Origin of the sequence: Shewanella marisflavi (assembly GCF_002215585.1) — a bacterium.
In the GTDB taxonomy this organism is placed as follows: domain Bacteria; phylum Pseudomonadota; class Gammaproteobacteria; order Enterobacterales; family Shewanellaceae; genus Shewanella; species Shewanella marisflavi.
Window position 1 is genome coordinate 1,152,258 of the sequence record NZ_CP022272.1, and the last position, 57,671, is coordinate 1,209,928.

General features: G+C 50.4%; 48 protein-coding genes and 2 tRNA genes (2 of these 50 cut by a window edge). 39 read left to right on the forward strand and 11 right to left on the reverse strand.

What is annotated here, in order from left to right:
- From CFF01_RS05180 to greA, 6 genes are all read left to right on the forward strand, one after another.
- On the forward strand, positions 1-573 hold the 3' portion of the coding sequence (locus CFF01_RS05180; RefSeq protein ID WP_088904094.1) for a M48 family metallopeptidase. It extends 216 nt beyond the left edge of the window; 573 of the gene's 789 nt are visible here — the last part of the coding sequence; its start codon lies beyond the left edge, outside the window; it ends in the stop codon at positions 571-573.
- 79 nt (positions 574-652) lie between these two features.
- Positions 653-1,270 carry an FKBP-type peptidyl-prolyl cis-trans isomerase gene (locus tag CFF01_RS05185; RefSeq protein ID WP_033537391.1) on the forward strand — a complete coding sequence of 206 codons (618 nt, stop codon included), beginning with the start codon at positions 653-655 and terminating at the stop codon, positions 1,268-1,270.
- Between the two features lie 94 nt (positions 1,271-1,364).
- Entirely contained in the window at positions 1,365-2,180 is an 816-nt protein-coding gene (dapB, locus tag CFF01_RS05190) for a 4-hydroxy-tetrahydrodipicolinate reductase (RefSeq protein WP_033537392.1), read from the forward strand.
- A 159-nt stretch (positions 2,181-2,339) separates the two neighbouring features.
- A complete protein-coding gene (gene carA / locus CFF01_RS05195; protein WP_088904095.1) occupies positions 2,340-3,512 on the forward strand; it encodes a glutamine-hydrolyzing carbamoyl-phosphate synthase small subunit in 1,173 nt (390 codons plus the stop codon).
- A 20-nt stretch (positions 3,513-3,532) separates the two neighbouring features.
- Entirely contained in the window at positions 3,533-6,754 is a 3,222-nt protein-coding gene (carB, locus tag CFF01_RS05200) for a carbamoyl-phosphate synthase large subunit (RefSeq protein ID WP_033537394.1), read from the forward strand.
- A 301-nt stretch (positions 6,755-7,055) separates the two neighbouring features.
- Positions 7,056-7,532, forward strand: a complete 477-nt coding sequence (gene greA, locus CFF01_RS05205) for a transcription elongation factor GreA (RefSeq protein WP_088904096.1) — start codon at positions 7,056-7,058, stop codon at positions 7,530-7,532.
- Between the two features lie 62 nt (positions 7,533-7,594).
- Here the strand turns inward: greA and yhbY are convergent, their stop codons facing one another.
- The gene (gene yhbY / locus CFF01_RS05210; protein WP_033537396.1) at positions 7,595-7,894 is read right to left on the reverse strand and encodes a ribosome assembly RNA-binding protein YhbY; all 300 of its coding nucleotides are present in this window, start codon (positions 7,892-7,894) and stop codon (positions 7,595-7,597) included.
- A 91-nt stretch (positions 7,895-7,985) separates the two neighbouring features.
- Here yhbY and rlmE point away from each other — a divergent pair, with 91 nt between their 5' ends.
- The 14 genes from rlmE (at position 7,986) to rpsO (ending at position 21,331) form a co-directional block, all read left to right on the forward strand.
- Complete coding sequence (rlmE, locus tag CFF01_RS05215; protein ID WP_033537397.1) at positions 7,986-8,615, forward strand: 23S rRNA (uridine(2552)-2'-O)-methyltransferase RlmE; 630 nt, start codon at positions 7,986-7,988, stop codon at positions 8,613-8,615.
- A 45-nt stretch (positions 8,616-8,660) separates the two neighbouring features.
- A complete protein-coding gene (gene ftsH, locus CFF01_RS05220) occupies positions 8,661-10,631 on the forward strand; it encodes an ATP-dependent zinc metalloprotease FtsH (RefSeq protein ID WP_088904097.1) in 1,971 nt (656 codons plus the stop codon).
- Between the two features lie 156 nt (positions 10,632-10,787).
- Positions 10,788-11,573, forward strand: coding sequence for a dihydropteroate synthase (gene folP, locus CFF01_RS05225; protein WP_088905882.1), 786 nt, complete (start codon positions 10,788-10,790; stop codon positions 11,571-11,573).
- A gap of 79 nt (positions 11,574-11,652) precedes the next feature.
- On the forward strand, positions 11,653-12,984 hold the full coding sequence (gene glmM / locus CFF01_RS05230; protein ID WP_088904098.1) for a phosphoglucosamine mutase: 1,332 nt from the start codon (positions 11,653-11,655) through the stop codon (positions 12,982-12,984).
- A gap of 167 nt (positions 12,985-13,151) precedes the next feature.
- On the forward strand, positions 13,152-13,934 hold the full coding sequence (tpiA, locus tag CFF01_RS05235; protein WP_033537401.1) for a triose-phosphate isomerase: 783 nt from the start codon (positions 13,152-13,154) through the stop codon (positions 13,932-13,934).
- A 1-nt stretch (position 13,935) separates the two neighbouring features.
- Positions 13,936-14,280: a preprotein translocase subunit SecG gene (gene secG, locus CFF01_RS05240; protein WP_033537402.1), complete on the forward strand. Its 345-nt coding sequence runs from the start codon at positions 13,936-13,938 to the stop codon at positions 14,278-14,280.
- A gap of 101 nt (positions 14,281-14,381) precedes the next feature.
- A tRNA-Leu gene (locus CFF01_RS05245) sits at positions 14,382-14,467 on the forward strand.
- A gap of 103 nt (positions 14,468-14,570) precedes the next feature.
- Positions 14,571-14,647 (forward strand) — tRNA-Met (locus tag CFF01_RS05250).
- A 159-nt stretch (positions 14,648-14,806) separates the two neighbouring features.
- The gene (rimP, locus tag CFF01_RS05255; protein ID WP_033537750.1) at positions 14,807-15,262 is read left to right on the forward strand and encodes a ribosome maturation factor RimP; all 456 of its coding nucleotides are present in this window, start codon (positions 14,807-14,809) and stop codon (positions 15,260-15,262) included.
- Positions 15,263-15,289: 27 nt separating this feature from the next.
- Complete coding sequence (gene nusA, locus CFF01_RS05260) at positions 15,290-16,789, forward strand: transcription termination factor NusA (protein ID WP_033537403.1); 1,500 nt, start codon at positions 15,290-15,292, stop codon at positions 16,787-16,789.
- A gap of 26 nt (positions 16,790-16,815) precedes the next feature.
- Positions 16,816-19,473 carry a translation initiation factor IF-2 gene (infB, locus tag CFF01_RS05265; protein ID WP_088904099.1) on the forward strand — a complete coding sequence of 886 codons (2,658 nt, stop codon included), beginning with the start codon at positions 16,816-16,818 and terminating at the stop codon, positions 19,471-19,473.
- A 123-nt stretch (positions 19,474-19,596) separates the two neighbouring features.
- Positions 19,597-20,019: a 30S ribosome-binding factor RbfA gene (rbfA, locus tag CFF01_RS05270; RefSeq protein WP_033537405.1), complete on the forward strand. Its 423-nt coding sequence runs from the start codon at positions 19,597-19,599 to the stop codon at positions 20,017-20,019.
- On the forward strand, positions 20,019-20,966 hold the full coding sequence (gene truB, locus CFF01_RS05275; protein ID WP_088904100.1) for a tRNA pseudouridine(55) synthase TruB: 948 nt from the start codon (positions 20,019-20,021) through the stop codon (positions 20,964-20,966). Before rbfA ends, truB begins: the two co-directional genes overlap by 1 nt.
- A 95-nt stretch (positions 20,967-21,061) precedes the next feature.
- Positions 21,062-21,331, forward strand: a complete 270-nt coding sequence (gene rpsO / locus CFF01_RS05280) for a 30S ribosomal protein S15 (RefSeq protein ID WP_033537407.1) — start codon at positions 21,062-21,064, stop codon at positions 21,329-21,331.
- An 86-nt stretch (positions 21,332-21,417) separates the two neighbouring features.
- Here rpsO and CFF01_RS05285 read toward each other — a convergent pair whose 3' ends face one another.
- Positions 21,418-23,451, reverse strand: a complete 2,034-nt coding sequence (locus CFF01_RS05285) for a putative bifunctional diguanylate cyclase/phosphodiesterase (RefSeq protein ID WP_088904101.1) — start codon at positions 23,449-23,451, stop codon at positions 21,418-21,420.
- 198 nt (positions 23,452-23,649) lie between these two features.
- Between CFF01_RS05285 and pnp the strand changes: the two genes are divergently transcribed.
- From pnp to deoD, 11 genes are all read left to right on the forward strand, one after another.
- Positions 23,650-25,752 carry a polyribonucleotide nucleotidyltransferase gene (gene pnp / locus CFF01_RS05290; protein ID WP_088904102.1) on the forward strand — a complete coding sequence of 701 codons (2,103 nt, stop codon included), beginning with the start codon at positions 23,650-23,652 and terminating at the stop codon, positions 25,750-25,752.
- A gap of 137 nt (positions 25,753-25,889) precedes the next feature.
- A complete protein-coding gene (gene nlpI, locus CFF01_RS05295) occupies positions 25,890-26,780 on the forward strand; it encodes a lipoprotein NlpI (RefSeq protein WP_033537410.1) in 891 nt (296 codons plus the stop codon).
- A 192-nt stretch (positions 26,781-26,972) separates the two neighbouring features.
- On the forward strand, positions 26,973-28,553 hold the full coding sequence (gene prfC / locus CFF01_RS05300; RefSeq protein ID WP_033537411.1) for a peptide chain release factor 3: 1,581 nt from the start codon (positions 26,973-26,975) through the stop codon (positions 28,551-28,553).
- Between the two features lie 95 nt (positions 28,554-28,648).
- Positions 28,649-28,834, forward strand: a complete 186-nt coding sequence (locus CFF01_RS05305; protein WP_088904103.1) for a hypothetical protein — start codon at positions 28,649-28,651, stop codon at positions 28,832-28,834.
- Positions 28,818-29,654 (forward strand): TatD family hydrolase, encoded by an 837-nt coding sequence (locus CFF01_RS05310; protein ID WP_332459638.1) that lies wholly within the window; start codon positions 28,818-28,820, stop codon positions 29,652-29,654. Before CFF01_RS05305 ends, CFF01_RS05310 begins: the two co-directional genes overlap by 17 nt.
- A 177-nt stretch (positions 29,655-29,831) precedes the next feature.
- Positions 29,832-31,091, forward strand: coding sequence for a NupC/NupG family nucleoside CNT transporter (locus tag CFF01_RS05315; protein ID WP_088904104.1), 1,260 nt, complete (start codon positions 29,832-29,834; stop codon positions 31,089-31,091).
- A gap of 342 nt (positions 31,092-31,433) precedes the next feature.
- Positions 31,434-32,270: a nucleoside-specific channel-forming Tsx family protein gene (locus CFF01_RS05320; protein ID WP_088905884.1), complete on the forward strand. Its 837-nt coding sequence runs from the start codon at positions 31,434-31,436 to the stop codon at positions 32,268-32,270.
- Between the two features lie 453 nt (positions 32,271-32,723).
- The gene (deoC, locus tag CFF01_RS05325) at positions 32,724-33,497 is read left to right on the forward strand and encodes a deoxyribose-phosphate aldolase (protein WP_088904105.1); all 774 of its coding nucleotides are present in this window, start codon (positions 32,724-32,726) and stop codon (positions 33,495-33,497) included.
- A gap of 157 nt (positions 33,498-33,654) precedes the next feature.
- Positions 33,655-34,986 (forward strand): thymidine phosphorylase, encoded by a 1,332-nt coding sequence (deoA, locus tag CFF01_RS05330; protein ID WP_033537415.1) that lies wholly within the window; start codon positions 33,655-33,657, stop codon positions 34,984-34,986.
- An 11-nt stretch (positions 34,987-34,997) separates the two neighbouring features.
- Positions 34,998-36,215, forward strand: coding sequence for a phosphopentomutase (locus CFF01_RS05335; protein ID WP_033537416.1), 1,218 nt, complete (start codon positions 34,998-35,000; stop codon positions 36,213-36,215).
- Between the two features lie 108 nt (positions 36,216-36,323).
- Positions 36,324-37,034: a purine-nucleoside phosphorylase gene (gene deoD / locus CFF01_RS05340; RefSeq protein WP_033537417.1), complete on the forward strand. Its 711-nt coding sequence runs from the start codon at positions 36,324-36,326 to the stop codon at positions 37,032-37,034.
- A 74-nt stretch (positions 37,035-37,108) separates the two neighbouring features.
- On the opposite strand, the gene CFF01_RS05345 is transcribed toward deoD, so the two are convergent.
- Positions 37,109-37,903, reverse strand: coding sequence for a YtjB family periplasmic protein (locus CFF01_RS05345; protein WP_232479511.1), 795 nt, complete (start codon positions 37,901-37,903; stop codon positions 37,109-37,111).
- 42 nt (positions 37,904-37,945) lie between these two features.
- On the opposite strand from CFF01_RS05345, the gene serB reads away from it, so the two are divergent.
- Positions 37,946-38,929 carry a phosphoserine phosphatase SerB gene (gene serB, locus CFF01_RS05350; protein WP_088904106.1) on the forward strand — a complete coding sequence of 328 codons (984 nt, stop codon included), beginning with the start codon at positions 37,946-37,948 and terminating at the stop codon, positions 38,927-38,929.
- Between the two features lie 253 nt (positions 38,930-39,182).
- Positions 39,183-40,097: an alpha/beta fold hydrolase gene (locus CFF01_RS05355; protein WP_088904107.1), complete on the forward strand. Its 915-nt coding sequence runs from the start codon at positions 39,183-39,185 to the stop codon at positions 40,095-40,097.
- Here the strand turns inward: CFF01_RS05355 and CFF01_RS05360 are convergent.
- The gene (locus CFF01_RS05360; RefSeq protein ID WP_088904108.1) at positions 40,094-42,484 is read right to left on the reverse strand and encodes a PilZ domain-containing protein; all 2,391 of its coding nucleotides are present in this window, start codon (positions 42,482-42,484) and stop codon (positions 40,094-40,096) included. The two genes, CFF01_RS05355 and CFF01_RS05360, sit on opposite strands and share 4 nt — an antisense overlap.
- 365 nt (positions 42,485-42,849) lie before the next feature.
- Between CFF01_RS05360 and radA the strand changes: the two genes are divergently transcribed.
- Together radA and CFF01_RS05370 are read left to right on the forward strand one after the other, a co-directional pair.
- Entirely contained in the window at positions 42,850-44,223 is a 1,374-nt protein-coding gene (gene radA, locus CFF01_RS05365) for a DNA repair protein RadA (RefSeq protein WP_033537421.1), read from the forward strand.
- Between the two features lie 22 nt (positions 44,224-44,245).
- On the forward strand, positions 44,246-44,755 hold the full coding sequence (locus CFF01_RS05370) for a GNAT family N-acetyltransferase (RefSeq protein ID WP_088904109.1): 510 nt from the start codon (positions 44,246-44,248) through the stop codon (positions 44,753-44,755).
- 173 nt (positions 44,756-44,928) lie between these two features.
- Here CFF01_RS05370 and CFF01_RS05375 read toward each other — a convergent pair whose 3' ends face one another.
- Positions 44,929-45,297: a PilZ domain-containing protein gene (locus CFF01_RS05375; RefSeq protein WP_033537423.1), complete on the reverse strand. Its 369-nt coding sequence runs from the start codon at positions 45,295-45,297 to the stop codon at positions 44,929-44,931.
- 313 nt (positions 45,298-45,610) lie between these two features.
- Between CFF01_RS05375 and torR the strand changes: the two genes are divergently transcribed.
- Positions 45,611-46,336 (forward strand): two-component system response regulator TorR, encoded by a 726-nt coding sequence (gene torR, locus CFF01_RS05380; RefSeq protein ID WP_088904110.1) that lies wholly within the window; start codon positions 45,611-45,613, stop codon positions 46,334-46,336.
- On the opposite strand, the gene torT is transcribed toward torR, so the two are convergent.
- Positions 46,320-47,405, reverse strand: coding sequence for a TMAO reductase system periplasmic protein TorT (gene torT, locus CFF01_RS05385; RefSeq protein WP_088904111.1), 1,086 nt, complete (start codon positions 47,403-47,405; stop codon positions 46,320-46,322). The genes torR and torT overlap by 17 nt on opposite strands.
- Positions 47,406-47,472: 67 nt before the next feature.
- Here torT and torS point away from each other — a divergent pair, with 67 nt between their 5' ends.
- Positions 47,473-50,463: a TMAO reductase system sensor histidine kinase/response regulator TorS gene (torS, locus tag CFF01_RS05390; protein WP_088904112.1), complete on the forward strand. Its 2,991-nt coding sequence runs from the start codon at positions 47,473-47,475 to the stop codon at positions 50,461-50,463.
- A gap of 91 nt (positions 50,464-50,554) precedes the next feature.
- Positions 50,555-51,772: a DEAD/DEAH box helicase gene (locus CFF01_RS05395; protein ID WP_088904113.1), complete on the forward strand. Its 1,218-nt coding sequence runs from the start codon at positions 50,555-50,557 to the stop codon at positions 51,770-51,772.
- On the opposite strand, the gene CFF01_RS05400 is transcribed toward CFF01_RS05395, so the two are convergent.
- The 5 genes from CFF01_RS05400 to torE all read right to left on the reverse strand — a co-directional run bounded on the left by CFF01_RS05400 (position 51,769) and on the right by torE (position 57,159).
- Positions 51,769-52,422: a class I SAM-dependent methyltransferase gene (locus CFF01_RS05400; protein ID WP_033537428.1), complete on the reverse strand. Its 654-nt coding sequence runs from the start codon at positions 52,420-52,422 to the stop codon at positions 51,769-51,771. The genes CFF01_RS05395 and CFF01_RS05400 overlap by 4 nt on opposite strands.
- A gap of 176 nt (positions 52,423-52,598) precedes the next feature.
- Positions 52,599-53,249 (reverse strand): molecular chaperone TorD, encoded by a 651-nt coding sequence (torD, locus tag CFF01_RS05405; protein ID WP_088904114.1) that lies wholly within the window; start codon positions 53,247-53,249, stop codon positions 52,599-52,601.
- A gap of 31 nt (positions 53,250-53,280) precedes the next feature.
- Complete coding sequence (gene torA / locus CFF01_RS05410; RefSeq protein WP_088904115.1) at positions 53,281-55,767, reverse strand: trimethylamine-N-oxide reductase TorA; 2,487 nt, start codon at positions 55,765-55,767, stop codon at positions 53,281-53,283.
- A 12-nt stretch (positions 55,768-55,779) separates the two neighbouring features.
- On the reverse strand, positions 55,780-56,958 hold the full coding sequence (torC, locus tag CFF01_RS05415) for a pentaheme c-type cytochrome TorC (protein ID WP_088904116.1): 1,179 nt from the start codon (positions 56,956-56,958) through the stop codon (positions 55,780-55,782).
- 30 nt (positions 56,959-56,988) lie between these two features.
- Positions 56,989-57,159 carry a trimethylamine N-oxide reductase system protein TorE gene (gene torE / locus CFF01_RS05420; RefSeq protein ID WP_088904117.1) on the reverse strand — a complete coding sequence of 57 codons (171 nt, stop codon included), beginning with the start codon at positions 57,157-57,159 and terminating at the stop codon, positions 56,989-56,991.
- Between the two features lie 508 nt (positions 57,160-57,667).
- On the opposite strand from torE, the gene CFF01_RS05425 reads away from it, so the two are divergent.
- On the forward strand, positions 57,668-57,671 hold the 5' portion of the coding sequence (locus CFF01_RS05425) for an NCS2 family permease (RefSeq protein WP_088904118.1). 1,355 nt of this gene lie beyond the right edge of the window; 4 of the gene's 1,359 nt are visible here — the first part of the coding sequence; its start codon is at positions 57,668-57,670; the stop codon falls past the right edge of the window.

Consider the following 57,671-nt stretch of genomic DNA (forward strand, 5'->3'; position numbering starts at 1 on the left):
GTTTTACCAGGCCGTCAGCCAAATTGGGAGGTAGTGGTGTTTGAGTCCGATCAGGTTAACGCGTTTGCCTTGCCTGGTGGTCATATCGGTGTCTATACCGGGCTGCTCAAGGTGGCGAAGAACCAAGACCAGTTGGCAACTGTGATAGGTCATGAGGTGGCCCATGTGCTAGCGAACCATAGCAACGAGCAGGTATCAAGAGCCCAGTTAACGGGTGTGGGTATGCAGATCGCCGACGCTGCCATCGATGTTAGCGGCTTAAGTAATAAGGATCTCTATATGTCTGCTCTAGGACTGGGTGCCCAGTATGGTTTTATCCTCCCTTATGGCCGGGCACAAGAGAGTGAAGCCGATGTCATGGGGGTTGAGTTAATGGCACGAGCCGGTTTCGATCCTAGCCAGAGTATCAATCTGTGGCAAAACATGGCGAAGGCGGGGGGGAGTCAAGGCCCTGAGCTGTTATCAACTCACCCTTCTCATGGACATCGCATTGCCGACCTGCAACAGATGTTGCCCCAAGTAACGCCTCTGTATCGCACCGCGAGTGCCAGTGTAAAAAATCGCTGTGACTAGGGGCAATTTATGGGTTTTTTATCGCCGACTGTGATAAAATCCGCGCGAAATTAATTGAATAAATGAGAGTACAATCATTATGTCTGATAAGTTCACCACTATTGAACAGCACGCCAGCTACGGTGTTGGTCGCCAGTTAGGCGAGCAACTTGCAGCTAACTCATTCGAAGGTATCGATATTTCAGCTGTTCAAGTTGGTCTGGCAGATGCGTTTGAAGGCAAAGAGAGTGCTGTGTCTATGCAAGATCTTCAAACTGCATTCACAGAGATTAGTCAGCGTATTCAAAAGGTTCAGGAAGCTGCTGCTGCGGCGGCCTCGGCAGAAGGTGATGCCTTCCTTGCTGAAAACCAAAAGCGTGATGGCGTTGTGACCTTAGAGTCTGGTCTACAGTATGAGATCATCACCGAAGGTACTGGTGACAAGCCTGGTTATGATTCTACCGTTCGTACTCACTACCATGGTACTTTCATCAGCGGTGACGTATTCGACAGCTCAGTGCTGCGCGACCAACCTGCTGAGTTCCCTGTATCTGGTGTGATTGCTGGTTGGACCGAAGCCTTACAGCTAATGCCTGTAGGTTCTAAGTGGAAGCTATATGTTCCTCATCACCTGGCCTATGGCGAGCGTGGTGCTGGTGCCTCTATTCCTCCATATTCGGCGCTAGTGTTCGAAGTAGAATTACTCGACATTATCTAATAGAAAAGCCTAAGCGTTCGCTTAGGCTTTTTTTTGAATTGATTTGGCGTTAGCCTTAAGCCCAGTGGAAACCTTGAGTGTTTAGGAGAATTAGATGACAGAGCAAGTAAGAGTGGCAATAACCGGTGGCAGTGGTCGCATGGGCCGAACTCTTATTGAATCAGCAAAACTCAGCAGCAATATCTATTTAGGTGCAGCGGTTGAGCGTGCAGGTTCTACATTAATCGGTGTCGATGCAGGTGAACTTGCCGGTGTAGGTGCCATGAATGTTGCCATCACTGATTCGTTAGACAATGCCGTAGATGACTTTGACATCCTGATCGACTTTACCTCTCCCGAGGCTAGCGTGGTACATACCGATTGGTGTGCACGTAACGGCAAGGCGATTGTTATCGGTACTACTGGCTTTAATCATGCCCAGAAAGAGCAGATTGCTGCCTATGCCGAAACCACGCCTATCGTGATGGCGCCCAATATGTCTGTTGGGGTGAACCTGATGTGGCGTCTGCTTGAGCTAGCTGCTGAGGTGATGGGTGATTACACGGATATCGAGATCATTGAAGGCCATCATAGGCACAAGAAGGATGCACCTTCTGGTACCGCGCTTAAGATGGGTGAAGTGATCGCCGAGGTGCTGGGTCGTGACCTGGAAAAATGCGCTATCTATGGCCGTGAAGGGATCACCGAAGAACGCTCGCGTGAAACGATAGGTTTCTCGACCATTCGTGCCGGTGACTTGGTGGGTGAGCATACGGCAATGTTTGCCGATATTGGCGAGCGATTAGAGATCACCCATAAGGCGTCTAGCCGTATGACCTTTGCCAATGGTGCCATGCGTGCCGCGTTCTGGTTGGGCGATCAAGGTCCCGGATTATACGACATGCAGCAGGTCTTAGGCCTGAAGGATTAGTATTTAAAAAAACGCCAATTTGGCGTTTTTTTTTGAAAGAAAGTACCGCTTATCTGTAGACGATTTACTTAATTACCTATAGAATTGACGGAATTTGTCAAAATTTCGTATTTAAGCGGAAATTGGTATTTTAAATATAAAATAAAACCCTATTATTCAATGGTTTGGCTCTTTTCGGAGGTCGCGTTGACAAAGTCTGCCTTACTCGTACTCGAAGATGGAACCGTATTCTCTGGCACAGCAATTGGTGCCGATGGACTCGCAGTTGGTGAAGTGGTGTTTAACACTTCAATGACGGGTTACCAAGAGATCCTTACGGATCCTTCCTATTCTCGTCAAATTGTTACTTTAACCTACCCACACATTGGTAACACAGGTACCAATAGTGAAGATGTCGAATCTGAAGCCGTACATGCTTGTGGTCTGATCATTCGTGATCTGCCATTGCTGGCCAGCAACTTCAGAAATCAGCAATCTCTCAGCGATTACCTCAAAAGCAACAATGTGGTCGGCATTGCCGATATCGATACGCGTAAATTAACACGTATCCTAAGGGAAAAAGGGGCACAGGCGGGTGCTATCCTTGTTGGGGATATGGATGAAGCTAAGGCGCTAGCAGCGGCCAAGGCATTCCCTGGTTTGAAAGGCATGGATTTAGCCAAAGAGGTAACCACGGCGACGCAATACCAATGGCGCAGCGGTAGCTGGCGTTTAGTGGGCGGTCTGCCAAGTGACACACCTGAGTCTGAACTGAAATACAAAGTCGTGGCCTATGACTACGGCGTTAAGCGTAATATCCTACGTATGCTGGTCGACCGCGGTTGTGATGTAACTGTCGTGCCTGCACAAACTCCAGCGTCAGAAGTTTTGGCGATGAATCCTGATGGTATCTTCCTGTCAAACGGTCCTGGTGACCCAGAGCCATGTGATTACGCCATCGAAGCGATTCAAAGCATACTCAAGACTGACATTCCCGTATTTGGTATCTGCCTGGGCCACCAGTTGCTGGCACTGGCATCGGGTGCAAAAACCTTGAAGATGAAGTTTGGCCACCATGGTGCTAACCATCCGGTGAGCAACCTGGAGAAGGGCAATGTGATGATCACCAGCCAGAACCACGGTTTCGCTGCCGATGAAGCCAGCTTGCCAGCCAATGTGAAGGTGACCCATAAGTCACTGTTCGACGGTTCGTTGCAGGGGATTCATTTGACCGATAAGCCCGCATTTAGCTTCCAGGGTCACCCTGAGGCTAGCCCGGGTCCCCATGATGCCGCGCCATTGTTTGATCACTTTATCGACTTGATCGAAACATATCGTCACAACGCTAAGTAGTCCGGGAGAAAGATTCAGCAATGCCAAAACGTACAGATATAAAAAGTATTCTAATCCTGGGTGCCGGCCCGATCGTTATTGGTCAGGCGTGTGAGTTTGACTACTCTGGCGCTCAGGCCTGTAAGGCGCTTCGCGAAGAGGGTTACCGGGTTATTCTGGTGAACTCAAACCCTGCAACCATCATGACTGACCCAGAGATGGCCGATGCGACCTATATCGAGCCTATTCACTGGGAAGTCGTACGTAACATCATCGCCAAAGAGCGTCCCGATGCCATTCTGCCTACCATGGGCGGACAGACTGCACTGAACTGTGCGCTGCGCCTCGAGGCAGAAGGGGTTCTGGCCGAGTTCAACGTTGATATGATTGGCGCCACCGCCGATGCCATCGACAAGGCCGAAGACCGTAGTCGTTTCGACGCGGCGATGAAAAAGATTGGTCTTGAGTGTCCTCGTGCCGGTATCGCCCGCAGCATGGAAGATGCCTATCAGGTACTTGAGCAGGTTGGTTTCCCTTGTATTATCCGTCCATCATTTACCATGGGTGGTTCGGGTGGTGGTATCGCCTACAACAAGGAGGAGTTTGAGGAGATCTGTTCTCAGGGTCTTGAGCTTTCTCCAACTAACGAACTGCTGATCGATGAATCGCTTATCGGTTGGAAAGAGTATGAGATGGAAGTGGTTCGTGACCGCAACGATAACAGCATTATCGTCTGCTCTATCGAAAACTTCGATCCTATGGGTGTGCATACCGGTGACTCTATTACCGTTGCGCCAGCACAGACCCTGACAGACAAAGAATATCAGTTAATGCGTAACGCATCTTTGGCGGTACTGCGTGAGATTGGTGTTGAAACCGGTGGTTCAAACGTACAGTTTGGTATTAACCCGAAAGATGGCCGCATGGTGATCATTGAGATGAACCCGCGTGTATCGCGTTCATCGGCGTTGGCATCTAAAGCGACTGGCTTCCCTATCGCTAAGATCGCGGCCAAGCTTGCGGTTGGCTTTACCCTTGATGAGCTGAGCAACGATATTACTGGCGGTGCGACACCAGCTTCGTTCGAGCCTGCCATCGACTATGTGGTCACCAAGGTGCCACGCTTCAACTTTGAAAAGTTTGCCGGTGCAAATGACCGCCTGACCACTCAGATGAAGTCAGTGGGTGAGGTGATGGCAATTGGTCGTACTTTCCAGGAGTCACTGCAAAAAGCATTGCGTGGTCTGGAAGTCGGCGTAAATGGTCTCGACTCTATCGTCGATGTGGAAGATAACGATGCCTTGTCACGTATCCGCCACGAACTGAAAGAGCCTGGCGCCGAGCGTATTTGGTATATCGCCGATGCCTTCCGCGCTGGATTGAGCCTTGAGGCTATCTTCAAGCTGACCAATATTGACCCTTGGTTCCTGGTTCAGATCGAAGAGTTGCTGACCCTTGAGAGTCAGGTAAAAGAAGCCGGTATGTCCAACATGGACAAAGACTTCCTTTACAAGCTTAAGCGCAAAGGCTTCTCTGATGCGCGTCTTGCTGAGTTGCTGGGTGTGAGCGAATCAGAGATGCGCAAGCTGCGTTATCGCTACGAAGTGTACCCTGTGTACAAGCGTGTCGATACCTGTGCTGCCGAGTTCTCAACCGATACCGCCTACATGTACTCGACCTATGAGGAAGAGTGTGAGGCCAATCCTTCTAACCGTGACAAGATCATGGTGCTAGGTGGTGGTCCTAACCGTATCGGCCAAGGTATTGAGTTCGACTACTGCTGTGTTCACGCTGCGCTGGCGCTACGTGAAGATGGTTATGAAACTATCATGGTTAACTGTAACCCTGAAACGGTTTCAACCGACTATGACACCTCTGACAGACTCTATTTCGAATCTGTGACCCTGGAAGATGTGCTGGAGATCGTGCGTATCGAGCAGCCAAAAGGGGTTATCGTTCAGTATGGTGGCCAGACACCGCTTAAGTTGGCTCGTGACCTAGAGGCTGCTGGAGTACCAATTATCGGTACAAGCCCAGATGCCATCGACCGCGCCGAAGACCGTGAGCGTTTCCAGCAGGCGATTCAACGCCTGGAGATGAAGCAACCTGAAAACGATACCGTGACTACGGTTGAAGGGGCTGTCCTCTCTGCCGAGCGCATCGGTTATCCACTTGTGGTACGTCCATCTTATGTTCTGGGTGGCCGCGCAATGGAGATCGTTTACGACGAGCAGGATCTGCGTCGTTACTTTAACGAAGCGGTGAGTGTCTCTAACGCCTCTCCAGTATTGTTGGACCACTTCCTCGATAACGCTACCGAAGTGGATATCGATGCGATTTGTGACGGCAAAACGGTAGTGGTTGGCGCCATCATGGAACATATCGAGCAGGCGGGTGTTCACTCGGGTGACTCGGGTTGTTCTCTGCCACCTTACACCTTAAGCCAAGAGATCCAGGATCAGATGCGCGAGCAGGTGCGTAAGCTGGCGATGGAACTCGGCGTTGTGGGTTTGATGAATGTGCAGTTCGCGGTACAAGACAACACCATCTACATGATTGAGGTTAACCCTCGTGCGGCGCGTACCGTCCCATTTGTCTCTAAGGCAACGGGTGTACCTCTGGCTAAGATTGCCGCGCGCGTCATGGCCGGTCAAACACTGGAAGAGCTGGGCTTTACTGAAGAAGTGATCCCACCTTTCTACTCAGTCAAAGAAGTGGTGTTACCGTTCAACAAGTTCCCAGGTGTTGACCCACTACTTGGCCCTGAAATGCGCTCTACCGGTGAGGTGATGGGCGTGGGTGATACCTTCGCCGAAGCTTATGCCAAGGCTGAACTGGGTGCGACTTCAGAGGTGCCTAAGTCTGGCCGTGCACTGCTCTCTGTGCGTAACAGCGATAAGAATCGTGTTGCCGACCTAGCTGCTAAGCTTATTGAGCTGGGCTATGAGATCGATGCGACTCACGGCACTGCGGTTGTGTTAGGCGAAGCGGGTATTAACCCTCGCTTGGTGAACAAGGTGCACGAAGGTCGTCCGCACATTCTTGACCGTATCAAGAACGATGAGTACACCTATATCGTCAACACCACAGAAGGTCGTCAGGCGATTGAAGACTCGCGTCAGCTGCGCCGTGGAGCACTGCGTTACAAGGTGAACTACACCACGACCTTGAACGCTGCCTTTGCGACCTGTATGGCACACTCTGCCGACAGCCGTACCAATGTGACTTCGGTGCAGGAGTTGCATCAGCGCATTAAAGGCTAATTCGCCGTTACCATAAAAAAGGCCGCATTAGCGGCCTTTTTTATGGGCGGGTATTGAATCTAAGGCCTCTGTGTGGAGGATTGCGGCGGGTGAGACCATGGTCTTGCCCAATAATCACTAGCTGGGCGCGCTAAGGAACACACAGTTCTGGGCGCGCGATAACAAACTCTTGGTGATCCGATAGCTTCTGCCGTCGTCAGGGTATAGAATAGATTCATTCCAAGCGTTCTTTATTCCTAGTCAGTGGCCCAAGTGGTCAGGCTGACTAGGTTGCTTTTGTTTTAAGGAGACGAGTGTTCCTATGAATAAGGTTCCAATGACAGTTGTTGGTGCAGATCAACTACGTAAAGAGTTAGATTTTTTGAAGTTTGAGAAGCGACCAAAGATTGCTGAAGCCATTGGGGTTGCACGAGAACTTGGCGATCTGAAAGAGAATGCCGAATACCATGCGGCGCGTGAAGAGCAGGGCCTGTGTGAGGCGCGCGTGCGCGATATCGAAGGCAAGCTGTCTAATGCTCAGATCATTGATGTGACTAAGATGGAAAATACTGGTCGAGTGATCTTTGGCACAACTGTGACCATCTTAAATCTGGATACCGAAGAGGAATTTACCTATCGTATCGTGGGTGAAGATGAAGCTGACATCAAGGCTAACTTGATCTCGGTAACGTCACCGATTGCTCGTGGTTTGATTGGCAAATCAGAAGGTGATGAAGTTTCTATTCAGACGCCGGGTGGCATGACAGATTATGAGATCACTGCGGTAGAGTATATTTAAGCACTGATGCTCAGCGACAAAAAAGCCGCTATCTCTAGCGGCTTTTTTGTGTAGCCCAAGAGTTATTTCGCTCTTGGCACGGCAATCTTCATCTCTGGAGATTGACGGAATAGGACCAATACGTGACCGATGAGCTGAACCTTTTCAGCTTGAGTTTCGCGTACAATGGCGTCAACGACTGCATTTTTTAGCTCTCTGTCTCCAGAGGCAACTTTCACTTTGATTAATTCATGATGAGAGAGTGCATTATCAATTTCAGCCAGTACACCTTCAGTCAGGCCATTGGCACCAAGCTGTACAACAGGCTTGAGGTTATGCGCTAAGCCTTTTAGATGCTGTTTCTGTTTGGTTGTTAAGTTCATTTCTACCAACTTTATGCTGAGTTACTGTTGAAAAACCGCTATTCTACCCTCATATAGCCTTTGTGTAACTCATATTTGTTGCGGATTTTAAATGTCAGGTAAAAAACGAACAGCCAGTTCCGCCCGTTGGATGCAGGAACATTTCGATGATCATTATGTTAAGTTGTCGCAAAAACGGGGATTGCGTTCGCGCGCTGCGTTTAAAATTGAAGAGATACAACAAAAGGATAAGCTGATCCGCCCGGGCATGACAGTGGTTGACCTTGGGGCTGCTCCCGGTGGTTGGTCGCAGATTGCCGTTAAGTTGGCGGGTGACACGGGTAAGGTTATCGCCTGTGATATCTTACCTATGGACCCAATAGTGGGCGTTGACTTTCTTCAGGGAGATTTTCGTGAAGAAAAGGTACTCGACGCCTTACTTGAACGGGTAGGCGATGCTAAAGTTGATGTTGTGCTATCGGATATGGCGCCCAATATGAGTGGTACAGGTGGTGTGGATCAGCCGCGCGCCATGTATTTGGTGGAATTGGCTCTTGATATGTGTCATCAAGTGTTGGCACCAAATGGTAGTTTTGCTGTCAAAGTCTTTCAGGGGGAGGGCTTTGATGAGTATATGAAGGCGGTTAAAGAGGCATTTACCACCGTCAAAACACGTAAGCCAGACTCGTCGCGACCGCGTTCGCGTGAAGTCTATCTTGTGGCGACAGGATACAAGTTGTAGTAACCTAACGTCAGTAACCGCAAGACTGTATGAGGTCTAGTAATTTTGAGTGATATGGCAAAAAATTTAATTCTCTGGGTTGTCATCGCCGTTGTGCTGATGTCAGTGTTTCAGGGCTACTCCCCCTCTTCATCGAATTCCATGAAGATGGATTATTCAACATTCTTGGACGATGTGCGTTCTGGACAGATTAATACTGTCGAAGTGAAGAGCGACCAGCGTACTATCGAGGGTACCAAAAGAACCGGGGAAAAATTTACCACCATCATGCCTATGTATGACCAGGATCTGATCAATGATCTTGACCGTAAGGGCGTGACCATGAAGGGGCAGGAAGCGGAAGAGTCTGGTTTCTTAACGCAGATCTTTATCTCTTGGTTCCCTATGCTATTGCTTATCGGGGTATGGATCTTCTTCATGCGCCAGATGCAAGGCGGTGGCGGTAAAGGCGCCATGTCTTTTGGTAAGAGTAAAGCTAAGCTGATGAGCGAAGATCAGATCAAGACGACCTTCGGCGACGTTGCTGGCTGCGACGAAGCGAAGGAAGATGTCAAAGAGCTGGTCGATTACCTGAAAGAGCCAACCAAGTTCCAGAAACTGGGTGGTCGTATCCCGACGGGCGTGCTGTTAGTGGGCCCACCAGGTACAGGTAAAACCTTGCTGGCTAAAGCCATTGCCGGCGAAGCTAAGGTGCCTTTCTTTACCATTTCGGGTTCTGATTTCGTAGAGATGTTTGTTGGTGTCGGTGCATCCCGTGTACGTGACATGTTCGAACAAGCCAAGAAGTCGGCACCATGTATCATCTTTATCGATGAGATCGATGCTGTAGGTCGCCAGCGTGGCGCCGGTGTCGGTGGTGGTCATGATGAGCGTGAGCAGACCCTTAACCAGATGCTGGTTGAGATGGATGGTTTTGAGGGTAACGAGGGTATTATCGTTATCGCAGCAACCAACCGTCCCGATGTGTTGGATGCCGCCTTGCTACGTCCGGGTCGTTTCGACCGTCAAGTCGTGGTCGGTCTGCCAGATGTGCGTGGTCGTGAGCAGATCCTTAAAGTGCATATGCGCAAGGTGCCTTTAGCCGATGATGTTAAGGCAAGCGTCATTGCCCGTGGTACGCCAGGTTTCTCTGGTGCCGATCTGGCTAACCTGGTGAATGAGGCAGCGCTATTTGCCGCACGTGGTAACCGTCGTGTCGTTGGAATGGAAGAGTTTGAAAGTGCCAAAGATAAGATCATGATGGGCGCTGAGCGCCGTACCATGGTGATGTCAGAGGAAGAGAAGGAGATGACTGCCTATCACGAAGCGGGTCACGCTATCGTTGGCTGTCTGGTTCCTGAGCATGACCCTGTGCATAAGGTCACTATTATTCCTCGTGGCCGTGCTCTTGGGGTTACCTTCTTCCTGCCTGAAGCCGATGCTATCAGTCAGAGTCGTCGTAAGTTAGAGAGCCAAATCTCGGTAGCCTACGGTGGCCGTATTGCCGAAGAGTTGATCTACGGTAGCGAGCGTGTGTCAACGGGAGCTTCTCAAGACATTAAGTATGCGACATCCATTGCGCGTAACATGGTGACCCAATGGGGCTTCTCTGAGAAGCTGGGCCCAGTCCTCTATGCCGAAGATGAAAATGAAGTCTTTTTAGGCCGTAGTATGGGTAAGTCACAGCATATGTCTGATGAGACTGCCAAGGTTATTGATGACGAAGTGAAAATTCTTATCGATAGCAACTACGGAAGAGCTCATACTTTCCTAACAGAAAATATGGACATCCTTCATGCAATGAAAGATGCCTTGATGAAGTACGAGACTATCGACGCGACACAAATTGAAGATCTGATGGCTCGCCGCGAAGTGCGTGCACCAGCTGATTGGAACATGGATGAAAACGGTTCTAACGGCAAAGGAAAAGGCGGTCATGGTGAAGCTGTTGAGACTACTGATAAGGCCGAGCAAAGCGTTGAGGCTGAGCCTGCCAGTGAACCAAAAGAAGGTGATGAATCACCTGTGGTTAAGTAAGCTTCATTGCGATAGATAAAACGCATAATGTCAGAAAACCCCGTCAGGGGTTTTCTTGTTTCAGTTAACCAGTAATAGATTAAGGGGCCTGTCTTGCAACAAGGGTTTCAACTCGTCAGTGGCGATAAATGCCTGGATCTTTCACAGCCTAGGGTGATGGGGATCCTCAATGTTACTCCAGATTCATTTTCAGACGGTGGCCGTTTTACTAGCATAGAGCGCGCTTGTCGCCATGCCGATGAGTTGGTGGCTCAAGGTGCCTGTTTTATCGATATTGGCGGCGAGTCAACCCGCCCCGGTGCCGACGAAGTCAGTGTTCAAGATGAGCTGGACAGAGTTATTCCGTTAGTCGAATATGTCAGTCGTCATCACGATGTGTGGATATCGGTGGATACCAGTAAACCTGAGGTGATGGCTGAGGCGGTCGCCGCTGGCGCGCATTTGATTAATGATGTACGCGCCTTACAAGAGCCCGGTGCTTTAGCGGTAGCGGCAAAGCTGAATGTGCCTGTTTGTTTGATGCATATGCAGGGACAACCCCGAACCATGCAGGACTCGCCTGTTTATCAGGATATCATCAGTGATATCAGTCAGTTTTTTGAGCAACGAATCAGCGCTTGTTTGGCGGCTGGAATTAGACGAGAAAACCTGCTCTTGGACCCTGGCTATGGTTTTGGCAAGACCTTATCCCACAACTATGAGTTATTAAATCGTCAGGGTGAGCTCGCGTCTTTTGGTTTGCCTATGCTAATAGGGTTATCGCGCAAGAGCATGATAGGCAATCTGTTAAATGTTCCTGTGGATGAGCGACTGGCCGGCAGTCTGACCGCCGCGCTCTTGAGTATTCAGCATGGCGCGCATATTATCCGTGTCCATGATGTAAAACCGACCATGGATATGATCAGGGTCATGCAGGCTACGGCCAATTATCAGGCATTATAGATTAAAGTGCTGCCTAGAGGGCGGTAAGAAACGAGTGGATCACAGACATTAGCTCCTGGGAGGAGCCGAGGTAGAACAAGTGAGAAAATTTTTCGGAACCGATGGTATTAGAGGTAAAGTTGGCGCGGGTAAGATGACCCCTGAATTGGCGCTTAAACTTGGTTGGGCGGCTGGACGAGTCTTATCCCGTATCGGCACTAAGAAGGTGATCATAGGTAAGGATACCCGTATTTCAGGGTATCTGTTCGAATCCGCGATGGAAGCAGGTCTGTCTGCGGCAGGCTTAAATGTGATGCTGATGGGGCCTATGCCAACACCTGCTGTCGCTTACTTAACCCGCACCTTTAGGGCCGAAGCGGGTGTGGTGATCAGCGCCTCTCATAATCCTTACTATGACAACGGTATCAAGTTTTTCTCTACCGACGGCAGTAAGCTGGATGACGAGGTTGAGCTAGAAATCGAGCGAGAACTGGAAAAACCACTGGAGTGTGTTGAGTCACACCTGCTGGGTAAGGTGTCTCGTATTGATGACGCTGCAGGTCGTTATATCGAATACTGTAAGGGTAACTTCCCGGCAGAGCATACCCTAAACGGCCTAAAAATCGTGGTCGATTGTGCCCATGGTGCCACTTACCATATCGCACCGAGTGTGTTTCGTGAGCTAGGTGCTGAGGTGATCGCCATTGGCGATAAACCCAATGGCATCAATATCAATCATGAGGTAGGTGCTACCTCTATGGGTAAGATACGTGAAACCGTGATCGCCGAGAAGGCGGATCTGGGTATAGCGCTCGATGGCGACGGTGATCGTATCATGATGGTTAATCGTCATGGTAAGGTGATTGACGGTGACGAGATCCTCTATATCTTAGCTTGTGATGCCCAAGACAGAGGCGTGTTAAAGGGCGGTGTGGTAGGCACCCTGATGTCAAACCTGGGTCTCGATTTGGCGCTAAAGGCGCGTGATATTCCCTTCGCCCGCTCAAAGGTGGGTGACCGCTATGTGATGGAGCTGCTCAAAGAGAAGGAATGGCGTATCGGCGGAGAAAACTCTGGTCACATTCTAAACCTGGATCATGGCACCACAGGTGATGGCATAGTGGCCGGTATCTTAGTGTTGGCAGCCATGTGTCGTAAGCAGGCGACGCTTGAAGAGCTGACCGAAGGTATTAAGATGCTACCTCAGGTGCTGGTAAACGTGCGCTTCGAAGGGAGTCATGACCCTCTCAAGGCTGACAGCGTGTTAAACGCTCAAGCGGAAGTTGAGGCTAAGCTAGGTGAGCGTGGCCGCGTACTCCTACGTAAGTCAGGTACTGAACCCTTGATCCGCGTGATGGTTGAAGGTGATGTAGCCAGCGATGTGAAGGCCCACGCCAACTATATTGCCGAAGCGATCAAGGCTTTGGTTTAACGCTTCGAACAGGAATTAGCCTTGTCGGGTTAATTCCTGCCCTATTTTTTGTGTGTGAGAATAAAAAGTAATCGCTTCGACGGTTTATCGCAAAAAATCGAGATTTAGGTATTGTAACTTAACAAGTGGTTCGCTATTATTCAGCCCGCTTTCAGAAGGAGACGGTGATGGCCCTAAGACGCCCAATGGTCGCTGGTAACTGGAAAATGAACGGTACTGCGCAACTAGCGCAAGAGTTATTTACCAAGTTTGCTACCAAGCTTCAAGATGATTCTGCGGAAGTGGTCTTATGTCCGCCAACTATTTTTCTTGAAAGTGTACGTCAGCAGTTAGACGCTAATAAAGAAGCCTTAAACGGTTGTCTTGTTCGGATGGGTGCGCAAAACCTAAGTCAGCATGACTTTGGCGCCTATACCGGTGAAGTGTCTGGGCAGATGTTAAAAGATTCTGGATGTCGCTATGTGATTATCGGTCACTCAGAGCGTCGTAGAATGTACGGCGAAACCAGCGATATCGTGGCGGAGAAATTTGCCGCTGCACAGAAGCATGGTTTGACCCCTATATTATGTGTAGGTGAGTCTGGCCCAGCTCGAGAAGCAAGACGCACCTTTGAGGTGATTGCGGAAGAGTTGGATGTGGTCATCGAGAAGAATGGCACCATGGCTTTTGATAATGCAATTATCGCCTATGAGCCGCTTTGGGCTGTAGGGACAGGTAAGAGCGCTACGCCAGAGCAGGCGCAAGAAGTACATGCGTTTATTCGCAAGCGTCTCTCTGAAGTGTCTCCGTTTATCGGAGAGAATATCAGGATTTTGTACGGTGGTAGCGTAACGCCGAGTAATGCAGCAGATCTATTTGCGCAGCCTGATGTAGATGGTGGACTGATAGGCGGTGCTAGCTTAAACTCTACCGAGTTTTTAAGTTTATGTTCGATAGCGATGAGCGCATAATATGTACGAAGTTCTAATGGTTATTTACTTGTTGGTTGCGTTGGGCCTGATTGGCTTAATCCTCATCCAGCAAGGGAAAGGTGCTGATATGGGAGCCTCTTTTGGCGCCGGTGCTTCAGCAACATTGTTCGGTTCTTCTGGTTCGGGTAATTTTTTAACTCGTTCTACGGCGATTCTGGCGATTGCTTTCTTTGCCCTAAGTTTGACAATTGGCAATTTGAGCGCGAACCACACCAAGGCTGAAGAATCTTGGAAAGATTTAGGTGCCGACGCGGCAGCAGTGACTGAACAAGTGACTGACGCAGCACAAGATGCACCAAAGTCAGAAGATAAAATCCCTGACTAATTGCTCGAAAGAGCAAACGTAACCCTAGGTTGCGTGACTGGAAGACTCGAGTAGCCTCACTACTCAAAAACAGAATCAACCAGTCTAAGTAATGATCACATGCGGATGTGGTGGAATTGGTAGACACGCCATCTTGAGGGGGTGGTGAGCTATGCTCGTGAGGGTTCAAGTCCCTCCATCCGCACCAAATTTAGATTGAGTCTTACTTAATCTGAATCGATAAAGTAAAACATGAGTTTCGCTTTATCATTGCAAATATTGTTCTCTATCAATATAATTGCAGCAGTTGACGCGGGGTGGAGCAGTTTGGTAGCTCGTCGGGCTCATAACCCGAAGGTCGTCGGTTCAAATCCGGCCCCCGCAACCAGCTTCCCAGTGATGAAGTTTATCTTCATTTCTGTTACAGGTTCTGAATGATATGACCTCGTGATTACGGGGTTTTTTGTTATCTGGACTTTTGAAATATCGTCATTTGATGATGTCGTACTGGGGCTTTATGCCCTTTTTTGTTTTTCGGGGGGTAACCTTGGCAACTTTAGAAAGTAAGCTGGAACAGATGCTTATCGCACCAGTTGAAGCATTGGGCCATAGTCTGTGGGGACTTGAGTATGTGCAAGCAGGCAAGCATTCAGTGCTGCGTGTATATATAGATAATGAAAACGGCATTTTTATCGATGATTGTGCCGATGTCAGTCGCCAGATCAGTGCCGTGCTCGACGTCGAGGACCCGATCTCGAACGAATACACATTAGAAGTTTCTTCGCCTGGTGTAGATAGACCATTATTTACTGCAGAGCAGTATGCGCAATACACAGGTGAAACCGTAAAGGTACAACTGACTATGCCTGTCGCTGGTAGTCGTAATTTAAAAGGGACCGTCACGGGCGTTGAGGGGCAGATGCTGACTCTTACTGTTGATGGCAACGAACTGATTATTGCCTTGGATAATATCCGTAAGGGCAACCTAATCGCTAAGTTTTGATGGATTCGAGCTGAACGAGGCAAGAGAATGAACAAAGAGATTCTGCTAGTCGCTGAGGCGGTTTCAAATGAGAAGGCCGTGCCACGCGAAAAGATTTTTGAAGCGTTGGAAATCGCGTTAGCTACAGCAACCAAGAAAAAATATGAAGGCGATATAGAGGTTCGTGTCGCTATCGATCGTAAGACTGGTGAGTACGAAACCTTCCGTCGTTGGATGGTGGTTGAAGATCATGGTGAGGCGCTGGAAAACCCATTCCGCGAGATCACGCTTGAAGCCGCTCGCTATGAAAACCCAGAGATCCAAGTGGGTGATTATATCGAAGACGAGATTGAGTCAGTTGTCTTTGACCGTATTACTACACAAACCGCTAAGCAAGTGATTGTGCAAAAGGTGCGTGAAGCAGAACGTGCACAAATCGTTGATCAGTTCCTCGAAAAAGAGGGTGAGCTAATCACGGGTGTGGTGAAGAAGAGTAACCGTGAAAGCGTGGTTGTCGACCTCGGAAACAATGCCGATGCCGTGCTGTTTAAGGAAGACCTTATTTCGCGTGAAAGCTTCCGTCCGGGTGATCGTGTACGTGCGCTGCTTTATGCCGTGCGTCCTGAGGCGCGTGGTGCGCAGCTGTTCCTGACCCGTACCAAGCCAGACATGCTGATTGAGCTGTTCCGCGTAGAAGTACCTGAGATCGCCGATGAGATGATCGAGATCATGGGCGCTGCTCGTGACCCAGGTTCTCGCGCTAAGATCGCGGTGAAATCAAACGACCGTCGCATCGATCCTATCGGTGCCTGTGTGGGTATGCGCGGCGCGCGTGTTCAAGCGGTTTCAAATGAATTAGGCGGCGAGCGTGTTGATATCGTGCTTTGGGACGACAACCCAGCGCAATTTGTGATCAATGCGATGGCGCCCGCCGATGTGGCCTCTATCATAGTTGACGAAGATAACCATTCAATGGATATCGCGGTAGAAGCCGATTCACTGGCGCAAGCCATTGGCCGTAACGGTCAAAACGTACGTTTAGCCACCCAGTTATCGGGCTGGGAGCTTAACGTGATGACAGTGGAAGATATGCAGGCTAAGCACCAGGCAGAAAGTGCCAAGGTTGTTAACCTGTTCGTTTCTGCACTGGATGTCGATGAAGATTTTGCTCAAGTATTGGCTGATGAAGGTTTTACCTCACTTGAAGAAGTGGCCTATGTACCTGAGTCAGAACTACTTGAAATCGACGGCTTCGACGAGGAGATCGTTGAGGCACTCAGAGAGCGCGCTAAGGCTGCAATCTCTACACGGGCTTTGGCATCCGAAGAGGCACTCGATGGTGCTGAGCCAAGCGAAGATTTACTTGCCCTAGAAGGTTTAGAACGTCATTTGGCGTACGTGTTGGCAAGTAAAGGCGTAATTACGCTTGAAGATTTAGCCGAACAAGGCATTGATGATTTGATCGAGATTGAAGAATTAACAGAAGAAAAGGCTGGTGAGCTCATCATGGCAGCCCGCAATATCTGTTGGTTTGGCGAAGAAGCTTAAGTCGATCAACAGAGGGGATTTTACAGATGGCAGATACCACAGTAGCAAAACTGGCCGAGGAAGTAGGGAAAAGTGCTGATCGATTAGTTGAGCAGTTTTCTGAGGCAGGAATTAAGAAGAGTAAAACAGATACTGTTTCTGAAGAAGAAAAGCAGAAATTGCTTGAGTTTCTTAAGAAGCAACATGGCGGCGATGCAACGCCAACCAAGATGACACTGCAGCGTAAATCCATTTCGACACTGAGCGTGTCGGGTAGTGGTGGTCAGTCTAAAGACATCAAAGTGGAAGTGCGTAAGAAGCGTACTTTCGTGAAGCGTGACCCAGCGGCAGAAGCCGAGGCGGAAGCCAAAGCTAAAGCTGAAGCGGAAGCTAAAGCGGCGGCAGAAGCCGAAGCTAAGGCCAAGGCCGAAGCGGAAGCCAAAGCCAAAGCCGAAGCGGAAGCCGCAGCAAAAGCCAAGGCTAAGGCCGAAGCTGAAGCTAAGGCGAAGAAAGCAGCCGAAGGTAAGCCAGTGGTTGAAGAGACTGCAGAAGAGAAAGCCGCCAAGGTGGAAGAAGCTCGTCTGTTAGCTGCTAAAGAAGCCGCTGCTAAGGCTAAAGCCGATGAAGAAGCTAAGGCTGCGGCCGAAGAAGCGCGTCGTCTTGCCGAAGAGAACGAAAAGCGTTGGGCTGAAGAAGAGCGCATTCGTAAAGAGTCAGAAAAAAGTGCCGATCACCATGTGACCACTTCAACTGAAGCGCGCGCAGCAGAAGACACTGCCGACATGAACGCAGAGAAGCGTGGCCGCCGTGCCCGTAAGCCTGCTGGCGGTAAGAAAGAAGCTCTGAACAAGAAGCGCGGCGGTAGAGATGCTCGTGGCGGTCGTAATCAGCGTAACCAGCGTAATGCGCCTGAGTCTATGGACCATGGCTTTAACAAGCCAGCAGTGGCTGTGACTCGTGATGTGAGCATCGGCGAGACAGTGACTGTTGCCGAGTTGGCACAGAAGATGGCGGTTAAAGCAACTGAGATCATCAAACAGATGATGAAGATGGGGACTATGGTCACCATCAACCAGGTGCTTGATCAGGAAACTGCGCAGTTGGTTGCCGAAGAGATGGGCCACAAGGTTGTATTGATCCGTGAAAACGAGCTTGAGCATCAAGTACTCGCTGACCGTGACGGCAACGTTAAAGTTGAGCCTCGTGCGCCAGTGGTAACCATCATGGGTCACGTTGACCATGGTAAGACATCACTACTCGACTACATTCGCCGTGCGAAAGTGGCATCTGGTGAGGCCGGTGGTATTACCCAGCATATCGGTGCATACCATGTTGAAACCGGTAATGGCATGATCACCTTCTTAGATACGCCAGGTCACGCCGCGTTTACCGCAATGCGTGCTCGTGGTGCTAAGGCGACCGATATCGTGGTATTGGTTGTGGCGGCCGATGACGGCGTGATGCCACAGACCATTGAAGCGATTCAGCATGCTAAGGCCGGTGGTGTTCCACTGATTGTTGCAGTGAACAAGATAGATAAGCCAGAAGCAGACCCAGATCGCGTTAAGTCTGAACTTTCACAGCATGGTGTCATGTCTGAAGATTGGGGCGGGAACAACATGTTTGTTCACGTGTCAGCTAAGTCTGGTGAAGGTATCGACGAGTTGCTTGAAGGCATCTTGCTTGAAGCCGAAGTTCTTGAGCTTAAAGCGGTTCGTGAAGGCATGGCGGCCGGTGTGGTTGTTGAGTCTAAACTGGATAAGGGTCGCGGCCCTGTTGCCACCGTTTTGGTACAAGAAGGTACCCTGAAGCAGGGCGATATCGTTCTTTGTGGTCTTGAGTACGGTAAAGTCCGTGCGATGAAGGATGAGAATGGTAAGTCAATCACCGAAGCAGGTCCATCGATTCCGGTCGAGATCTTAGGTCTTTCTGGTGTGCCATCAGCTGGTGACGAAGCAACGGTTGTTCGTGACGAGCGTAAGGCGCGTGAAGTGGCGCTATACCGTCAAGGTAAGTTCCGCGATGTTAAGCTGGCTCGTCAGCAGAAGTCTAAACTAGAGAATATGTTCGCTAACATGACTGAAGGCGAAGTCCAAGAGTTGAACATAGTGCTTAAGGCCGATGTACAAGGTTCTCTGGAAGCGATTTCTGACTCGCTCAACAAACTGTCTACCGATGAGGTGAAGGTAAATATCATCGCCAGCGGTGTGGGTGGTTTGACCGAGACTGATGCAACGCTTGCTGCGGCATCTAACGCTATTATGGTGGGCTTCAACGTTCGTGCCGATGCACAGGCGCGTAAGACCATCGAGAGCGAGAGTGTTGACCTACGTTACTACAGCGTTATCTATCATCTGATTGATGAAGTTAAAGCGGCCATGGGCGGCATGTTGTCTCCTGAGTTCAAGCAAGAGATCATTGGTCTTGCCGAAGTACGTGATGTGTTCAAGTCTCCTAAGATAGGTGCTATCGCCGGTTGTATGGTCACCGAAGGTACCATCAAGCGTAGCGCGCCTATCCGCGTACTGCGTGATAACGTGGTGATCTTCGAAGGTGAGCTGGAATCACTGCGTCGCTTTAAAGACGACGTTAGCGAAGTGCGTAACGGCATGGAGTGTGGTATCGGCGTGAAGAACTATAATGACGTCAAAGTTGGCGATCAGATAGAGGTCTTCGAAACGGTCGAAATCGCTCGAACCTTATAATCATAAAGGGGCGGCGTAAGCCGCCCTTTTTGTTCAGGCATGACCCAGAGTCAAGACGCGACCCAAGTAGCAGTGGTTGCAGCTTCACCGAGCCGGTCACCTGTTTTTGAGATGGCAAATATTATGGCAAGAGAATTTAGTCGTACTCGTCGCATCGCACAGCAGCTTCAGCAGGAGCTGGCCCAAGTGCTGCAACGCGACATCAAAGATCCGCGTATCGGCATGGTGACAGTGAACGATGTCGATGTGTCACGGGATCTTAGTTATGCAAAGGTCTATGTCACCTTCTTCGAGGAAGACAAGGCCGTTGTCGAGGAGAAGTTGGCGGCATTAGAGACAGCATCAGGTTATGTACGTTCTCTAGTGGCTGGCAGAATGAAGCTGAGGGTGATGCCCGAAATTCGCTTCATTTACGATGCCTCGTTGGTTGAAGGTATGCGTATGTCTAACTTGGTGAGTCAAGTGATCACTAAAGATGAGGCAAAAGCGCGGGAGCATGGTCGTGAAGATGACGACCAGGAAGCATCTGAGCAAGGTGATAAGTAATGGCGCGTAAACCTAGAGGTCGATTGGTCGACGGCATAGTGCTGCTGGACAAAGACACGGGAATGAGCTCCAACTTTGCCCTGCAAAGAGTTAAACGTATCTATAACGCGGCGAAGGCGGGCCACACAGGCGCGCTAGATCCACTCGCCACTGGCATGCTGCCTATCTGCTTGGGGGAAGCGACCAAGTTCTCCCAGCATCTGCTAGATGCCGATAAGCGCTATCTGGTCACCGCTAAATTGGGTGTGCGCACCGATACCAGCGATTCAGATGGTGAAGTGGTGCAGACGCGTCCTATCGACTTTACTCAGCAGCAACTCGAAGAGGCGCTTGAGTATTTTCGCGGTGAGACCATGCAGGTCCCTTCTATGTACTCGGCGCTCAAATATCAGGGCCAGCCTCTGTACAAGTATGCCCGTGAAGGCAAAGAGGTGCCCCGTGAGGCGCGTCCTATCACAGTGCATGAGCTTAACTTTATTAAGCTCGAAGGTGACGAACTGACGCTGGATATTCATTGTTCCAAGGGGACCTATATTCGCACGATCACAGACGATCTGGGTGAGATGTTAGGTTGTGGCGCGCATGTGATCATGTTACGCCGCACCGGGGTGGCAGGTTATCCTTATGACAAGATGGTGACCCTGGAACAACTAGAGGCACTGCTTGCTCAAGCTCAAAGTGAGGATGTTGCACCGAAAGTCTTACTCGATCCTTTATTGCTACCTATGGACACTGCGGTCAGCGATTTGAAAGAGATCAATGTCAGCGATGAGCTGGCCCATTATCTGATGAATGGTAACCCTGTTCAGGTAGCGAATCTGCCCGTCGATGAGCTGGTGCGGATCACCTTAGGTGACGCAAGGCGATTTGTCGGTATAGGTCAGATGAATGACGATGGCTTACTGGCGCCAAAGCGCCTGGTGGTTCTGCATGACGAGCAGGCTTAATGCTTGCTTAATGGCCATAAAATCGGTAATATAGCGCGCTCTCTTCGGCTGAGTTAGTGATCGGCTGAAGCATTTATATACTTTTGGAGAAAAAAATGTCACTAAGTAAAGAAGTAAAAGCACAAATCCTGGCTGATTTCGGCCGTGGTGAGAATGATTCTGGTTCTACTGAAGTTCAGGTTGCACTGCTAACTGCACAAATCAACCACCTACAAGGTCACTTCAAAGAGCACATCCATGATCATCACTCACGTCGTGGTTTGCTTCGCATGGTTAACTCTCGTCGTAAGCTACTAGCTTACCTGAAGCGCACTGAAAACGAGCGCTATCAAGAGCTTATCAAGAAGTTAGGTCTACGTCGCTAATCAATCGATTAGTGCTGTAGTGAAAAAGGAGGCTTAGCCTCCTTTTTTTATGGATGTTTTTCGCGTGAGCTTGATGTCAGTTGCGGCTACAGTTGGCTGATGCTGGCGGTATTGGGCGCGATATATTTTTCTTCGAATTCAGTAATATCCAGAGGCTGACTATAGTAGAAGCCTTGACCTATTTCACAATCCATCTGCTTTAACCAATCGAGTTGCTGTTCGTTCTCTATGCCCTCCGCCACAATGTGCAGATTCAGTTGTTTGCCGAGCATCAAGATAGTAGAAGCGATGGCGCTTTCGTTGGGCAGGTCGGTCACAAAACAGCGATCAATCTTCATCGTCGTGATCGGTAGATGGCGCAGATAAGAGAGAGAAGAGTAGCCTGTACCGAAGTCATCGACCGCGATACCAAAGCCTGCACTCTTAAGTTGCTCGAGCTTATGAATAGCAAGCTCAATATCATTCATCAATGAGGTTTCGGTGATCTCTACCTCTAACAGACTGGGGTTTATTTGATATCTCAGTGCAAGTTGCTTGATGTCAGGCACCAGGCTGGCATCGGCAAATTGCTGTGAGGCCACGTTAACGGCGATGGGGATGGCGTAGTTGTAGCGTTTGCGCCAGTGCTTTAGCGTGCGGCAGGCTTCTTCGATCACCCAACGTCCCAGTGGGATGATAATCCCCGTCTCTTCGGCAACGGGAATAAAAGACATTGGGCTAATGAGTCGGCCATCTTTTTTCCAGCGGATCAGGGCTTCACAAGCGATCACCTTACCGGTTTTGATATTAAATTTGGGTTGGAAGTGCAGTAAAAACTCGTTGTTCTTTAAGGCATCGTGAAGCGAGGCTTCGGTTCTCAGGCGCACCGCAGCTCGTTCAGTCATCTGCTGCTTAAAGAAGGCCCATTGGTTCGACCCCGCCGCTTTGGCGCTGTACATGGCTATATCGGCGTGGCGAATCAAATCTTCGGCGCTCAAGCCATCGTCTGGGTAGATGGAGATCCCCACTGAGGCCGCAGGGTGAATCGTGTGTTCATTGAGTTGAAGCGGCACGTTAAGCTGCATCAGTAGCTTGTCGACAAAGTCAGCTGCCTGATCTGGTGTTCTGGCATCTTCGGCTAAGATAACAAACTCATCGCCGCCGAGGCGGGCGACGGTACCACGATCGCCAACGACACGCTCTAACACCCTGGCGATACGCGCCAGAAATTGATCACCCAGGGCATGACCAAGTGAATCATTAACGTTTTTGAAGCGATCGAGATCGATAAACAACATGGTAAATTGATGTTTATGTACTCTCGCTCTTTGAATCGATACCGCTATGGTTTCTAGTAGCAAGGTGCGGTTGGGCAGACCGGTTAAGGGATCTCGGGTGGCCATGCGGCGCAATTTGCTTTGGGTTTGACCAAATTGGATTAAGATTTGGTTGAATTTTGATGTCACTAATCCCAGCTCATCGTCCTGGTGGGCAGATGACGTGGGCAGTAAGTTTTCGTCCGGTAGTTCAGGGTCGATTTTATCTATCGCTTCACTGATCTCGGCAATGGGTTTAGTGAGGAAGCGATGGAAGATGATCGACAGAGCCATGGTTACCAGTAGGGCGCGGGCTAAGGTCGCCAGAAAACTGAAACGCAGCTGGGAAAAGAGTGTATTTGCCAGTTCCTGGGTGTTATAGAAAATGGTGAGTGTACCTATGACCTGCTGCTTCTCTGTTCCCTCAAAAAAAGAAGGCCGATATAAGGTGCGGCTGAACTGTTTCAAATCGCCAAACAGTTTTTCGCTCATTGTGCGGACTAAGGGGTTATCGGTAAAAGGATTATTCATTGAGACAAACATGCTGCCATCGTCGAGTTCGATCACTGCTTCGCCGACATGTTCAACCTTAAGTATTCCCTCAAGGGTTTGGGCGGCAAGATTATCATCAAGTGCCCAGACGGCATTAGCGGCGGGTTGTTCAATGGAGTCCAGGAGTTCTTCTTGAGCAACGATAAGTTGTTGACGGGCGGAGATGCCGACAAGCGCGACTTCGACGATAAAAATAGCAACGGCAAAAAATAACGCTGAAAACACAACCAGTGTTGTTTGTTTCCATGTTAACGATTTGAACCGTGTGCTCATTTGCCACCCCTTACATTCTTAGTGACCAATCACATTCTATTTTTTAGAAAAAGCAGCGATAGACAGAAATTTATCTTTATCTACCCACTTTAGAGAAAAGATTACGCTTTGTCATCTACATGTGCTCTTTATCTATTGATTAGACTTGCAGTATACTTAGCCGCGAAATTAAGGTTATTAAATTAAGGAAAGGTTCACGTGAATCCAATCGTAAAGAGTTTTGAATATGGTCAGCACACAGTCACGCTAGAGACTGGGGTTATTGCACGTCAAGCAGACGCAGCTGTTTTGGCAAGTATGGGTGATACAACAGTATTGGTAACTGTTGTTGGCAAGAAAGCTGAAGAGCCAGGTCGTGACTTTTTCCCGTTAACCGTTAATTACCAGGAAAAAACTTACGCTGCGGGTAAAATCCCTGGTGGATTTTTCAAACGCGAAGGCCGTCCTTCAGAAGGCGAAACCCTTACTGCGCGTCTGATTGACCGTCCTATTCGTCCACTATTCCCGAATGGTTTTAAGAACGAAGTTCAAGTCATCATCACTGTGGTTTCTGTTGATCCAGAGATCAGCCCAGAAGTTATCTCTATGATAGGTACCTCGGCGGCGCTGTCTATCTCAGGCATCCCATTCAACGGTCCACTAGGTTCAGCCCAAGTAGGTTATGTCGATGGCGAATATATCCTCAACCCAACGGTTTCTCAGTTAAAAGAGAGTCAACTTGAGCTGTCTGTTGCTGGTACCGAAAATGCGGTACTTATGGTTGAGTCTGAAGCCAGTGCTCTGCCTGAAGAAGTTATGCTAGGTGCAGTGGTTTATGGTCACGAGCAGCAGCAAGTGGTGATCAATGCCATTAAAGAACTGCGCGCCGAAGTAAACAAGCCAATGTGGGACTGGAAACCTGCTGAAGTTGATGCTGAGTTGGTTGAGAAGGTTCGCGTACTGGCCGAAGAAGGTTTTACCAATGCTTACCAGATCACTGCTAAGCATGAGCGTCGTGACGCCGTTATCGAAGTGAAGCAAGCGGCTATCGCTAAGCTGGTAGAAGAAAATCCAGACGTTGATCTTGCTGAAGCCGACAAGCTGCTGGGTAGCCTGGAGAAGAAGGTTGTTCGTAGCCGAATCATCGCTGGTAACCCACGTATCGACGGCCGTGAGCCAGATATGATCCGTGCCCTGAGCGTGATGGCTGGCGTACTGCCACGTACTCACGGTAGTGCACTGTTCACCCGTGGTGAAACTCAGGCACTGGTCACTTGTACCTTAGGTACTGAGCGTGACGCACAGAAGATCGATAGCATCATGGGCGAGCAAACCAGCCGCTTCATGCTGCACTACAACTTCCCACCATACTCTGTTGGTGAAACCGGTATGGTTGGTTCGCCTAAGCGTCGTGAAATTGGTCACGGTAAGCTAGCATGGCGCGGTATCAATGCCGTTATGCCAACGGCTGAAGAGTTCCCATACAGCGTACGTGTAGTGTCTGAAATCACAGAATCTAACGGTTCAAGCTCTATGGCTTCTGTATGTGGTACTTCTCTGGCACTGATGGACGCTGGTGTACCGATCAAGACTTCGGTTGCCGGTATTGCTATGGGTCTAGTGAAGGAAGGCGATGACTTTGTCGTTCTGTCTGACATCTTGGGTGATGAAGATCACTTAGGTGACATGGACTTTAAAGTAGCCGGTACTCGTGACGGTATCACTGCACTGCAGATGGATATCAAGATCGAAGGTATCACTCAGGAGATCATGCAGATCGCACTGCAACAAGCCTATGGTGCTCGTGTGCATATCTTGAACGTGATGGACCAAGCTATCTCTGGTCACCGTGCAGATATCTCTGATCACGCTCCACGTATCACCACTCTGAAGATTAACCCAGAGAAGATTCGTGACGTGATTGGTAAAGGTGGCGCAACCATTCGCGCGCTAACCGAAGAGACTGGCACTACCATCGAGCTGGAAGATGACGGTACTGTGAAGATTGCTTCAGCTAACGGCGAAGCGACTAAAGAAGCTATCCGTCGTATCCAGGAGATCACTGCAGAAGTTGAAGTCGGTACTGTTTACAATGGTAAGGTTGTTCGTATCGTTGACTTCGGTGCCTTCGTGACTATCCTTCCGGGTAAAGACGGTCTGGTGCATATTTCACAAATCGCTGAAGAGCGTGTTGCTAACGTTTCTGACTACTTAGAAGTTGGTCAGGAAGTGAAGGTTAAGGTGATGGAAGTTGATCGCCAAGGCCGCGTACGTCTGTCGATGAAAGAAGCTCAGCCGAAAGAAGAAGCGGCAAGCGAATAATCGATAGCTAAAGCGAGTTGAGATTAAAAGGAGACCAATAGGTCTCCTTTTTTATTGGTTTTTACTAATTGAAGATAGCCGTGACTAGTTGGTATTGCTATGATTGGGGCTATTGCAGCGGTGAAAAGGTTAAATGGATGACTTATAAATTGCGCTCGGTCTCGTTAGCTATGATGACTGGCTTAAGTTTGTTACTAACAGGATGTGTATCGACTCAACCGGCAGCAACGGCGGAGCAGGGTAAGTTAATGGTCGCCCCCGTTATGCCTGACTACAAACTTGAAGTCACCCTGGCAAGGCTCAATGATATCTTAGCCTCTGCAGAGTTAACGCCAGAGCAGCGTGCTCGTTTTCACTATGATCGCGGCGTTATTTATGACAGTGTTGGCCTGCGCATTCTTAGCCGTATCGATTTTCACCAATCATTAAAACTCCAGCCTAATCTTGCTGATGCCTATAACTTTATCGGCATCTATTACACCCAGGAAGGCGAATTCGAGAGTGCCTATGAGGCGTTCGATGCCGTGCTCGAGTTATCCCCCGAATATGATTATGCCTATCTGAATCGTGGTATAGCGCTTTACTATGGACAGCGTGATGAGCTTGCCGTTGCCGACATGCAATCTTTCTATCAGGCCAATGAGCAAGATGGCTATCGCGCCCTGTGGCTTTATATTACCGAGGTTAAGCGTGATGCCGAGCAGGCAAAGCTGCACTTAGCTGAAAATCGAAGCAAGCTTGATGACTCTCAGTGGTCTACAACCTTAGTGGATTTTTATCTCGGTAAGCTGAGCCGCGACCAAGTGTTTCAGATCGCCAAGCAGGGCTTAAGTCATCCTAATGAGTACGCAGAGCGTCTTTGCGAGGCCTACTTTTACATCGCTAAAGTGGCTCAGAAGCAGGGTAACTACAGCGATGCTGCCAACTATTTCAGGCTTGCCTTAGCGACTAATATCTATGATTTCGTTGAACACAGGTATGCCAGGGTAGAGCTGGCAAACATGAGTGAGTTGCTCACCCAGCCCTAAGACGAGCGAAAGTTCAGTTAAACAGTGCTAAAGGCCCTTTTTGTGTGAAAGGGCCTTTCTCTTTCCGGCAATTGGGACACACCCTGTAAGGCGTCGCTAAGCCCTGCAGATTCCGGTTGCTAAACTAGCCATAAGCTAAGCTTGGCGCTATAATTGCCGGCTTTTAGCACTCCATCAAATTCGCAGGTAATCATGTCAGGCAATAAAGTTGAAGTCGACAAGCGTCGTACTTTCGCCATCATCTCGCACCCCGATGCGGGTAAAACCACTATCACCGAAAAGGTCTTGTTATTCGGACAGGCTTTGCAGAAGGCGGGAACGGTAAAAGGCAAGAAGTCGGGACAGCATGCCAAGTCTGACTGGATGGAGATGGAAAAAGATCGTGGTATTTCGATTACTACCTCTGTGATGCAGTTTCCCTATCGTGAAGCCCTGGTCAACCTGCTGGATACCCCGGGTCACGAAGACTTCTCGGAAGATACCTATCGTACGCTGACCGCGGTGGATTCTTGCCTTATGGTGATCGACTCGGCTAAAGGTGTAGAGCAGCGCACAATTAAATTAATGGAAGTGACACGTCTGCGTGATACGCCTATCGTGACTTTCATGAACAAACTTGACCGCGATATCCGCGATCCTATCGAACTGATGGATGAAGTGGAAAACGTACTCAATATTGCCTGTGCGCCGATCACTTGGCCTATCGGTGCTGGCAAGGAGTTTAAAGGTGTCTATCACCTGCTGCGTGACGAAGTGGTACTGTATCAGGGCGGCATGGGTCATACCATTCAGGATTCGCGTGTCATCAAGGGACTGGATAATCCAGAACTCGATGAGGCGATCGGCAGCTATGCACAAGATCTGCGCGACGAGATGGAGTTGGTACTCGGTGCCTCTCACGAATTTGATTTAGAGGCTTTCCTTAAGGGCGAGCTGACGCCGGTATTCTTCGGTACTGCACTGGGTAACTTTGGTGTTGACCATATTCTTGACGGCATTGTCGAGTGGGCACCGCGTCCTCAGGCGCGTGAGTCGGATCTACGCAATGTTGAGCCGGACGAACCTAAATTCAGTGGCTTCGTGTTTAAGATTCAAGCAAATATGGATCCTAAGCACAGAGACCGTGTGGCCTTTATGCGCATCTGCTCAGGACGTTACGAGCAGGGAATGAAGATGCACCATGTGCGCATAGGTAAAGATGTAAACGTAAGTGATGCCTTAACCTTTATGGCGGGTGACCGTAATCGCGCTGAGGCGGCTTATCCTGGCGATATTATCGGATTACACAATCACGGAACCATTCGCATTGGTGACACCTTTACTCAAGGCGAAAAGCTGCGCTTTACCGGAATTCCTAACTTTGCGCCTGAGATGTTCCGTCGTATCAGGCTTAAAGACCCGCTCAAGCAGAAGCAATTGCTTAAAGGTCTGGTTCAGCTCTCAGAAGAAGGTGCCGTGCAGGTGTTCCGCCCATTGGATACAAACGATCTGATTGTGGGCGCTGTCGGTGTGCTGCAGTTTGAGGTGGTAGTACAGCGTCTTAAGAGTGAATACAAGGTTGAGGCTATCTATGAGGCGATCAGCGTAGCCACGGCGCGTTGGGTGTACAGCAAAGATAGCAAGAAACTGGAAGAGTTTAAGCGTAAATGCAGTAATAACCTTGCACTCGATGGTGGCGATAACCTGACTTATGTCGCCCCGACTATGGTTAACCTTAACCTGTCGATGGAACGTTATCCGGATATCGAATTTGCCAAAACGCGGGAAAATTAATTCCGATAAAAAAGCAGCCTAGGCTGCTTTTTTTGTGCACATTTTTTGTTCGTTAAGTATAGTGATGATGATGTTTAAACCACTTGGGAGGAGATATGTTGGTTAAGTGGTGGCAAGCCTATGTGGCTTGGTGTGATCGTATGGGACTGACGCCGGAAAATCAGCGTTGCTGTGCTCCTAAACTTAGTGAGCCTGACTTGGTGTCGACTAAGCAGTCAAAAGCTGAAGCTGAGGCTAAATCAGCCGGTACAGAAGCGTTGAACGATGATGCCAAGCCCTAAACAAGCATTATCGGGTGTCGTCCCTCCAGAGCCTCCCTTAGCCATGATCGATAGTCATGTACATCTGGACTTCGATGAGTTCGACGCTGACCGGGATGCCTTAGTGGCATCGCTTAAACGGGCTGGGGTCAGGCAGGCTGTGATCCCAGGTGTCAGCCCACAGAAGTGGGCGAAACAGTTGCTTGTCGCCTCTTCGTATGATTTTAGCTATGGCTTAGGCGTTCATCCTTGGTATTGCAATCACAATTGGCAGCAAGATATTGAAAACTTGTCTAAACTGCTTGAAGTGCAGGGCGATGATCCTCGTCTGGTCGCTGTGGGGGAGTGTGGGTTGGATGGCCTCCATAGGCAGAGCTGGGGCTATCAGCTTCCCTGTTTTGAGGCGCAATTACAGTTGGCGCAACGACATAAGTTACCGGTGATCTTACATAGCGTTAAAGCTCACAATGAGGTGCTGGCGTTACTTAAGCGGTATCCCCTGGTGAAAGGAGGTGTCATACATGGCTTTTATGGCTCGATGCAATTGGCTCAGCGCTATGTGGATGCGGGGTGTTACATAGGAATTGGCCATCTGTTGTTAGAGGAAAAGGCGAAAAAATTGCAAGAAACCCTTGTCAAGTTACCGTTAGATCATCTGGTGATAGAGACTGATTTAGCCCTGGTTTCGCAGGTTAAAAAGCCAGACTTTGCCGATAAAACCGGCGGTTCCAGCTTAATTTTGCGTTTGCTAATCCAGAAAATCGCTAAATTGCAGAAAAAATCTAGCGTTCGCGTCTCAGAACAGGTGTTTCAAAATACGCTGCAACTCTTTGACCTCTAGTTTATTTTTAAAAAAACAGATGTTAATCGCACCAAGTTTTTTTTGTAAGGTCTTGAAATAAAACTTCAAAAACTTGATCAAAACGACGATTTTAGCCATACGGTCGGGTATAATCTGACGGTGAAAAAGGTTGGTTAACAACATAATTAAAAAGTATTAACAATAGGGTGATGGTTAATGGATATTTTAATGAGTTTAGTAGGGGTGGTCGTCCTACTCGGGATCGGTTTTTTACTGTCTAAAGACAGAAAAGCTATCAATATGCGTACCGTATTTGGTGCACTAGCGATTCAGGCGTTCTTCGCTGGTTTCGTGTTATATGTGCCAATCGGTAAAGACATTCTAAAAGGTGTTTCTGACGGCGTATCAAGCGTGATCAGTTATGCTCAAAACGGTATCAACTTCCTGTTCGGCGATTTAGCCCAGTTTAAAGTTGGTTTCATCTTCGCGATTAACGTTCTACCTGTTATCGTTTTCTTCTCTTCTCTAATCGCTGTGCTTTACTACCTAGGCATCATGCAGTGGATCATCCGTATCATCGGTGGTGGTCTACAGAAAGCCTTGGGTACCAGCCGCACAGAGTCTATGTCAGCAACTGCTAACATCTTCGTTGGTCAAACAGAAGCGCCACTTGTGGTTCGTCCGTTTATCGCGACTATGACTCAGTCTGAACTTTTCGCCATCATGGTGGGTGGTCTAGCGTCTATCGCTGGTTCAGTTCTTGCTGGTTACGCGCAGATGGGTGTACCAATTGAATACCTAGTAGCGGCGTCATTCATGGCTGCTCCAGGTGGTCTATTGATGGCTAAGCTGATGCATCCTGAAACAGATAAAACTGTTAACGAAATGGAAGAGCTGCCAGAAGATCCTGACAAGCCAGCTAACGTACTAGACGCTGCAGCAGCAGGTGCTTCATCTGGTATGCACCTTGCGCTAAACGTTGGTGCAATGTTGATCGCTTTCGTAGGCTTAATCGCTATGATCAACGGTATCATCGGTGGTGTGACTGGTATATTCGGTCTAGAAGGTATTACGCTAGAACTAATCCTAGGTTACATCTTCATGCCTCTTGCATTCCTTATCGGTGTGCCTTGGAACGAAGCCCTTGTTGCCGGTTCTTTCATTGGTCAGAAGATTGTTGTTAACGAATTCGTGGCTTACCTAAACTTTGCTCCATACCTAAAAGATGTTGCTGATGGCGGTGTCTTAGTTGAAGCAACAAACGCGGTTATGTCTGACAGAACCAAAGCGATTATCTCATTTGCACTATGTGGATTTGCGAACCTATCTTCAATCGCCATTCTGCTTGGTGGTCTGGGTGCAATGGCTCCTACACGTCGCCACGACCTAGCTAAACTTGGTCTACGCGCTGTGGTTGCAGGTTCACTTGCTAACCTTATGAGTGCAACGCTAGCAGGTCTTTTCCTAGCGTTATAAGTCTCAGGTAATTCCTTGGGGGGATGCCCCTGAACGACGACTCTGCCCAGCAGGGCAGAGTCAGCGTTAACCCAACCATTTTTCGTAAAATTTAGTAACAATATGGCCGTTTATCAGCCTTGCTGATGGAGAGCCGTGTGTAAATGAACTTCGATTCAGTGGGTGATTAATCACCAATATTTGAGATAAATCAGAAGTTTGTTTTGATGTTAGAATTTTGTGTTCGCATTTTTACATTAATTATATTGTGATTTAATCCAATTTGAGTAAAATGCGGCGCCAACAAAGAAAGAAACGCTGACTCGTAAAGAGCAGTAAAACCATAAAATAATGGGGTTGATGATGAAAAACGTTAAAACTTTAGCTTTAGCCGCTACTGCAGTAGCTGCAATGTCTGGCAACGCATTTGCTGCAGATCGCTCAGATATCTACGCTACCGATTATAAGTGGATGCAGTTCAATGCTATGTACGCTATCGACGAGCATCCAATTGGTGGTGATTCAGCACACCATAACTACCTAGAGATGGAATTTGGCGGCCGTAAGGGTATCGTTGATCTGTATGGTTATGTTGATGTGTTCAACCTAGGTAACGAAAGCTCTGGCGACAAGGCATCAGGTTCTGGCGCCAGCAAGATGTTCATGAAGTTCGCACCTCGTTTCTCTCTAGATGCGATCACTGGTACAGACCTGTCTTTTGGTCCTGTTCAAGAGCTGTACTTCTCTACTCTATTCAACTGGGGTGGTGGAGCAATTGGTGAAGACGTGAACGCTACTTTCTGGGGTATCGGTGCTGACGTAAACGTGCCTTGGTTAGGCAAAACTGGCATGAACCTATACGCTCACTATGACCTGAACGCAAAAGAGTGGAACGGTTACCAATTCTCTATGAACTGGTTCAAGCCTTTCCACTTCTTCGACAACAAGAGCTTCCTATCTTTCCAAGGTTATATTGATTGGCAGTTTGGTGGTGACGAAGACATGGGTAATGAATTCGTACCTATGACTGACAACGGTGGTGCAGCCTTCTTCGGTCTGTACTGGCACACTGACAACTACGCACTTGGTTATGGTATCAAAGGCTTCAAAGATGTATACCTGCTTGAAGATGGTGCTGGTATCGTTGGTCTAGAGACTACTGGTTGGGGTCACTACTTAACCGCAACTTACAAGTTCTAAATTGAACTAATGTAAGTCTTAGGAGCCGCGATATGGCGGCTCCTTATCTCTCACTCTGATTTGTCATGATTGTTTAATCAAAGTGGGTAATCTTTATCTAAGCATGGACTATATTAAATAGAGTTTGTTTACATAAAGGTTAGTAGTTTTACGCGCTAAAAAGGATTTTTCGCGGAAAGGCTGGAACACTGCTCTACAAAGTATAATTACTCGTTCCCCCTTCCCGGTCTTCAAGGATTCAAGTCGTGACCCTTGTGTCAGGATCGCTTCTGGTTAGTACCAGGGCATTGAATACCTGAATTAGTAAACTTGTTATGTCTTACTGATAAAACAAATTTACGGCAACGCCTGAAGGCCCGGCCATAAAAATAATCAAAAGATGCCAACTCTAGGTGCTGTCATACGTCAATTTTTTTATTTCTGAATTAATAATTTACGTTTCGGAGAGCTAATATGAGTGATTTAAAAAAAGCAGCACAAAAAGCCATTGAGCTAATGGACCTGACTACGCTAAATGATGACGATACCGATCAGAAAGTGATTGAGTTATGTCACAAGGCGAAGACACCTGCAGGTAACACTGCTGCAATCTGTATTTATCCTCGTTTTATTCCTATTGCTCGCAAGACCCTAAATGAAATGGGTTGTGAAGAGATCAAAATTGCGACAGTCACTAACTTCCCCCATGGTAACGATGATATCGCGATCGCTGTGCTAGAGACGCGTGCGGCCGTTGCCTATGGTGCCGATGAGGTGGATGTGGTGTTCCCATATCGTGCTCTGATGGAAGGCAATGAGACTGTGGGTTATGAGCTGGTCAAAGCCTGTAAAGAAGCCTGTGGTGACGATGTATTGCTTAAGGTGATTATCGAGTCTGGCGTATTGCAAGACCCTGCACTAATCCGTAAAGCCTCTGAACTGTCTATCGATGCTGGCGCTGACTTTATTAAGACCTCTACTGGTAAAGTGGAAGTGAACGCCACCTTAGAAGCGGCTGAGATCATGATGACGGTTATCGCAGAGAAGAACCCTAAAGTCGGATTCAAGCCAGCCGGTGGCGTGCGTGATGCTGCGGCTGCAGAAGAGTTCTTAGGCGTTGCTGAACGCTTGCTAGGTAAAGACTGGGCAACTCCACGTACCTTCCGTTTTGGTGCATCGAGCTTGCTGACTAACTTGCTACACACTCTGGAGTTAGGTGAAGCGCCACAGGGACCTCAAGGTTACTAATCAGCGTGGTTAGCGTTATTAGTTAAGTGTGATCTAAATCTATTTGATAACGCCAAAACTTGTATATAGTTATTGTAATTAAATTACGGTTTTGGCGTTAAAAAAGAGAGTTTGTCACTAAAAAACGATTTTTTGTGACAAATTCGGAGGCAGTACCATGTTTCTAGCACAAGAGATTATTCGTAAAAAACGTAATGGCGAAGCTTTGTCGACCCAGGAGATCCAGTTTTTTGTTCAAGGGATCACTAACAACACGGTTTCAGAAGGTCAAATAGCCGCTTTGGGTATGGCGGTCTATTTCAAAGACATGAACATGGATGAACGTATTGCGCTAACCACAGCCATGCGTGACTCTGGCACCGTTCTCAACTGGAAAAACCTTGGCCTGGATGGTCCTATCATCGACAAACACAGTACTGGTGGTGTGGGTGATGTGATCAGCCTGATGCTTGGCCCCATGGCCGCCGCCTGTGGTGGTTATGTGCCAATGATTTCAGGTCGTGGCTTGGGTCATACAGGTGGCACTCTGGATAAGTTCGATGCGATTCCGGGTTACCAGACAGAGCCTGACAGCGACCTGTTCAGAAAAGTCGTGAAAGAAGCGGGTGTCGCCATCATAGGCCAAACCGGTGATCTGGTTCCCGCCGATAAACGTTTCTATTCTATTCGCGATAATACCGCCACCGTTGAATCCATTTCTCTCATCACAGCTTCTATTCTTTCCAAAAAACTTGCCGCTGGCCTCGATGCACTTGCCATGGACGTCAAGGTAGGTAGTGGCGCCTTTATGCCGACCTATGAAGCCTCTGAAGAGCTTGCCCGCAGTATCACTGCAGTGGCTAATGGTGCAGGCACTAAGACTACAGCCCTGCTTACAGACATGAACCAAGTTTTGGCGTCATGTGCCGGTAACGCGGTAGAAGTAAAAGAAGCGGTTGATTTCCTAACCGGTGCTTATCGTAATCCGCGTCTTTATGAAGTGACCATGGGTCTGTGCGCCGAGATGTTACAGCTAGGTGGTCTTGCGGCAAATGAAGCAGAGGCTCGCGATAAGCTGAACAGGGTGTTGGATAACGGTAAGGCTGCAGATGTCTTTGGCCGTATGATCGCAGGCCTGGGCGGCCCGGCAGACTTTATCGAAAACTATGCTAAGTACCTGCCACAATCGCAAATTATTCGTCCTGTGTATGCTGACCGCAGCGGATTTGCTGCTGCGATGGATACCCGCGAGCTTGGCCTGGCGGTGGTGACCTTAGGTGGTGGCCGTCGTAAGCCTGGTGATGCACTCGATTATAGCGTAGGTCTGACTCAGGTATGTGCCCTGGGTGATGAGATCACCGCAGACAAGCCGATCGCCATGGTACATGCGCAATCGGAAAGCGCCTTCGAAGAAGCGGCTGCGGCCGTGAAGAAAGCGATTCACATTGGCGATGAAGCGCCAGAAAAAACACCAGAGATCTATCGGTACATTCGTCAGTCAGATCTCTAGGAGAGTAAAAGATGAAAAGAACAGTCATTATGATGCTCGACTCTTTTGGAGTGGGTGCAGCAAAAGATGCGGAAGCCTTCGGCGACACGGGCTCAAATACCTTCGGTCATATCGCTAAGGCATGTGCCGAGGGGAAGGCAAACGAAGGTCGTGAAGGCCCGCTTAAGCTACCTAACCTGGCCAAACTTGGCCTGGCACTTGCCGCCAAAGAGAGCACTGGCAGCTTTGCGGCTGGCTTCAGTGACGATGTTGAAGTGATTGGTGCTTACGGTCATGCCGATGAGCTGAGCTCGGGTAAAGATACGCCGAGTGGTCATTGGGAAATGGCGGGTGTGCCTGTGCTTTATGAGTGGGGCTACTTTAGCGACTTGAAAAACTCTTTCCCTAAAGAGCTGACCGATAAGATTTTAGAGCGTGCGGGTTTATCAGGTTTTCTGGGTAACTGCCACGCGTCAGGTACTGCGATTCTCGAAGAGCTCGGCGAAGAGCATATGCGCTCTGGACTGCCTATCTTCTATACCTCGGCAGACTCAGTGTTCCAAATCGCTTGTCATGAAGAGACATTTGGTCTGGAAAACCTCTATACCTTGTGTCAGATCGCCCGTGAAGAGCTTGAGCCATACAACATCGGCCGTGTTATAGCCCGTCCATTCGTTGGTAAGGACCCAAGTGATTTCGCCCGTACCGGTAACCGTAAAGACTATGCGGTTGAGCCACCATCAAAGACTGTACTCGACAAGTTAAAAGAGGCCGGTGGTGAAGTGGTGAGTGTGGGTAAGATTGCCGATATTTATGCCCATTGCGGTATTACTAAGAAGGTCAAGGCTACAGGTCTAGAAGACTTGTTCGATGCCACTTTAGAGCAGGTAAAGCAGGCCGGTGACCGTACCATCGTGTTTACCAACTTCGTTGATTTCGACTCTCACTATGGCCATCGCCGCGATATCGCCGGTTATGCTCGCGCGCTGGAGTACTTCGACAGCCGTCTGCCAGAGATGTTGGCACTGCTGGGTGAAGAAGATCTTCTGCTGCTGACCGCAGACCATGGTTGTGACCCAACTTGGCAAGGTACAGATCATACCCGTGAGCGCGTGCCTGTATTGGCCTATGGCGCTGGCTTAGCACCAGGCTCTTTGGGGCGCCGTAATAGCTTCGCCGATATCGGTCAGAGCATTGCGACTTACTTCGGTCTGGAGCCGATGGAATACGGCGAATCATTTGTCGCCTAGGTGACAAGGATGGCTTCAGGCCATCCTGCTAACATATTAAGATTTGGTGGCTTCATTCGGCCACCGCTACTAGAAAAAGACTTAAGTCTAAAAATAGGGGTTATATAGATGGCTACACCACACATTAATGCAGTTGACGGTGCATTCGCTGATACAGTGTTATTCCCAGGCGATCCACTACGTGCTAAGTACATTGCAGAAACTTTCCTTGAGAACGTTGAGCAAGTGACTGACGTGCGTAACATGCTAGGTTTCACAGGTACTTACAAAGGCGTACGTATCTCTGTGATGGGTTCAGGCATGGGTATTCCTTCTTGCTCTATCTATGCGACTGAGCTGATCAAAGATTACGGCGTGAAGAACCTGATCCGCGTGGGTACTTGTGGTGCGATCAGCACTGACGTTAAGGTACGTGACGTGATCATCGGTATGGGTGCTTGTACTGACTCTCAAGTTAACCGTCTACGTTTCAAAGGCCAAGATTTCGCGGCTATCTGTGACTATGGTTTGTTAAGCGCCGTGGTTAAGGCTGCCGAAGCAAAAGGCACTAAGTACCGCGTAGGTAACGTTTTCTCTGCTGATCTTTTCTACACGCCAGATCCAGAAATGTTCGACGTGATGGAGAAAATGGACGTACTAGGTGTTGAGATGGAAGCCGCTGGTCTATACGGCGTTGCCAAAGAGTTTGGTGCTAAGGCGCTATGTGTGGTAACCGTATCTGATCATATTCGTACCGGTGAAAAGACCTCTTCTGACGAGCGTCAAACCACTTTCAACGAAATGATCGAAATGACACTGGAAGCGGCAATTACACTGTAATTATCACGCAAGTGTTCAGTAAAAACGGGCCTATTGGCCCGTTTTTTTGTGTCTGCTCTGAGATGTTCTAAGTCTTAGCCCGGCTTATGCGGCGCCGAAGAATTGTCTTTATCTTTGGCCTGGGACTGTTTCTTAGCACTGCCTTGCTCTGAGTCACTGGCAGCATCCGGGGAGGCGTCGTTGCTTTCCTGCGCATCACCCGATCCCAAAGTGGCAGCGAGTTTCTTACCCAGTCTGATCTTGGTCTTGCGGCGGTCAAAGTCGGCCCGTTTAAAGGAGAGGGCGCGCGAGAGCAGCATGCCAATCAGGCCGGCGATGATCAGCATCATCTGCTGTTGCTCCATGTTGAGCTGGTGCGCCTCTTTGATCTCGTTGAAGAAGCGCTGCGGCACCAGTCGCACTTCGATATAGCCGAGATTTTTATCATCTTGCAGTACGGCTTCGACATAGGGTGGGTAGGCAGAGAGCAGTGCTTTTAACTCATCAGATTCAGGTTCTAATGGCTCATCGGTGACGCTCTGGGCGAAGGCTAGGCGTTGCCCTTGCTCACTAAATATGGTCGCCGACATCACTTTAGGATCCAACACCAAAGCGCTGGTGAGCCACTGCAGTTGCTCGTCATTTTGCAGTTGCAGGGCTGGGGCTGCACCATAGGCGGTCTGCTGCACTAATAAACGTGCCATCTTTTGGGTTTGGGACTTTAGAAGCTGCTGGCCTTGTAGTAGGCTAGTTTCCCATAACTGAAACAGCCCCACCATGAGTGCAATGGCGACACTGAACTGTAGCAGTCGCGTTAGCCTTTGGGTCTTTTTGAGTCCTTTAAGAAAAAACACTTTGTACCTGAAGATGATAAGGGTTTTATTAATCATAATGGATTATCTACAAACCCGATACCCGGAGAAGCATGACTAATGGCAAATCAGCGACAAAACGCACTGTTTTCATGGATATACGATGAGCTCACCCCAAGCTTTACCTTAGGGGACTGTCATCTATTGCGCCACCAGGAAGCCAAGGCTCCTCAGGCTGGCTTGCGTCTGCGCTTGGTATATCAAGAGCTGATAACAGAAGCTCTGATTGCCGAGCGAATCGCTGCAACGACCAAGGCGTTAAGTATTGCCGTCATCTCGCGTCAAAATGATCTTTACTGCATCGAACTTTGCCTCGACAAAGAGCCGGGGCAGCTTCTCGCCGAAACCCTTGCGACACTGGATAATGTTGAGCTGTTTCTGATGAGTGAACAGTCACCTAGATTAGACCTGCCGGGGCTCTTGGTAATGGATATGGACTCGACGGCGATTCAGATAGAGTGCATCGATGAGCTAGCCGCCATGGCTGGAGTGGGTGAGGCGGTTGCCGAGGTCACGGAGCGTGCCATGCAGGGAGAGCTGGATTTCGAGCAGAGTTTACGCGAGCGTGTGGCTAAGCTGGCTGGCGCCGATGCCTGCATCATAGATACCCTGTGCGGTAACTTACCTTTGATGCCTGGGCTGAAGGCCATGGTGGCTGAATTACAGGCCCATGGTTGGCGTCTGGTGTTGGCCTCGGGTGGTTTTACTCCCTTTGTCGGTCATCTCAAACAGCTGTTAAATTTAGATGCCGCCTATGCCAACGAGCTGGTGATTGTCGATGGCAAGCTCAAAGGAGAAGTGATTGGCACTGTGGTGGATGCGCAGTTTAAGGCTGACACTGTGCTGCGTAGCGCCGAGACCTGGCAGATACCTCAGGGTCAAAGGTTGGCCATCGGTGACGGTGCCAACGATATTCCCATGGTGCAGGCGGCCGATTTTGGTATTGCTTACCACGCCAAGCCTAAGCTTGCGGCGGCTGCTGATGGCAAAATAGCTCAGCTGGATCTGCGCGTGCTGCCCTATATGTTACTCAAGTTGAACTAGCTTACCTATTGGACTCTTTAAGCGGCCCGGGCAGATATTGCCTGGGCTATGACCAAGTCTACCTACTCCCGGGGATTAGGGGTTACGAGCTTAAGGTATCTGGGGGGCTGTGTTTAAAACCTGCGATTTATCATTGATCTGAATACCTTTATTTTTTAACGCTTGTTTTTATTGTCTTAAGGGCGCTTTTCTTTCTTGTTTTATCCCTTTTAACTCAGTAAGTTAAGTTAAAAATCCTAACGGCAGTTTTATTTTGAGTCTCATCCAAGAATCCCGCTTTATTCCCTATCGACAAGGGCGGTTGCATTTGCGCCTGCTTAAGCGTCCCGACGCCGATATGACCCAGGCTCCTATTCTGATGCTCCATGGTGCCATGTCCAACGGCAGGGTCTTTTATAGCGAAAAGGGCAAAGGCCTGGGCTGTTATTTAGCCGAGGCAGGCTTTGTGGTGTATGTCCTCGATACCCTTGGGCGAGGGTTGAGCACGCCCAAATTAAGCGCCGGTGCCAGCCATGGACAGGGCGAAGTGATCCGCGAGCAGCTTCCCTTAGTGCAACATTATATCTTGTCTCAGCACCCAGAGACCCACAAGGTACATTGGTGCGGCCACTCATGGGGAGGGGTCTTGATGGCCAGCGCCATCGCCCGCTTTGATTTGTTCCAGAACAGTGTTGCTTCCTTATTGACCTTTGGTACCAAACGAGCCATCAAGGTGCGCTCCTTTAAAAAATGGTTGATGGTGGATTTAGCCTGGAATCGATTGGCACCGGCAATTGCCGCAGGTCATGGTTATCTGGCCGCCGACCGTTGGCGTATGGGGATGGATAATGAGACTAAGAGCTCCTTGCTGCAAAGTATCGACTGGGTCAGGGGCGAGTGGATCGATCATGACGATGGCTTTGATTATGCCAAGGCAGCTAAGACCCTCGCGGCAGAGAGGGGCTGGCCAAAGGCCTGGTTTATTGCTGGACTCGGCGATGAGGTGCTGGGGAATCCGGCCGATGTGCAGCGGATGATCAAAGAGTGTCACTTTAAGGAGGTTCGTTATACCTTGCTATCTAAGGCTAATGGCAACCTACATGACTATGGTCACGCCGAGATGCTTACTCATAAAGACGCCATTAAAGATCACTTTCCTCTGGTGCTGGCTTGGTATCACTCGTTTTAGGTCGGTGATGCCGCTTGCAGCTCTGGGTAGCGCAGTAACACCTCATCTGTGATATCCAGCAGTTCGCCAACCCCTATGATTTGCCACATTAACTGTTCCAGTTTTTTGGCCTTGTGCTGCGCATGCACACCGATATATTCCAGCTCGCGCTTGATATAGTGAATATCCGGCTTACCGGCTGCGCCGCGATAGATGCGCAGGGCCATGAAGCGTCCAAGGTTTTGGCTCTGACGGATAAAGTGAATTTGAGCCTGCTTGTCGCCTATCTCTCTTGCCTGTAGACATTTTATCTTGATACGCCCTTGAGATTGGCGAGAGATCTGGACATAGGTTTCAAAAAACTCCAGTCCATGCTGGGGCTTCATTTGCCGAATGGGATTAATAAAGTCATCTTTTAGGTGCCCTTTATCCAGCAGGGCGCTGAGATCATATCGCAGCGCTTCCTGGGTGGTGGCGGCAAAGAGGTCTGCGATCGCATTGGAGTGCTTGCTAACACCTAAGATACTCAATTTCGCCGATTTGCTGGTTTTCTCGATAAAGTAAGGCACTGAGGCCAGCTCTCGCATCAGCAGATTTTTCAGGCCATCGGAGAGTTCCTTCGTATCGCTGTTGGCTTCGGTGAGCTTTCTCAGCTTATCGTGATTGGCCTGGATCAATCGGTTCAGAAAGGCGACTCCCACGTGCGGGGTGTGGCCGACCATGGCAGCGAGATGTATGGTCACGCCGTTTTTACGGGTGCGGATAAGGCGATAGGGCAGCTGCGCCAAGCGAGTTTTACCTGCCAGGTGTTGTAACTTGGGAAAGGCGATCATCACGGGCGCAGTGGTATCAAAGTTGGCTGGTTCATCCAGAGTGACCTGCAAGCCTTTACCTGAAATATCTAAGGTAAATCCATGATGAGTCTGTTTATCCTGAGTGACGGTGACCAGCGTCTTAAAGGAGAAACGCGCCTCGTTGCGCCGCTCAGTAAATTGCAACGACAACAGCTTAATCTGGTCCTCTTGCAGTTTCTGCTGCCCAAAGCGTTTTAGCTCGTTGGCTTGATGACCTTTAGCATCCCACTGCTCATAATGGGCCAGCACCTCTTCATTGGTCAGATCTATCAGTTGCAGCACATGGGTAAAGCGTTTGAGCTGCGCCTCTGTCAAGGAGGAATAGTAGCTGGAGTCTCCCGGCAGTATGCTGGATTTGTAGGAGGTGTGGTGGTCTATCTCGTGGCTGACGATCTTAAAGATACGCCAGCTGGCTTTAGTGGTGCCAAAAGACAGAAAGAGTCCCAACAACTCGCTCTGTTTAAGTTCTGCCAGGCTAGCGGAGTAGAAGAAGATGGCGCCTTGAGCCTGAAAGGTAAAGCAGAAAAACAGGTTGTGGTCAGGGTCCAGAGGCGCATTAAACAGGGCTTGTAAACGCTCATGAGTCAACATGGCTCCTAGCTGGCTGACCGATTTCTCATCGACAAAATACTGTTGTAGTTTCTGGTTGTCACGGCTTAGTAGCTTATGGGTGATCTTATATTTCCCGTCCAGCTGTTCCACATACAGTGGAAGGTGTGGCAGATGGGGCAGGTAGTGACGCTCAAATCCCAGGCCGGTAGCGGCCACCAGGATGTCATTAATGTCGACCTTATAGCGGAATTTATATCCTTGGATCAGGTTGCCCAGCATGTCTGACAGGGCGTCGCTGCCGCCGATGCGCTTAAGGCGCATCCAGCTGTATTCATGATTGCTCTCAATATCGACCACCTGATATTCGACCCCTTTTTGCAGATCGTCGAAATAATATTCGGCGCTCAGTTCGAGCAATTTGACGATCAGAGGCTGGTCGGTATTGAAGTCGTGATTAACTGGCAAACGAATGCGGGCGCCGCCGACCGAGAGGTCGACCGTGATCCCTTTGACCTCGGCGCGTCCAGGTTGTAACACACCGATACGAATCGCATAGTTCATCCGCTCTTCACTACGATTGAAGTAGCTGCCTAAGATGGCACCTCTGGCCACAAAGGGGGTGAGGGCCTTATCGGCATTGGGCTCGCCCTCGCGCGCACGTTGACGGCGCTGCTTGTGCGCCTCCATCACCTGCTCGTAAACCCCTAATGTATATTGTCCCTGATACAGGGCGAGCACTTGCACAAAGTTTTCTTTGGCCGGGGCGTCGAGAAAATGGGTCTGGGCACCACTGTTAAAGGGTTCGCAGGCTAACTCAGATTTGTCTCTGAGATCGATAACCCGGGTGCAAGGCGAGGCGAGTCGGTTGAGTTCCATCTTGAGTAAGAAGCGGGTCGAGTTTGATTCTCCCGAGGTCAGGTGCTCAAACAACTCCTGGAAATTGGTTTCCATTAACAGAGGCTTTAGTTGTTCGATTAAGGCCTTATGCTGCTCTAAACTCATGGATAATATCTTTTCGACTCGTAATTGATGGTGCGGCTTATCTACCTGTGTCGGCAGGCTAAGTAAAAACTTGATAGCCCTATGTTTATTAAACACAATTTGCCGACTTTTTCGGCCAACGCGGCTTAATGATAGTCTTTGTAGCAGTGTAAGGTATTTTAACGCCGCTGTGGGAGGAAATTTTATCCGCTGTCGCCTGATCAGCCCTTCGCCGTGTCTGTTGTAAAGGGAGACTACAGCCTGATTAGATACTCATGTAGAATGCGGCCAAGACGCGGCGTCGATAACAGAGCCCTTAGTGCATCATAAGAGCAAGTGGTTCTCGGCCCCCAAATGGAATGTAAAGATGGCGATCAGATAACAATATGGCGAAGAACAAAACAGCATACGTGTGCAGTGAATGTGGTCAGGACTTTCCCCGTTGGCAGGGGCAATGTAATGCCTGCGGCGAATGGAACACCATCACCGAAGTGCGCCTGGCACCGGCCAAGTCCAATAGCAGTTCCGTTGCCGGTTACGCGGGAGCGGTAGGCGGTGGCTCTAAGAAACTCAGTGAAGTGGAGGAGTTTGAGGCCAAGAAACTGCTCACCGGCATCGGCGAACTGGATCGTGTGTTGTGCGGCGGCCTCACTACAGGTTCGGTTAATATTATCTCTGGCGATCCTGGCGCCGGTAAGACCACCATCTTGTCGGATCTGGTGTCACGTATGTCGCAGCTCATGCCATCGCTTTACTGTACCGCTGAAGAGTCTTTATCGCAGTTTAAGAACCGGGTTAACCGCCTCAAGTTGCAATGTAACGAAGATAATCTTTACTTGATGGCTGAGACCAATGTGGAAGCCATCATTGCCGAGCTGGAAGCCAAACAGGTTAAGTTTGCGGTGATCGACTCGATTCAGGCCGTAGTGACCGACTTGGCCAACGGCAGCCCAGGATCGCCGTCTCAGGTCAAAGGCAGTGCCCAGGCGCTCACCCAATACTGTAAGCAAAACAATGTCACCATGTTCCTGGTGGCCCACGTTAACAAGAACAATGAAACCGCCGGCCCGCAGACCCTTATTCATATCGTCGACTGCCTAACCCATCTTGAGTGTAACGATGGTCAGGTGCGTACCCTGAGGGCGAACAAGAACCGTTTTGGCGACGTGGATACCGTGGGGATCTTCAGGATGACAGAGCGGGGCATGATAAGTGTCGATAATCCCAGCGAGATCTTCTTATCTGGTTCCACCACAGAATCACCCGGCGCGGCGATCACTTGTATTCGTAAGGGCAATCGAAATTTACTGCTGGAGATCCAGTGCCTGACTACTGAGGTGGAAGGGGAGTTTCCCCAGCGGGTGTGTGTGGGTCTCAATATGAATCGGATCAAGATGCTTACCGGCATATTGCGCAAGCATACCCGCACCAAGATCTATCACGATACCTATTTTAACTTGGTCGGCGGGCTCAAGATTGATGAGTCGGAGACCTGCATCGACCTGGCCTTGGTGACAGCCCTGCTGAGCAGCTTGAACGAGTTTGTGGTGCCCAGAACCACCTGCATCATGGGTGAGCTGAGCCTCAATGGCGATGTCCGCCCTATCGACAGCGGCGTGCCCAGAGTCAAAGAGGCGGTGCAGCATGGCTTTACCGAGATCTTTATTCCCTATCGTAACTATCATAAATCGATGGAAGGGCTAGGCGCCAAGATTAATCCTATTAAGACAATCCACGAGCTGCTAGAGCTGATTAGTTAGTGCTTAGGTGTTCAAGGTAAAGATGCAGATAAGAATACGAAACGAAGTACCGGCTGATATTGCCGCAATTTATGCGCTGACTGAGGCGGCCTTTCTCGATGCGCCTCACACAGACCATACCGAGCAGTATATCGTGAATGCCCTGCGAGAGGCTGGCGCGCTGGCGATATCCTTGGTGGCCGAATGCGAGGGGCGCTTGGTCGGTCACTTAGCACTCTCATTGGTAACCATATCGGATAACAGCCCACACTGGTATGGACTCGGCCCCATCTCAGTGCTGCCCGAGATGCAGGGAAAAGGGATTGGCAGTCAGTTGATGCAAGCGGGTATTGAAGCGTTAAAAAAAGCAAAGGCCAACGGCTGCGTCTTATTGGGTGAGCCCAAGTTTTATCAGCGTTTTGGCTTTGCACCTACGACAGGGCTCGTGTTGCCGGGTGTACCTGAGGCGTATTTTCTTGCCCTTAAGCTTGCCGGTGAGCAGCCTGTGGGTGAGGTGAGCTATCACGCTGCCTTTCAGGTGAAAGGTGAATAGTCGTAATTAACATTGCCTGTCACTCGTTAAATGCCGCGACTTTGCGATTGGGTAATTTCGCTTGTTTGGCAATGCCCCTTTCGTCGGCAGAGGTTTGGTTTTTCACAGAGATCAACAAGGGGACGCTATGTCCCCTATTATTTGTATTGAGCTTAATGCCCTAAGTAATGCATCTACCCTTGATCATGTACTTCGATAAACATCTTGAGTTCGCGGTCGAGCAATGAGGCGTCGCCAATATTGAGCTCTAACATGCGCCTTAAGTGGCTGATGCTGTCGATATCGATATGTGAACATTCGAGCCCCAACTGACCGCCTTGTTGATGGATAAGTTGGGTTTCCATGGTCACTTCTACATCCGAGCCGTCCAAGGTGAAGCTGAGTTGCAGCGGGCCAGGGCTTGGCGCGAAGTCTTGGGGCTGTTCGACCAAGGCACCATTTAGGCTAAGGTCATGAAGCTTGGTCGACCATACTTTATCTTCTTGGGTAAGCGTCGCATTGACATCGAAGAAGATGCGCGAAAATTGCCGCCTTTCATCCATAATCTGTCCCTTGCTTCAGTGTGTGAGCCTTGCTTTATTAAGCTAAGCATAAGCTAACATGGGCCGAGTGTAAAAATCTTGATTTATATTTAGCTTTAGGCACTTGAAGCTACATTTTTCGACTCAAACTTCCTCGTGATGATCTGACGCGTTAATCCCCCTGTTTTAATCGCTAGGTCTTGATCCCAATGCCTGAGTCTGTGATGGGTAAAAGCCGCGTCAGATCTCATAATTGAGATAAAGCTTATATGCAATTATGAAAAATTGTGAATAATAGCCTTAACCTTTATTTAACGTGTCTGGGAGCGGGGTCATGGCCCTAACTTCGTTACAACCTTGTGTGCTTGTGGTCGATGATGAGGCGGTGATCCGTGCTCGCCTAAAAGGCTATTTCGAGAAAGAGGGTTACCGTGTACTCGAAGCCGCCGACGGTGAAGAGATGTGGCAGCAGTTTAGTCAGCAACATATCGATCTCGTGATGCTGGACATCAATCTGCCAGGTGTTGATGGCTTAAGCCTTACCCGTGAGCTGCGCAGCCGCTCCGACGTGGGGATCATTCTGGTTACCGGGCGCGATGAGGCGATCGATAAGATCATCGGCTTAGAGATGGGGGCGGACGATTATGTGACCAAGCCGTTTGAGCTGCGTGAACTATTGGTTCGGGTAAAGAATCTGCTCTGGCGCATCTCTCTGGTGAAAAAGGCGCAGCAACAGGCGATTGCTGAGCTTGAGCGCTGTGATGACCTTATCGAATTTGAAGACTATTGCCTGGCGCTTAACAGTCGCAAGCTCTCCAAAGGGGAGGAGGTGATTAAGTTAACCAAGGCCGAATTTGAACTGCTCAGTGCCTTTGTGCTGCATCCGCAGCAGGTGCTGAGTCGCGAGCGTTTGATGCAGCTGACCAGTCATCGCAATCAGGATGTCAACGACAGAACCATAGATGTGATTATTCGCCGCCTGCGTAATAAGCTAGATGCTGAACTCTTTGTGACTGTGCATGGCGAAGGGTATCTGTTTGCCGCTAAGGTTGACGACTAGCGCTGGGTGCGTCGACCCGGTAGATGGGGTAGAAATCTGCCGGGGCTAGGCTGCCTGTCAGTTTTTTGATCTCGATATTATCTGGGGTCAGTGTCTTTATCTTGGGGCCGATATCGCCAAAGGGCCCTTCGCCTTCGAGTTCCCGCACCGTAATCTCTATGGCAAGCCTGCCTTGTAATATCACCTGATCGTCACTGCTAAACGCGACCTTATGTCGATAGAGCCCTCTGAGGGTCGCCGGAGAAAGGTAACTGCTGACCAGTGCAATATTTGCGGGCGTGGCTTGCTGTGCCAGAGCGCCGATGGCGGCCTCTATGGCCACAGCGCTGCCGAGGATATAGTCAGGTTGATGATCCCCGAGTAGATGGTATAGCTGATCCCGGTAAAGGTCGCGGTTGTTATCGGCATGGCGGTTAGAGGAGATAGTCACTTGAGTGCCTTGCAGGGCGGCCATGATGCCTTGCTCAACCCAGGCACTCCCCCCCAGTTTTTCCGGGCCGGTCAAGAGCGCCAGACGTGCAGCTTTATTTCCAGCGGTGCGGCGGATGTAATCGCCGGCGTGCCAGCCCATCTGATACCAGTTGACGCCGATTCGTGTGGTTACCAAGGGACTGTCTAGCCGGTTGACCAGGGCGATGATGGGTTTACTGATCTGCCCCTGATAATGATTCATTAGCAGCGGATCGACCGTGCCAAGTAAGATGGCGTCGAAATCGTTTGTCATGCAGTAATTGAGTTGCTCTAGCTGCTTGGTCTTACCGTAGTAGCTACCGGCTTCAAACAACTCAAGGGCAATACCTAACTGCTTAGCTCGGCTAACCAGGCCATAGTCTATACCGATCCAGTAGGCATCTTTGAGATGAGGAACCAAGACGCAAATTCGCCAAGGGGTTTGTGCCTTAGTTAGTGGCTGATAGGCCAGTTTATTGACCTCTTGTATTTTAGCGTTGTAGGGGCGGCGCTGCTCAAGGGGCCAGGTGGTGTCAGCAAGTGCCTGAGCCTGCATGCTCAGGCAGGCAAAAAATGTCAGCAAGGGCAGGAAAAATCGATATTTATTATGCTTCACCACGGGGCACTCAGTATAATGTAACCAGACGCATGTTATTGATTCATTGTAACAGTTAAACGGGAGCCATGTGGGCGCTTTATCACTGTCGGGGAAAAGTTTAGTCGGCCGTCTGATGCTGGCATTTGGCCTGTTGGCCGTGCTGCTACTGCTGCTGGTGACCCTGGGCAGTGTCTCCCTCTATTGGGTCAAGGTCGCCGACAAATACCTGTATGAGGAGGCCTTGCCTGCCTCTGAAGCGGCCCGTCAGCTGATGCAATCGGCCAATGCCTTGCTGGATAACGCCCAGGGGCTGGAGCGGGTCGAAGAGGAGGCGCAGCGCGCCTTTGTTGGCCGCAAGCTGTCCATAGAGAGTAGTCATCTGCTTGGTGCCATTGCCAGACTCAAGACGCTGGATCTGAAAGGTGATGGCCATCTGGAGCTGGCCGCTGGTGAGATCATTCATGATCTTAGTGTGCTGGGACGGCAGGTGGGCGAGCGTCTGACCTTGGCGAAACAGTTAAATCAAGATGGCCTTGCCCTGGCTGACGCCGCCAGTCGCTCGATAGAGCTGCTTGAAGCCGAGCTGGCTGTGGTGGATTCGGCTGTCTTGGCTAAGTTGAGTCTTGCCTATCCACAGGTGGCCGGTGAGCGTCAAAGCGGTTATCTGCTTGATACCATCATAGAAAAAGATCTCGAGATTCAGGCGCGTCTCAATCGTGCACTGGCGCTTATTCATCATCTGGCGCTGGTGGGCCAGCTATTGCAAACTCCTGAGCAGCACCTTGGTCTCAATAAGGTGTTGAGTAGCATGTCTCGGGTGCTGACCCAGCTGCCTGCCAGCGAATACCGAGTGCAGATGCCCGCCGGGCAAGCTGGTGCATTAAGCGACCAGGCTGACGGCCTTAATCTTCCAAATCTGATGCCACTTGAGCTGCTAAAAGGAGTGGTACGCGATCCGGTGCGGGCGACCGAGCTTGAGCATGAGTTAAAGGTTTTGCGCGGTGTTGGCGATAAACTCAGACTTCAGCAGCGCTATACCCAGGTGCTCAACACCCAGACCCAACAGTTGCAACGTCTTACCGATAAACTTGGGCGCCTCAATACCATGGTTGATGCTTCTATGACGGCGCAGCAGGCTCAGGCTGAACAGGCGCGTGGAGAGTTCTTACGGCAACTCTTCTGGGCGAAGGCTGGGCTGTGGGGCACGGGGTTGCTGATGCTGGTATTGATCTTAATGGTGGTCTACCGGGTGATCTACAAAGGGATCGCGCTGCGACTTCATGAGGCGACCGACGCTTTGTCCCGGCTGAGCCGTGGCGATACCCAGGTAGAACTTGATCCCCACGGCGATGATGAGCTAACGGCCATGGCCTCGGCCATAGATGCCTTCAAGCAGAAGACAGATCACAATCAACGTCTGCAATCTGCGCTGCAGGAGACAGCCTCAGAGTTGTCGGCCCATAAGGCATCACTGGAAACCACGGTCGAGGAGCGTACCCAGGCCCTGGCTCAGGCGAACCGACGCCTGGATGCCGAGGTGAAAGGCCATGCCCAGGCGAGGCAGATGGCTGAGGCGGCCGATCAGGCCAAGTCACTCTTCTTGGCGACCATGAGCCATGAGATCCGCACGCCCCTCAATGGCCTGCTCGGCACCTTAACTCTCTTGGCCGAATCAAAGCTGCCCACGGCGCAGAAACAGATGTTGGCACTATCTCAATATAGTGGTGCCCTGTTGCAGACTGTGCTGAATGATATCTTAGACTTTTCCCGCTTGGAGCAGGGCAAACTCAGTAATGAGCCGCGTCCCGTCGCCATCAATGAGTTGCTCGACGAGGTGGTGGCCATCATGCTTGCCGGAGCCGGCAACGCAGGTCTTTCGCTACGCTTGCAACGTGATCCCTTACCCGAGTGGATCAGCCTCGATGGCCCCAAATTGCGTCAGGTGCTGTTTAACCTGCTGGGCAATGCCATTAAATTTACTCCCGCAGGGGAGATCTGCCTCAAGGTGCGTCAAGCAGGCGATCGACTCATATTCTCTGTGAGCGACACAGGCCTTGGGATCCCCGAAGATGCCAAGGCGCGGCTGTTTACCGCCTATAGCGCCCAGCCTAATCAAGGACGCAGCCGGGGCACAGGTTTGGGGCTTGCCATTAGCAAGGAGTTGGTCTGTCTGATGGGGGCTGATGCCGAGGGGATCTGGGTCGAGACCAAGGTGAACAAGGGCAGTACCTTTGGCTTTAGTTTACCCTTGGTGATCTGTGAGGCGCCCAAGCTGAGCGCAACCGATATCGTGCCCACGGTATCGCCTAAGCGGGTACTGGTGGTGGAGGATAACCAGGTTAACGCCATGGTGGCTCAGGGCTTTTTAGCACATCTTGGCCATGAGGCGGTATTGGCCCAGAGCTGCGCCGAGGCCTTGAACATCTGCCAGGCAGGGCGTTTCGATGCCGTCATGTTGGATATACAGCTCGCCGACGGTTCGGGCATAACGCTGCTCAGTCGTCTGCGGGAGATAGTCGATCCCGCGGTGCGCTTTGCCGCCTTTACCGCTCAGCTTCAGCCGCAAGATATTGAGTGCTATCGCCAGGTGGGGTTTGATGAGATTTTAGCCAAGCCACTGAATATGCAGTCTCTAATGCACTGGATTGGCCGCGCCGCCCAAGAAGATAGCACCCCTGATATCCAAGATGATAGCAGAGGCGCCAAGCCTGGCTCGCTGGCAAGTCCTGAAGAGTCAGCAATCCCCGAAGAGCCAGTAAGCGCAGCGCCCTTGCTCGATAGCGAGCAGTTTAGTGCCGATCTCAGCTGTCTTGGGCAGGCGGCGATGGAGCAGATGTTGACTCTGTATCGCAGTTCGAGTCAGGCGCAGATGGAGCAGTTGGCTAAGCAGCCTTCCGAGGCGCCAAAACTGTTGCATGGCCTCAAGGGCAGTAGCGCCAATATGGCGATGCTGCGACTGGCCGAGCGTTGCCAGCTCCTGGAGAAGCGGAGCCTGCAACCTGAGGATATCGAGTCGTTAACCGGGCTGTGGCGTGAGTCGCTGGCTGAGTTTGAGCGCTGTCTGTTCAGCCAATCCTAACCGGTATGGCTTAGCGCCTTTATGGACTAGTGCCGGCGCGCAAATCTGCTAAACTTGCGCCCCAATGGCCAACACATGTAGATCGTCACCTATGTTATTTTCACAAATGTCTCTCCCTGCGCCGCTGCAACAGGCGCTTAGCACCCTGGCGTTTGAGCAAGCCACGCCGATTCAGGCTCAGGCGATCCCTTTGATCCTGGCCGGTGAGGACCTGTTGGCTTCGGCGCAAACGGGCACAGGCAAGACGGCGGCCTTTGCCTTGCCATTGCTGGCCATCTTGAGCCAGACTCCAAGCCAAGCACAGTCGCCTAAGGCGCTGGTGTTGGTGCCCACGCGGGAACTGGCGCTGCAAGTTCATCAATCGATTCAAGCACTGGGGCAGTTTACCTCCTTGTCGGCGGTAGTGATCTATGGCGGCGTGAGTATCGAGGCCCAGTGTCAACAGCTCAGCGCTGGCGTAGAGATCATTATCGCTACCCCGGGCCGGCTGCTAGACCTGCATCGACGCGGCGCGGTAAACCTCAATGAAGTGGCGCACCTGGTGTTCGATGAGGCCGATCGCATGCTGGATATGGGCTTTGCCGACGAGATAGCCCAGCTGATGGCCCTGCTACCGACTGAGCGTCAGACCCTTTTGTTTTCTGCTACCTTGGATGACGAGGTACTTAGCTTGAGTCACAAGTGGCTTAATCAACCTAAGCGCATTGCGGTGAGCCCAGAAAACAGCGCCAGCAAGGACGTTGAACAGCGGGTGTACGCGGTCGATAGTGAGCGCAAGTTTGCCCTCTTGTGTCACCTGATCAACAAGGGAGATTGGCAGCGTGTGCTGGTGTTTAGTCGCAAAAAGGTGGCGGCCGATAAGCTGGCGGAGCGTCTGTCGCAGCAGGCGATCAGCGCGCGGGCGTTTCATGGCGATCTGGGCCAAGGCGTTCGCGAACAGGTGCTAAATGGCTTCCGCCAAGGGGAGATTAAGGTGCTGGTGGCCACAGATGTCGCGGCTCGAGGCATAGATATCGATGCCTTAGACTATGTGGTTAACTATGAGCTGCCCTATGTGGCTCAGGACTATGTGCATCGTATTGGCCGTACCGGCCGAGCGGGTAAGCAAGGCGTCGCGGTGACCCTCTATAGCGAGGAGGATGCACTATTGCTGGAGGAGGTCGAGGTTCTGCTGGATAAACGTTTGCCTCAGCAGTGGTTGCCGGGATTTGAGCCCGACCTAACCAAGGCAGATCCCAATCCAAAGCGTCACGGTAAGGCGGCGCAGAAACGCCGTGCCAAGCGTCGTGGTCAGGGAGGCAGGCGTTAGCCCTGTTGGTAGTAAAGCATCTGGCCCTTAAAGCTGGGGGACATCTCGGCGGTGGGGGCGATTTTTTCCTGATGGTGGCTATAGCCTAGGCTGCACATCTTCTTGCTAAAGGCGGCATGGTTACCACGGCCCGGGTCGACTAAGATCACCTCGCAGGCGGGCGCCGCGTGGCGATGGATAAAGGTCGATAACAGCTCAATATGCTCTCGTTCGTAGAGCAAGTCTGCACCTATGATCAGGTCAAATTGCCCCAGACCATCGCTATGGGAGTCCCAGCTGGTGCGCAGAAAGGGAATAGTCTCGCCTTGGTTAAGACGCACATTTTCCCGTAAGAAGTTACCGGCTTCTGGGTGGTAATCTGTGGCGGTAATATCGGCTTGACGGCTGTTGAGCAGCAGGCTGGCCAGCGCCATGCCACAACCCACCTCTAAGATACGCTTGTTGTCGATATCGAAACTCACCATCTGATCCGCCAGTGCCTTACCCGAATCCCACAGCACACCAAACAGTGACCATTGGGCGGAGGAGATCCCTAATGACTCGGCTTCCCCAAGGGGATCTGAGTATTCCTGTCGGTCTCTGAGGCTGCGGATATGTATGTCTGTGTGGGGGTATTCCAGGGTCTGATAGCGGACGCGTGGCGCACTCATGGCGGTTAAACTCCTTGCGTTAACGGTAAACGCAACAAGCCTAGATCGATATCGATTCGCTACGTGTCGAGCGGCTACTATAAGGGGTATTAGTGCAAATAGCTATCGAGAAGAAAAAGGCGCCGACAATGAGCGGCGCCTTCTGTGTGGTGATTGTTATTCAATCATATTGATACTTATTGATTTTTTGACGAATGCTCGCAAAGCGCCTCACAATCGGCCTGTACCCAAAGTTTGGTGAGCTGAGCCAGTGCGCCATAAAAGGTCCCCTTATCGACCTTGGCAACCTGGTCGGCAAAGCTGGCTAACCAGGCATTCAGGTTTGGCGCGATAAAGGCCAGCTGGCTGGCATCGTCACGCTGACAGGCCTGGTGGGCCACATAGGCCAAGATCACTGCGATATGATCTGCGGGCTCGGGGAAATCCTTGTGCAGCTGAAGCTGACTCTGGGCTAACGTCTCCAGCATCGATTGATGTTGCTCACCAAACAGCAGGGTATTTGCCTGCTCCGCTTGGCTGAGGTACAAGCTGGCATAGGGATTGGCGCTTAGTTTGCCGCCCACCAGAAAGAGTGAGCAGTAATCTGCAGCCAGTTCCAGCAGCTCTCTTTCGCTATTCAAGCTGCTTAATTTCTGCCTGAGTTGGCCAATCGACGGCGCCAGCTGGGGATCGGCAGCCAAGAGGTCAAAGAAGGCCTGCGCCTCAGGGCTGGTAAGCCGCTGCAGACTCTGGCTATCTATCTCGCGGGCGAATAGATCTGACAGTAGCGCATATACCTTGCCCCGAGCTTGGTTCTGGGGCGTATCATGGCGGTTTGTGCTGTGCATCTGTGTATCTCCTTTGACTTTGGCCACAGGGTTAGAGCGACGTCTCGATAGGGCCGCTAAAGGCGCTGACTTCTGGGGCCTTGCCGGTAAACTTCTCAAACTCCACCTGACAGGTATAGGCGGCGCAGGCCTGCGCCAGCTTAGAGCTGCCGATATCTTGAGTCAGGGTGTTGGGGTCGCCATAGCTGCACAGGGCACCTATCTCATTACCGCCTTGCTTGCTGCCATCCTTACCGACAGGGCCATACCAGGCGCCTTCATGGATACGGATCACCCCCTGAGGGAAGCGGTTCGATACCCGGGCGCCCGCCAGTAGCTGTCCTCTGTCGTTGAACACCCGCACCAGATCGCCATCCTTGATGCCGCGGGCCTTGGCGTCCAGCGGATTGAGGTAGACGGGCTCGCGTCCCTGGACGGTATAGGTTTTACGGTACTCCTGCGACTCACACATCTGTGAGTGTAGACGCTGATCCGGGTGACAGGATTGCATCCAGATGGGGTACTTGTCTGAACCTGGACCGCCGTGGCTACGCTCGTTCTTCTCCATCCAGGTGGGGTGACCTGGGCAGTCGTCATAGTTGAACTGGGCGATCTTACGGCTGTAGATCTCGATAAGGCCCGATGGCGTGCCTAACGGGTTAATTTCGGGATCATCTCTAAAGTCGCTGTGGCGCGTCCAGGGTTCTCCTTCACCGAAGTGTACATAGCCCTGCTGCCAGAAAGTGTCGAAATCTGGCATCTCGAACTTACCGGCGTTGGCAGCCTTACACTCGTCATAGAGTTTTCTCAGCCAATCGAATTCCGACAGACCGCGGGTGTATTGCTTCTCTTTGCCCATGATCGCGGCAAAGCGGGTGAAGATCTCGAAATCTGACAGACTCTCATACAGAGGCTCGACCATCTTCTGCATCGCCAATACGCCGCGGTTGGCGTAGCTGCCGTAGACGTCGATATCGTTGCGCTCAAAGGTGGTACAGGCCGGCAGCACGATATCGGAGAAGCGGCAGGTGGCTGTCCAGTTCACATCTATGGTGACCACACACTCCAGCTTATGGAAGGCGCGCTTCATCTTGTTTCTGTCTTGATGATGGTTCCAGGGGTTGTTGCCCGAGAACACCATCATCTTGATGTCGGGGTAGGTGACCTTGCTGCCGTTAGCATCTATGGTCTTGCCCGGTTCTAAGATGGCATCTATCCAGCGTGACACAGGAATCGTGCTGCTGGCGCCTTTGAAGTCTGTGCTGTCAAACAGCGGCTTTTGGCCTTCATCCAGGTTACGTGGGAAGGCGCCTGGCGCTGCCGCCCCCGATGATGGTACGCCTATGCTGGAGTAGTGGTGGCCATAGCTGATGCCGCCGCCCGGCAGGCCTATTTGGCCTATCATGGTGGCCAGTACCGCCGCCATCCAGTAAGGTTGCTCGCCATGTTGCTGGCGCTGAATACACCAGCCCATCATGATCTGGGTGCGCCCCTTGGTCATTACCTTCGCCAGATCTTTGATGATCTCGACGCTCACACCAGTGATCTGGCTGGCCCACTCTGGGGTCTTGGCCACGCCATCTTTCTCGCCAAGCAGATAGGGAAGGAACTGGTCGAAGCCCAGGCTGTAGCCTTCGATGAATGCCTTGTCGTGCAAGTTTTGGCTCACCATCTCGTGGGCGATACCCAGCATCAGGGCCACGTCTGTCTGTGGGTTGATGTAGAGCTGCTCACAGCCCAGGTATTTCTGGGTCTTGGTCACCACAGGATCTATGCTGATCACCCGAATCTTGCCCTGGGCCACTTTCTCTTTCAGCTGCGCCAGATAGCGGTAGGACTCGTGAGTCTCGGCATTCCAGCCCACCTGCAGATTCTTATAGGGATCGTTTGACCAGAGCACTATGGTGTCGCTGTGCTCGAGGATCAGTGGCCAAGAGGTACCCTGGGCATAGACCTCGGTCGAGCCGAGCACATAGGGCAGAATTGTCTGTCCGGCGCCAGTAGAGTAGTCGCCCACTTTCTTAACGAAGTTACCGTGCATCCCCACCGCGCGTTGCATATGGCTGGTGGAGGAGTGCAGCTGGCCGGTGGCGCGCCAACCCGTCTGACCCGCATGCAGCCCGGACGGGCCATACTTGGTCTGGATCTCATCTAATGAGTCCTTAAACAGTGATAAGGCCTTGTCCCAGGTGACGCGCACGAAACGATAGTCGCCGCGCTCCAGGGTATTGCTCTTATGACCATTGAGCAGGAAATCGAGGCGCACCATAGGGTAGCGCACACGTGAGGGGTTATAGACCAGCCCCTTGATGCCTTTGATCATATCTGTAGGGTGATCATCTAAGTCGAAGGGGATCACCTGGTCGATGACGCCATTTTTACGTGTCATCTTAAAGGCGCCGAAATGGGAGCCCGTGGTTTTCCAGACTTCATCTGTACCCGCACTGGCCAGAGCGTTGAGCGGAGCCAACAGTGACGAGCCACTGAGGGTGACATAGGAGCTGGCCGCGAGGCCTTTTAGAAAATCTCTTCTGTTCATGATGCTATCCTGTTAGTGCGCTGAGGTGGCAAAAGTCGATGAATGTTCTTGCAGGTATTTCTGCACTAAGGCCTGGGTGTCTTGGTCCATGTTGACGAAGGCGATCATTCCCTGAAACATACCTGGCCAGGTGTTGGCGTCGAAATGCGCTTCATCGGGCTGGGTGTGACAGACACTACAGCTGCTGGAGTAGGTTTCGCGGGCGTAGTCCCACAGTGGCTGAAGATCTTTGACCAGATAATCGCTATCTACCCAGATCTGCGCCTCGACCCGCTGCCAAGTTAGGCCGGTAAGGGGATCTTGTTGCTCTTCAAATACTTCCATCACGCCAGGCTCAAGTGCGGCATCTTTCGAGAGCTGGGCCGAGAGGATATTCATGCCGAAATCAAAGTAGATCACCCGGCCTGCGCCGATTTTTTTACGCCAGCCATCGATACCTATCTTGGCCCGTTGACCCTTGAGTTCGAGTACCTTTACCTTAGTGGCGATGTTGAGTGTGCCCGCCTCGACGTCGGTTTTCTCGTTGAAGAAGAGTGGCTTGGTTAGGGCGCTGAAGTAGCTTTCACCGAGTGTCAGGCTGCTTTCACCGGATCCCACCTGGGCGATAAGTTCTGGTGCGCGTGAGGTGCCCATGTCTGGCAACTTGTGGGCGATCCCCTTGTGACAATCGATACAGCTTTGATCCAGTTCGGCGGCGCGTTTCATCTGCTTCTGGGCCAGCTTGGACATCTCGTCCCACTTCATCGAGTCGTAGTTATGGCAGTTCTTACAGGCGAGGGAGTTATCGCGATCGAAACGTTTCCATTCGCGGCTCGCCATCTCCAGGCGCTTGGCCTCGAACTTCTCTTCTGTGTTAACGGTTTGCAGCAGCCAGCCCCACATGTCGTGTGATGCTTCTATCTTGCGTCCTATCTTACGGCTCCAGTTGTGGGGAACGTGACAGTCGGGGCAGGTGGCACGTACGCCAGAGTGATTCGACCAATGCACTGTGTTTTGCAGCTCCTGGTAGGGCTTACTCTCCATGCTGTGGCAGCTGATGCAGAAGGCTTCTGTGTTGGTTGCCTCCAGCGCGGTGTTAAAGCCGCCCCAGAAGATGACGCCCATCAGGAAGGCTGACAGGCTTATGGCACCTAGGGTAAGGGTTTTGGCGGGCTTATTGAGGGTACGCCAAAGGGTGATAAACCACTTCATAGCAAGATCCTTTCTCAAGTTGGTAATGGGTTAATGGGCGACGACGCCGCCAAAGGCCTGGATCATCCAGATAATGAAGCCATAGGCGCTAATGCCCGTGACGGTCAGCATAGGGAAGAGCAGCACTATGATGAAACTAAGGGCTTTGAGCTCTTTGGCCTTATCTTGCTTTGGTGTTTCGCTTATTGGGTGTGATGACATGACAGACTCTCTTAGTTGATCTTTGTCTATGCCTGCATGGTAGAGAAGGGATATGAATAGGGGTGATGCTGGGGATGAACCAAGAGTGACAAGTTATGAAAAAATATGAATAAAATTGAGTTGTAGCAGGGGGCTGGAATTTTTAGTTAATTAACGTGCTGATATCGCTTGAAATATTGTTCATCTCCTGTGAGGGAGTGTCAGCAATAGTTGGTGCCATCTCAGCCTTAAAAAGCATTAGCACGAAAGTTGAACAAAAGTTTGGCGAATTGTTAGCTCGCTCTAGTTTATCCGCCCTGCTTTGCTGTAGAATGCGCCGCCAACAAAGGCTGTGTTATAGGTAAGTATTTGCTTACCTGAAAAGGTCGGTATTTCCTCAGTTACCGATTTGCAGGTCACGTAAGGTACACCAATAAGTACTTAGTGGATCTCTCACCCATGGATATCTGTCCTGGGGCTCTAACTTGCCATAGCCTTCCAAATTAAGAGATCAAAAAAGGTAACTACTATGA

What these genes read in the sequence shown, in the direction of transcription:
- CFF01_RS05185 (WP_033537391.1), top strand. Translation starts at nt 653, where the DNA reads ATGTCTGATAAGTTCACCACTATTGAACAGCACGCCAGCTACGGTGTT.
- dapB (WP_033537392.1), top strand. Translation starts at nt 1,365, where the DNA reads ATGACAGAGCAAGTAAGAGTGGCAATAACCGGTGGCAGTGGTCGCATG.
- carA (WP_088904095.1), top strand. Translation starts at nt 2,340, where the DNA reads ATGGTTTGGCTCTTTTCGGAGGTCGCGTTGACAAAGTCTGCCTTACTC.
- carB (WP_033537394.1), top strand. Translation starts at nt 3,533, where the DNA reads ATGCCAAAACGTACAGATATAAAAAGTATTCTAATCCTGGGTGCCGGC.
- greA (WP_088904096.1), top strand. Translation starts at nt 7,056, where the DNA reads ATGAATAAGGTTCCAATGACAGTTGTTGGTGCAGATCAACTACGTAAA.
- yhbY (WP_033537396.1), bottom strand. Translation starts at nt 7,894, where the DNA reads ATGAACTTAACAACCAAACAGAAACAGCATCTAAAAGGCTTAGCGCAT.
- rlmE (WP_033537397.1), top strand. Translation starts at nt 7,986, where the DNA reads ATGTCAGGTAAAAAACGAACAGCCAGTTCCGCCCGTTGGATGCAGGAA.
- folP (WP_088905882.1), top strand. Translation starts at nt 10,788, where the DNA reads ATGGGGATCCTCAATGTTACTCCAGATTCATTTTCAGACGGTGGCCGT.
- tpiA (WP_033537401.1), top strand. Translation starts at nt 13,152, where the DNA reads ATGGCCCTAAGACGCCCAATGGTCGCTGGTAACTGGAAAATGAACGGT.
- secG (WP_033537402.1), top strand. Translation starts at nt 13,936, where the DNA reads ATGTACGAAGTTCTAATGGTTATTTACTTGTTGGTTGCGTTGGGCCTG.
- nusA (WP_033537403.1), top strand. Translation starts at nt 15,290, where the DNA reads ATGAACAAAGAGATTCTGCTAGTCGCTGAGGCGGTTTCAAATGAGAAG.
- infB (WP_088904099.1), top strand. Translation starts at nt 16,816, where the DNA reads ATGGCAGATACCACAGTAGCAAAACTGGCCGAGGAAGTAGGGAAAAGT.
- rbfA (WP_033537405.1), top strand. Translation starts at nt 19,597, where the DNA reads ATGGCAAGAGAATTTAGTCGTACTCGTCGCATCGCACAGCAGCTTCAG.
- truB (WP_088904100.1), top strand. Translation starts at nt 20,019, where the DNA reads ATGGCGCGTAAACCTAGAGGTCGATTGGTCGACGGCATAGTGCTGCTG.
- rpsO (WP_033537407.1), top strand. Translation starts at nt 21,062, where the DNA reads ATGTCACTAAGTAAAGAAGTAAAAGCACAAATCCTGGCTGATTTCGGC.
- CFF01_RS05285 (WP_088904101.1), bottom strand. Translation starts at nt 23,451, where the DNA reads ATGAGCACACGGTTCAAATCGTTAACATGGAAACAAACAACACTGGTT.
- nlpI (WP_033537410.1), top strand. Translation starts at nt 25,890, where the DNA reads ATGACTTATAAATTGCGCTCGGTCTCGTTAGCTATGATGACTGGCTTA.
- prfC (WP_033537411.1), top strand. Translation starts at nt 26,973, where the DNA reads ATGTCAGGCAATAAAGTTGAAGTCGACAAGCGTCGTACTTTCGCCATC.
- CFF01_RS05305 (WP_088904103.1), top strand. Translation starts at nt 28,649, where the DNA reads ATGTTGGTTAAGTGGTGGCAAGCCTATGTGGCTTGGTGTGATCGTATG.
- CFF01_RS05310 (WP_332459638.1), top strand. Translation starts at nt 28,818, where the DNA reads ATGATGCCAAGCCCTAAACAAGCATTATCGGGTGTCGTCCCTCCAGAG.
- CFF01_RS05315 (WP_088904104.1), top strand. Translation starts at nt 29,832, where the DNA reads ATGGATATTTTAATGAGTTTAGTAGGGGTGGTCGTCCTACTCGGGATC.
- CFF01_RS05320 (WP_088905884.1), top strand. Translation starts at nt 31,434, where the DNA reads ATGAAAAACGTTAAAACTTTAGCTTTAGCCGCTACTGCAGTAGCTGCA.
- deoC (WP_088904105.1), top strand. Translation starts at nt 32,724, where the DNA reads ATGAGTGATTTAAAAAAAGCAGCACAAAAAGCCATTGAGCTAATGGAC.
- deoA (WP_033537415.1), top strand. Translation starts at nt 33,655, where the DNA reads ATGTTTCTAGCACAAGAGATTATTCGTAAAAAACGTAATGGCGAAGCT.
- CFF01_RS05335 (WP_033537416.1), top strand. Translation starts at nt 34,998, where the DNA reads ATGAAAAGAACAGTCATTATGATGCTCGACTCTTTTGGAGTGGGTGCA.
- deoD (WP_033537417.1), top strand. Translation starts at nt 36,324, where the DNA reads ATGGCTACACCACACATTAATGCAGTTGACGGTGCATTCGCTGATACA.
- CFF01_RS05345 (WP_232479511.1), bottom strand. Translation starts at nt 37,903, where the DNA reads ATGATTAATAAAACCCTTATCATCTTCAGGTACAAAGTGTTTTTTCTT.
- serB (WP_088904106.1), top strand. Translation starts at nt 37,946, where the DNA reads ATGGCAAATCAGCGACAAAACGCACTGTTTTCATGGATATACGATGAG.
- CFF01_RS05360 (WP_088904108.1), bottom strand. Translation starts at nt 42,484, where the DNA reads ATGAGTTTAGAGCAGCATAAGGCCTTAATCGAACAACTAAAGCCTCTG.
- radA (WP_033537421.1), top strand. Translation starts at nt 42,850, where the DNA reads ATGGCGAAGAACAAAACAGCATACGTGTGCAGTGAATGTGGTCAGGAC.
- CFF01_RS05370 (WP_088904109.1), top strand. Translation starts at nt 44,246, where the DNA reads ATGCAGATAAGAATACGAAACGAAGTACCGGCTGATATTGCCGCAATT.
- CFF01_RS05375 (WP_033537423.1), bottom strand. Translation starts at nt 45,297, where the DNA reads ATGGATGAAAGGCGGCAATTTTCGCGCATCTTCTTCGATGTCAATGCG.
- torR (WP_088904110.1), top strand. Translation starts at nt 45,611, where the DNA reads ATGGCCCTAACTTCGTTACAACCTTGTGTGCTTGTGGTCGATGATGAG.
- CFF01_RS05395 (WP_088904113.1), top strand. Translation starts at nt 50,555, where the DNA reads ATGTTATTTTCACAAATGTCTCTCCCTGCGCCGCTGCAACAGGCGCTT.
- CFF01_RS05400 (WP_033537428.1), bottom strand. Translation starts at nt 52,422, where the DNA reads ATGAGTGCGCCACGCGTCCGCTATCAGACCCTGGAATACCCCCACACA.
- torD (WP_088904114.1), bottom strand. Translation starts at nt 53,249, where the DNA reads ATGCACAGCACAAACCGCCATGATACGCCCCAGAACCAAGCTCGGGGC.
- torA (WP_088904115.1), bottom strand. Translation starts at nt 55,767, where the DNA reads ATGAACAGAAGAGATTTTCTAAAAGGCCTCGCGGCCAGCTCCTATGTC.
- torC (WP_088904116.1), bottom strand. Translation starts at nt 56,958, where the DNA reads ATGAAGTGGTTTATCACCCTTTGGCGTACCCTCAATAAGCCCGCCAAA.
- torE (WP_088904117.1), bottom strand. Translation starts at nt 57,159, where the DNA reads ATGTCATCACACCCAATAAGCGAAACACCAAAGCAAGATAAGGCCAAA.